Source organism: Alkalihalobacillus alcalophilus ATCC 27647 = CGMCC 1.3604 (assembly GCF_000292245.2).
Classification (GTDB): domain Bacteria; phylum Bacillota; class Bacilli; order Bacillales; family Bacillaceae_D; genus Alkalihalobacillus; species Alkalihalobacillus alcalophilus.
The window spans coordinates 1-53273 of sequence record NZ_ALPT02000028.1; the positions used below are offsets into that span (position 1 = coordinate 1).

43 protein-coding genes, 1 pseudogene and 1 riboswitch are annotated in these 53273 nt (G+C 36.3%); of the genes and pseudogenes, 5 read left to right on the forward strand and 39 right to left on the reverse strand.

Annotated features, from left to right (window positions below):
* The first annotated feature begins 295 nt into the window (after window positions 1–295).
* A complete protein-coding gene (locus tag BALCAV_RS09225) occupies window positions 296–547 on the forward strand; it encodes a hypothetical protein (protein ID WP_003321897.1) in 252 nt (83 codons plus the stop codon).
* Here the strand turns inward: BALCAV_RS09225 and BALCAV_RS09230 are convergent.
* The 4 genes from BALCAV_RS09230 to BALCAV_RS09245 form a co-directional block, all read right to left on the reverse strand.
* Entirely contained in the window at window positions 540–1436 is an 897-nt protein-coding gene (locus BALCAV_RS09230) for a polysaccharide deacetylase family protein (protein ID WP_003321898.1), read from the reverse strand. The two genes, BALCAV_RS09225 and BALCAV_RS09230, sit on opposite strands and share 8 nt — an antisense overlap.
* 79 nt (window positions 1437–1515) lie before the next feature.
* The gene (locus BALCAV_RS09235; RefSeq protein WP_003321899.1) at window positions 1516–1857 is read right to left on the reverse strand and encodes a hypothetical protein; all 342 of its coding nucleotides are present in this window, start codon (window positions 1855–1857) and stop codon (window positions 1516–1518) included.
* A 133-nt stretch (window positions 1858–1990) separates the two neighbouring features.
* Window positions 1991–3358: a sodium-dependent transporter gene (locus BALCAV_RS09240; RefSeq protein ID WP_003321900.1), complete on the reverse strand. Its 1368-nt coding sequence runs from the start codon at window positions 3356–3358 to the stop codon at window positions 1991–1993.
* Window positions 3359–3639: 281 nt separating this feature from the next.
* Window positions 3640–4044 carry a thiol-disulfide oxidoreductase DCC family protein gene (locus BALCAV_RS09245; RefSeq protein WP_003321901.1) on the reverse strand — a complete coding sequence of 135 codons (405 nt, stop codon included), beginning with the start codon at window positions 4042–4044 and terminating at the stop codon, window positions 3640–3642.
* Window positions 4045–4492: 448 nt separating this feature from the next.
* Between BALCAV_RS09245 and mreBH the strand changes: the two genes are divergently transcribed.
* Window positions 4493–5500: a rod-share determining protein MreBH gene (gene mreBH, locus BALCAV_RS09250; protein WP_003321902.1), complete on the forward strand. Its 1008-nt coding sequence runs from the start codon at window positions 4493–4495 to the stop codon at window positions 5498–5500.
* Between the two features lie 46 nt (window positions 5501–5546).
* Here mreBH and BALCAV_RS09255 read toward each other — a convergent pair whose 3' ends face one another.
* The 21 genes from BALCAV_RS09255 to BALCAV_RS09350 all read right to left on the reverse strand — a co-directional run bounded on the left by BALCAV_RS09255 (window position 5547) and on the right by BALCAV_RS09350 (window position 30960).
* Complete coding sequence (locus BALCAV_RS09255) at window positions 5547–6905, reverse strand: L-cystine transporter (RefSeq protein ID WP_412142529.1); 1359 nt, start codon at window positions 6903–6905, stop codon at window positions 5547–5549.
* Window positions 6906–7154: 249 nt separating this feature from the next.
* Window positions 7155–7949: a carbon-nitrogen family hydrolase gene (locus tag BALCAV_RS09260; RefSeq protein ID WP_003321904.1), complete on the reverse strand. Its 795-nt coding sequence runs from the start codon at window positions 7947–7949 to the stop codon at window positions 7155–7157.
* A gap of 120 nt (window positions 7950–8069) precedes the next feature.
* A complete protein-coding gene (locus BALCAV_RS22545; protein WP_003321906.1) occupies window positions 8070–8234 on the reverse strand; it encodes a hypothetical protein in 165 nt (54 codons plus the stop codon).
* A gap of 24 nt (window positions 8235–8258) precedes the next feature.
* Window positions 8259–9170, reverse strand: coding sequence for an SDR family oxidoreductase (locus BALCAV_RS09265; protein WP_200880887.1), 912 nt, complete (start codon window positions 9168–9170; stop codon window positions 8259–8261).
* Between the two features lie 261 nt (window positions 9171–9431).
* Entirely contained in the window at window positions 9432–9620 is a 189-nt protein-coding gene (locus tag BALCAV_RS09270; RefSeq protein ID WP_003321909.1) for a CsbD family protein, read from the reverse strand.
* 197 nt (window positions 9621–9817) lie between these two features.
* Window positions 9818–10363 (reverse strand): energy-coupled thiamine transporter ThiT, encoded by a 546-nt coding sequence (gene thiT, locus BALCAV_RS09275; RefSeq protein WP_003321910.1) that lies wholly within the window; start codon window positions 10361–10363, stop codon window positions 9818–9820.
* Between the two features lie 82 nt (window positions 10364–10445).
* A riboswitch (TPP riboswitch) is annotated at window positions 10446–10546 on the reverse strand.
* Window positions 10547–10602: 56 nt separating this feature from the next.
* Complete coding sequence (locus BALCAV_RS09280) at window positions 10603–12501, reverse strand: ABC-F family ATP-binding cassette domain-containing protein (protein ID WP_003321911.1); 1899 nt, start codon at window positions 12499–12501, stop codon at window positions 10603–10605.
* An 87-nt stretch (window positions 12502–12588) separates the two neighbouring features.
* Window positions 12589–13677, reverse strand: a complete 1089-nt coding sequence (locus BALCAV_RS09285; RefSeq protein WP_003321912.1) for a nitric oxide synthase oxygenase — start codon at window positions 13675–13677, stop codon at window positions 12589–12591.
* Window positions 13678–13764: 87 nt separating this feature from the next.
* Complete coding sequence (locus tag BALCAV_RS09290) at window positions 13765–14253, reverse strand: glutathione peroxidase (protein WP_003321913.1); 489 nt, start codon at window positions 14251–14253, stop codon at window positions 13765–13767.
* Between the two features lie 175 nt (window positions 14254–14428).
* Complete coding sequence (locus BALCAV_RS23245) at window positions 14429–15679, reverse strand: coiled-coil domain-containing protein (RefSeq protein WP_003321914.1); 1251 nt, start codon at window positions 15677–15679, stop codon at window positions 14429–14431.
* A 423-nt stretch (window positions 15680–16102) separates the two neighbouring features.
* Complete coding sequence (treR, locus tag BALCAV_RS09300; RefSeq protein ID WP_003321915.1) at window positions 16103–16816, reverse strand: trehalose operon repressor; 714 nt, start codon at window positions 16814–16816, stop codon at window positions 16103–16105.
* 21 nt (window positions 16817–16837) lie between these two features.
* A complete protein-coding gene (gene treC / locus BALCAV_RS09305) occupies window positions 16838–18511 on the reverse strand; it encodes an alpha,alpha-phosphotrehalase (protein WP_003321916.1) in 1674 nt (557 codons plus the stop codon).
* A 136-nt stretch (window positions 18512–18647) separates the two neighbouring features.
* Entirely contained in the window at window positions 18648–20060 is a 1413-nt protein-coding gene (treP, locus tag BALCAV_RS09310; RefSeq protein ID WP_003322569.1) for a PTS system trehalose-specific EIIBC component, read from the reverse strand.
* A gap of 929 nt (window positions 20061–20989) precedes the next feature.
* Window positions 20990–22294 carry an aspartate aminotransferase family protein gene (locus BALCAV_RS09315; protein WP_136445937.1) on the reverse strand — a complete coding sequence of 435 codons (1305 nt, stop codon included), beginning with the start codon at window positions 22292–22294 and terminating at the stop codon, window positions 20990–20992.
* Window positions 22295–22440: 146 nt separating this feature from the next.
* Window positions 22441–23517, reverse strand: coding sequence for an ABC transporter permease (locus tag BALCAV_RS09320; protein WP_003321442.1), 1077 nt, complete (start codon window positions 23515–23517; stop codon window positions 22441–22443).
* Window positions 23514–24761, reverse strand: a complete 1248-nt coding sequence (locus BALCAV_RS09325) for an ABC transporter permease (RefSeq protein WP_003321443.1) — start codon at window positions 24759–24761, stop codon at window positions 23514–23516. Before BALCAV_RS09325 ends, BALCAV_RS09320 begins: the two co-directional genes overlap by 4 nt.
* A gap of 12 nt (window positions 24762–24773) precedes the next feature.
* A complete protein-coding gene (locus BALCAV_RS09330; RefSeq protein WP_003321444.1) occupies window positions 24774–25706 on the reverse strand; it encodes an ABC transporter ATP-binding protein in 933 nt (310 codons plus the stop codon).
* 181 nt (window positions 25707–25887) lie between these two features.
* Window positions 25888–26532, reverse strand: coding sequence for a response regulator transcription factor (locus tag BALCAV_RS09335; RefSeq protein ID WP_003321445.1), 645 nt, complete (start codon window positions 26530–26532; stop codon window positions 25888–25890).
* 20 nt (window positions 26533–26552) lie between these two features.
* Window positions 26553–27656, reverse strand: coding sequence for a sensor histidine kinase (locus BALCAV_RS21150; RefSeq protein ID WP_003321448.1), 1104 nt, complete (start codon window positions 27654–27656; stop codon window positions 26553–26555).
* Between the two features lie 83 nt (window positions 27657–27739).
* Entirely contained in the window at window positions 27740–29074 is a 1335-nt protein-coding gene (locus BALCAV_RS09345) for a polysaccharide biosynthesis protein (RefSeq protein WP_003321449.1), read from the reverse strand.
* A gap of 326 nt (window positions 29075–29400) precedes the next feature.
* A complete protein-coding gene (locus BALCAV_RS09350; RefSeq protein ID WP_326938302.1) occupies window positions 29401–30960 on the reverse strand; it encodes a glycerol-3-phosphate dehydrogenase/oxidase in 1560 nt (519 codons plus the stop codon).
* A 365-nt stretch (window positions 30961–31325) separates the two neighbouring features.
* Between BALCAV_RS09350 and BALCAV_RS09355 the strand changes: the two genes are divergently transcribed.
* Entirely contained in the window at window positions 31326–32246 is a 921-nt protein-coding gene (locus tag BALCAV_RS09355) for an EamA family transporter (protein ID WP_003321451.1), read from the forward strand.
* A gap of 204 nt (window positions 32247–32450) precedes the next feature.
* Here BALCAV_RS09355 and BALCAV_RS09360 read toward each other — a convergent pair whose 3' ends face one another.
* The 3 genes and pseudogenes from BALCAV_RS09360 to BALCAV_RS09370 all read right to left on the reverse strand — a co-directional run.
* Window positions 32451–33740: a sensor histidine kinase gene (locus BALCAV_RS09360; protein WP_003321452.1), complete on the reverse strand. Its 1290-nt coding sequence runs from the start codon at window positions 33738–33740 to the stop codon at window positions 32451–32453.
* 213 nt (window positions 33741–33953) lie between these two features.
* Window positions 33954–35768, reverse strand: coding sequence for an ABC transporter ATP-binding protein (locus BALCAV_RS09365; RefSeq protein ID WP_003321453.1), 1815 nt, complete (start codon window positions 35766–35768; stop codon window positions 33954–33956).
* Window positions 35761–36255, reverse strand: a pseudogene (locus BALCAV_RS09370) (ATP-binding cassette domain-containing protein); the annotation flags it as partial. The gene BALCAV_RS09365 and the pseudogene BALCAV_RS09370, both read right to left, overlap by 8 nt.
* Before the next feature lie 256 nt (window positions 36256–36511).
* Between BALCAV_RS09370 and xerS (BALCAV_RS09375) the strand changes: the two are divergent.
* The gene (xerS, locus tag BALCAV_RS09375) at window positions 36512–37540 is read left to right on the forward strand and encodes a tyrosine recombinase XerS (RefSeq protein WP_003321456.1); all 1029 of its coding nucleotides are present in this window, start codon (window positions 36512–36514) and stop codon (window positions 37538–37540) included.
* Between the two features lie 5 nt (window positions 37541–37545).
* Here xerS (BALCAV_RS09375) and xerS (BALCAV_RS09380) read toward each other — a convergent pair whose 3' ends face one another.
* The 5 genes from xerS (BALCAV_RS09380) to BALCAV_RS09400 all read right to left on the reverse strand — a co-directional run bounded on the left by xerS (BALCAV_RS09380) (window position 37546) and on the right by BALCAV_RS09400 (window position 42919).
* Window positions 37546–38634: a tyrosine recombinase XerS gene (xerS, locus tag BALCAV_RS09380; protein ID WP_003321457.1), complete on the reverse strand. Its 1089-nt coding sequence runs from the start codon at window positions 38632–38634 to the stop codon at window positions 37546–37548.
* Between the two features lie 701 nt (window positions 38635–39335).
* Window positions 39336–40424, reverse strand: coding sequence for a PIN/TRAM domain-containing protein (locus BALCAV_RS09385; protein ID WP_003321458.1), 1089 nt, complete (start codon window positions 40422–40424; stop codon window positions 39336–39338).
* A 620-nt stretch (window positions 40425–41044) separates the two neighbouring features.
* Window positions 41045–41989, reverse strand: coding sequence for a cysteine synthase A (cysK, locus tag BALCAV_RS09390; RefSeq protein ID WP_003321459.1), 945 nt, complete (start codon window positions 41987–41989; stop codon window positions 41045–41047).
* Window positions 41990–42212: 223 nt separating this feature from the next.
* Window positions 42213–42719 carry a DUF2269 domain-containing protein gene (locus tag BALCAV_RS09395; RefSeq protein WP_235213098.1) on the reverse strand — a complete coding sequence of 169 codons (507 nt, stop codon included), beginning with the start codon at window positions 42717–42719 and terminating at the stop codon, window positions 42213–42215.
* Between the two features lie 5 nt (window positions 42720–42724).
* A complete protein-coding gene (locus BALCAV_RS09400; protein WP_003321461.1) occupies window positions 42725–42919 on the reverse strand; it encodes a hypothetical protein in 195 nt (64 codons plus the stop codon).
* Window positions 42920–43375: 456 nt separating this feature from the next.
* Here BALCAV_RS09400 and BALCAV_RS09405 point away from each other — a divergent pair, with 456 nt between their 5' ends.
* Complete coding sequence (locus BALCAV_RS09405; RefSeq protein WP_003321462.1) at window positions 43376–44650, forward strand: hypothetical protein; 1275 nt, start codon at window positions 43376–43378, stop codon at window positions 44648–44650.
* A 321-nt stretch (window positions 44651–44971) separates the two neighbouring features.
* Here BALCAV_RS09405 and BALCAV_RS09410 read toward each other — a convergent pair whose 3' ends face one another.
* From BALCAV_RS09410 to dcd, 6 genes are all read right to left on the reverse strand, one after another.
* Entirely contained in the window at window positions 44972–46294 is a 1323-nt protein-coding gene (locus tag BALCAV_RS09410; protein ID WP_003321464.1) for a hypothetical protein, read from the reverse strand.
* 58 nt (window positions 46295–46352) lie between these two features.
* Window positions 46353–48815 carry a heavy metal translocating P-type ATPase gene (locus tag BALCAV_RS09415; protein WP_003321465.1) on the reverse strand — a complete coding sequence of 821 codons (2463 nt, stop codon included), beginning with the start codon at window positions 48813–48815 and terminating at the stop codon, window positions 46353–46355.
* 212 nt (window positions 48816–49027) lie between these two features.
* Window positions 49028–49234, reverse strand: coding sequence for a copper chaperone CopZ (gene copZ / locus BALCAV_RS09420; RefSeq protein ID WP_003321466.1), 207 nt, complete (start codon window positions 49232–49234; stop codon window positions 49028–49030).
* Window positions 49235–49449: 215 nt separating this feature from the next.
* Window positions 49450–50790 (reverse strand): murein hydrolase activator EnvC family protein, encoded by a 1341-nt coding sequence (locus tag BALCAV_RS09425; protein WP_003321467.1) that lies wholly within the window; start codon window positions 50788–50790, stop codon window positions 49450–49452.
* A 953-nt stretch (window positions 50791–51743) separates the two neighbouring features.
* A complete protein-coding gene (locus BALCAV_RS09430) occupies window positions 51744–52088 on the reverse strand; it encodes a hypothetical protein (RefSeq protein ID WP_003320839.1) in 345 nt (114 codons plus the stop codon).
* Window positions 52085–52780 carry a dCTP deaminase gene (gene dcd, locus BALCAV_RS09435; protein ID WP_003320838.1) on the reverse strand — a complete coding sequence of 232 codons (696 nt, stop codon included), beginning with the start codon at window positions 52778–52780 and terminating at the stop codon, window positions 52085–52087. The genes BALCAV_RS09430 and dcd overlap by 4 nt, the downstream gene beginning before the upstream one ends.
* Window positions 52781–53273 lie beyond the last annotated feature (493 nt).

Below are 53273 nucleotides of genomic sequence, written 5' to 3' on the forward strand. Positions count from 1 at the left end.
CTCGCTTCTGACCGAACAGGCTCCGCTTTATAATCAATCTAGCTGCGCCTGTTAGAAGCTCGAGAAAAATCAGCTGTCTTTATGAAGACAAAGTGCGTCTTCAAAAGCCATCTTGTATTTTTTCTCGCTTCTGACCGAACAGGCTCCGCTTTATAATCAATCTAGCTACGTCCGTTAGAAGCTCGAGAAAAATCGCCCATCTGAATGAAGACAAAGAGCGTCTTCATCAGCTGTTCTTATTTTTTCTCGCTTCTGACCAAACGGACTCCGCTTTATAAGTAAAGGAGGTTTTCTCATGGAAATTACGATTCATAAAAAACGTTCTGTTAAAGAAGCTGGTGATTTAATTGCGACTGTTGATGATAAGCTTTATGCTCTTATTGAAGATGAGGATGATAAATATCCGTATCTTTTATTAGATTTGCAAACGTTTAAAATTATTCAAAACTATGATTCTCTCCCGACTAATCAGGAGTTAGAATTTGATATAGAAGCGGAACTAAGCGGTGTGTACCATCACGAAGACGCGGAAATTAACATTAATTAAGGTCGTATTGCGATAAAGTAACAAAGGAATAACCTTCTTCTAATAAATCCGTTACCGCCCGTTTAACCCCTTCTGCTGTTCCCGAGCTTGGTTGATTCATATGTAATAACGCAATTGAACCAGGCTGTGCTCCCAACAATGCCTGATGGACCTGCTCAGCAGAAAAGGTCGCACCTGCATCCCCTAACACATCAAAGTTGACGACTTGTAAACCGAGCTTCTCGACAATTTCCACCGCGATTTCATCATAAAAAGCCGTTCCGGAACGAAAAAAGGTCGGTTCTATTCCAGTAAATTCAGCGATTGCGATTTGATTTTCAAGCACTTCTTCAACGATTTCTTCTATACTACTCGTTCCCGCAATGCCCCAAGCTTCATTGCCATTGATTGATAATGGTAAGTGATCACTTCCATGATTTTCGATTTCAAATAAAGGATCAGCCACTAGCTCTTGAAAAATCGCTTCATTAGAACGAATCCAACGTTTATTAATAAACAATGTAGCTGGGATTTCCTCTTCACGTAAAAAAGAAATCAATTCCTCGTCATACTCACTTCCATATGGTCCACCGCAGGCGTCAAATGTCAACGCGATTACTTGTTCCTCTGTGTGTAGTCTTGTTTTAACTCCTGTTACATTCTCTCCCCATTCTGTTGCTTTTCGTCCTTCATATTCCGTTAAGTCCATTTCTTTCTTTTGTTGAATAGATGCTAATAAATCCGTTACCGTTGAATCTGACGTTTCCTTTATTTCATTCCCAGCTCTATCCTCTTTTGGCTCTTCTTGAACGAGGTCCATATCTTCCATTTCTACTATTTCGCTTTCTGACTGACAAGCGATTAAAAGAAAGAGTACACTAAATAAACAGATCATCATTTTTGTTTTCATCATAGCCTCCAACTATACGGATTCCGTTACAGGCAAAAAGAAAACCCTAAGCTCTAATTGAACTTAGGGTACGGCCACCTTACTCTTTTTGAGAAGATTGCTCTGTTTCCACTTCTTCTTGTTGCTGTTCGTACCAATTATCTAGCACCTTTGCATCCATTACCTTGGCCTCTACAAAGATAATTTGTTTGTCTGTAAATGGCTGTTGCCAATTCAACTCTAAATCAGATACAGTTTGAACAATGGTCAACAACTCTTGCCATGCTACATAACGTTTATACCAAAAAAACTGTGGTTGCTCAGTCATGTATGGGTATAAATCATCAAACTCTGTGTGCTTACAATCAATTGTTCGTTCAAATTGAATTTTAGCATGAGCCAACTTTTCCTCAAAGTAAACTTGTAGCTTGTTGTTATCCATCTTAGTCCCTCCTGCTTGATGCTTCACATGCATCTTGTTGTATTGCTTCTATCATAACACGACTTTTATTAATCAACATAGCCAAATATGATTAAATTTTGTCAATTTTTACTTTTTGCACAATTTTAAAATTCTAGAAAAAGAGCTGGAAAACACCAAGTACATCTAAAAATATGATAATAATTGCTAAAGGAATCATATACTTCACTAAAAAATACCAGCAAGCAAAAAAGCGCATGCCTACATTTGATCCTTGTTTTATTTCATTCAAAAGCCTTTCTTTTGGAACCTTTCTCGTGATAAATAAAGCCACTAATAATGCCCCTACCGGTAATAAGATATTACTAGCTAAATAATCTAGAGAATCAAAGAAGGTTAAATTAAATAGCTGAAAATCAGCTAAAACGCCGTATGAAAGAGCTGATGGTATTCCAACTATAAAGATAATGGTACCAATTCCCCAACTAAATTTCACACGCTTTTGTTGATCTCCTTTTGAAAAAGTAGCAACAATAATCTCTAATAATGAAAAAGCCGAAGTTAACGCAGCAAAGAAAAATAAGATAAAAAAGGCTAACATAAACAAGGTTCCTAACGGCATTTGATTAAATATCGTTGGCAATACAACAAATATCAAAGCCGGACCCTCACTTGGTTCAAGTCCGAATGTAAAGACACCAGGAAAAATCATTAATCCAGCTAGTAACGCAACAATAATGTTCATAACCCCAATAATCGTTGCTGTTAATGGAAGGTTTTGTTTTTTCGAAACGTAGGAACTATACGTAACCATGACAGATACCCCTAAAGATAAAGCAAAAAAGGCTTGTCCTAAAGCAAATAAAATCGTATCTGATTGTATATTTGACCATTGCGGTTTTAATAAAAACTGAACGCCCTCCCAAGCCCCCTCTAAAGTTAAGGATCTTGCGGCTATGATGACTAAAAGGATAAGCAATGCCGGCATCATAATTTTACTTGCTCGTTCAATTCCGGACTGAACTCCTTTTGAAATAACATAAATCGTCATCAGCATAAATAAAGCTTGTGCACCTAAAGCTCTCCATGGACTTGCGATCATCTCACCAAATTTATTCGATAACTGCTCGACTGTTAAGTTATTCATCTGACCAGTGAGCGTTTCAAGAATATAAAGTAAACTCCAACCACCAATAACGCTATAAAATGATAATATTAAAAAACAAGCAACAACCCCAATCCATCCTGTAATCGGCCAGAACGATTTGGGGGCTAGCTCTTTATAAGTAGAGACTGCTTCTTTTCCAGTTGTTCTTCCTAAGACAAACTCTCCAATTAATAAAGGTAACCCAATTAAAAAGGTAAATAATAAAAATAATAAAAAGAAGGCCCCGCCTCCGCTCGTTCCCGCTATATAAGGGAACTTCCAAATCGCTCCTAACCCTATTGCTGTCCCAGCTGTGGCAAATACAAAGCCAAGCTTCGAAGACCATTGCTCTTGTTGTTGACTCACACTTCTCATACCCTTCTCTCTTATACTACAGTCTTCCTTATACTCTCATTAATTGTCTATGATTATACAATCAGACTTTATCGCTTTAAATGAACGAATGTCCCTATATTAGCAAAGCAATACCATTAGGACAAGGGTAAAATGAGAATCTGTTTATTTTTTCGCACTATTGTCTATATTCATTTTCTATTTTTGGTAATGTTTATAAAAAAAAGTTGATAATGCCTTTAAATAGGTAAAGATTGGGATGCCCATGTCTCCCTTAAACAAGTTCGGAATATAGATGCCATTTATTCCAAAAATCTTTTTCTTTCTTCTTTTGTAGGCAATCGGCAAGTTGATTTCGTTCCAAAAAAACGATAGCGATTTTTCGCAAACCAAAAATAAAACCGATCTCGCCACCTTCGAGGAACAACTTTAAATAAGCGGAGCCATTGCCAATACCATGATAATTTTGGAATGATTTTTAAAACAGCATCTGAATGGAGATGTGCTTTATTTTGCTCAATTACAATAACTGAATCAACCGTCGGGTCAATCCTATACTCTTGAATGAGTTGCTGACCAATTTTTGATTGAATAGAAGCAAATTTAAAATGCTGTTGCTTATCGTGTTTAAGCAAAAAGTCAATCGTCTTATTACAAACATTACAAACTCCGTCGAATAAAATAATCGCCTCTTGATCGATTTCCATTCCCAACCCCTCATTTCTTAAAACATACTCTACTTAATATTTTAAACTTCTTGAATTTGTTTGCATAGATAAACCCTTTGACATAAACTTTTAAAAAATTTATAAACTTTAGGTTTTAAACTGTTAAGAGCGGGTATACCATTATTGAACGAGTAAAGATTAATGCATCTTTATTCCTCACCCCCTTTATTTTTGAACCTCATCCCTTCTTTTCTGAAGGTTTATGAGGTTCCTTTTTTCACCTACAAAGACAAAAGACCCACTCCTAAATAACTACTTGCTGTTTTTTTGGAAGACCTTTCCTGAGAATACGCTAGATCTTAAAAAAATCACAAAAGAATCTCATATTCTTACATAGAAGATAAGCTGTAGGACACTATGAAGATGACAAAATGCCTGTTAAAATGACATCTCAGATAATATTTTTATTAGAAAAGTTGGTGCTATTATGTGGTCTACTGCAGAAATCGGAATAGACTTAGGAACAGCAAATTTGCTGGTATATACAAAAGATAAAGGAATTGTTATAAATGAGCCTTCTGTTGTCGCATTAAACACAGAAACTAAAGAAGTACTTGCTGTTGGTACAGAAGCGAAAAATATGGTCGGTAAAACTCCTGCCAACATTATTGCTGTTCGTCCTTTAAGAGATGGTGTCATCGCTGATTTTGATGTGACGAGTGATTTGTTAAAAGCGGTCATGAGAAAAGCGAGTAAAAAATTAGGATTATCAATGAGAAAACCAAATGTCGTCGTCTGTGCACCTTCTGGGTCAACCTCTGTTGAACGACGTGCCATTTTAGACGCCGTACGTAGCTGTGGTGCCAAAAATGTGCATATCATCGAGGAGCCTGTTGCTGCTGCTATCGGGTCTGATTTGCCTGTTAGCGAACCGATCGCCAATGTGGTCGTTGATATCGGTGGTGGGACAACAGAAGTTGCGATCATCTCATTCGGTGGTGTTGTTTCTTGTAACTCTGTCCGTGTCGGAGGAGACAAGCTTGATGACGCCATTATTCAATATGTACGTAAACAATACAATATTTTAATCGGGGAACGAACTTCCGAGCAAGTTAAAATGGAAATTGGTTATACCCCAATCGAACATGAAGAATTAACAATGGAAGTAAGAGGACGCGACTTAGTGAATGGCCTACCAAAGACAATCACCTTAACATCCTCTGAAATTCAATCAGCCTTACATGAATCTATGGTGCAATTACTAGAAGCAATTCGTGCCACGTTAGAAAACTGTCCACCTGAATTAAGTGGTGACATTGTCGATCGTGGTGTGATGGTTACAGGTGGAGGAGCTTTACTCAACGGAATGCAAGAGTGGTTATCAGATGAGATTTCTGTTCCCGTTCACCTTGCTCCAAGCCCACTAGAATCTGTTGCAATCGGAACTGGTCGTTCATTAAAGTTTATCGATAAACTCCAAAAAGCAACCGTATAAGAAGAAATCCCGTAAAGCCCTTTTGGACTTACGGGATTTCTTCCTTTTAAATATCTTGTGTCTCTAATCTTTGAGTTTGATCATTATAAACAGTTTCGTCAAGCTCCTTCGTCCATTTTCCAGTTAACGTACCTGCTGTCATACTACCACTTACATTAACAGCTGTTCGACCCATATCAATAAGTGGCTCGACCGAGATCAATAAGCCTGCAAGAGCAATAGGCAAATCGAGAGCTGATAAAACGAGCAAAGCAGCAAATGTTGCTCCTCCACCAACACCAGCAACCCCAAAAGAACTAACAGCCACAATGACAATTAACGTAAAGAGAAAACCTGGATCTAATGGATTAATTCCTACGGTTGGAGCAATCATCACAGCGAGCATCGCAGGATAAATTCCAGCACAACCGTTTTGACCAATCGATAAACCAAATGACCCTGCAAAGTTAGCCGTTCCTTCTGGTACACCTAATTTTCGCTGTGTCTCAATATTTAAAGGCAATGCACCAGCACTCGTTCTTGAAGTAAAAGCAAACGCTAATACAGGAAATGCCTTTTTCACATACGTAATTGGATTTAAACCTGATATTAATAATAACATTAAATGAATAATAAACATGGCAATTAAGGCCACATATGAAGCTACAACAAATTTTCCAAGGTTGGCAATTGACGCTAAATCACTCGTTGCTGCCGTACGGGTCATAATCGCTAACACCCCGTATGGAGTTAATCTAATAATCAATCTAACGACACGCATCACAATGGCATGGATTGAATCGATAATCTTTGCAAACATATCCGCTTGTTCTGGTTCTTTTCTTCTAACACCTAAATAAGCGATTCCTAAGAAAATAGCAAAGATAACGACCGCAATCGTTGAAGTAGACCTCGCACCAGTAAAATCTAAAAATGGGTTAGCTGGAAGCAACTGAATCACTTGCTGAGGGAAAGTCAAACCTTCCACATTATTCGTATAGTTCTCTTCCATTGCAGCTCCACGAGCAATCTCTGCTTCTCCTTGCTCAATTTCAATCGCTTCTAAGTTAAAACCAAGCGTTGTAACGATTCCGACAGTCGCAGCAACCGCTGTCGTTCCAACTAAAATAGCAATAATTAGTCCACTAACTTTCCCAAGATTTTTGGTTATCGTTAGTTTTGTAAAAGCAGCTAAGATTGAAATAAAAATTAACGGCATGACAATCATTTGTAGAAATCGAATATAACCGGTTCCAACAATATTATACCAACTTGTCGTTTCTGCAATAATCTCAGATGATGAACCATATACCCACTGAAGCAACAATCCAAAAACAATCCCAACTCCAAGCGCCGTAAAAACTCGTTTTGAAAAGGAAATTTGCTTCTTTTGCATGACATATAAACCGAAAATAAATAATAGCATAATGATTATGTTTAAAATGGTAAACACTTCATTCCTCCCCCTTTTTATCATCGTTGATTTTACAAGATTATTCCTACCATCTAAGTAGGAATAATCTATTTTATTCAACTTAATTAAAAATAGACTTAACTTATTTCTAATCTCTATTTTTCTTTTCTCTGATAGCTAAACGCTGTTAAACTCCCCTTCTCATTGGCAAGAAAAAGGAGCTGCTCCAACTTTGGAACAGCTCCTTCACTAAAAGATATCCTATTTATAAAGATGAGGAACACGACTTTTAAAGACTGGGACATTGTTACGAATTTCCACTACCTCGTCAAGGTCTAATTTCGCTCTTAAAGTCTCTTGTTTATCTTTTGTCCCTTTTACGATAACCTCTCCCCACGGGTTGATAAACATAGAACGGCCGGCAAATAAAGTTCCCTCATCTTCACCGACTCGATTGCATGAAATCAAATAAACTTGATTTTCTATCGCTCTCGCTTGCTGTAATACTTCCCAATGAATCGCACGAGCCTCTGGCCATTCGGCGACAACAAATAACAATTCAATCCCTTCAACAGCTAAGGAGCGGGCCAACTCTGGAAAGCGCAGATCATAACAAATAATCATCCCCATCTTATGCCCATCCAAAGTAAATGATTCAACCTTTTGCCTGCCACCCGTCAAATACTTCGGTTCATCTAACATCGGAACAAGGTGAATTTTATCATACTCATAAACAAGTTCACCTTCACGATTAAAAATGAGGGCACGGTTATAGATCTCACCAGCTTCCTTCACAGCAATAGAGCCCCCAACAATGTTAACTTGATAAAATTTAGCTAGATCACTTAAAAATTGAATCGTTTCTCCTTTTGGTGCATCTGCCGTTTTATCTAAATCTTTTAATCGATACGCTGTTGTCCACATTTCAGGTAGTACTAAAATGTCTGGCTTCTCATCATTGGTCATCTGTTCCTTCACCCAAGCTTCAACGGCCTGCCTATTGGCCTCAGGATCGCCTGGGCTAATATCCATTTGAAAGCATACAACATGTAACATTTCCATTCCACCCCTCATTTCATCTACTATCCTCAACTTATTCCTTATGAATAGATTAGCGTATTTAAATAAAAAGCAAAAGAAATAAGTATTGTTAAGTAGGAGGCAGAATCGCTCTCGTTAAATAAGCGGAAAATCACTTTGATAAACTGGATTCGTATAAAAAGGCGGTCTTGGGCCTATTTTTTGCATCGTCCAAGAATGATCAATATAATGCATTGTAACCAATTCGTCAGATTCGTCTATTAAAAGCAACGTTATTTCAGGATTAAATTCAAAGTGCATCCTTTCTCCTCCTTTCACAGTCCATTATGAATTAGTTGCTTCTCCTCCATTCACATGAAGAACCTGACCAGTGACAAAACTAGCGTCGTCTGAAGCAAGATATACATAAGTCGGGGCCAATTCAAATGGTTGTGCCATTCGTTCCATTGGGTTTAATGAGCCAAAGGTGGCAACTTGATCAGCTGTGAAACTAGCAGGAATTAAAGGGGTCCAAATCCGTCCTGGGGCTACTGCATTCACTCTAATTCCCTTTTTAATCACATTCTTAGCTAGAGCTCTAGTAAATCCAACAATCGCTCCCTTTGTAGCTGTATAGTCAATCATTTGTTCTTCTCCATTGTACGTCACAACGGATGTCGTTCCAATAATCGAACTGCCAGGTTTCATATACGGCAAGGCTGCTCTTGTCGTATAAAAGTGAGAATAAATATTCACTTTAAATGTATCATCAAACTGTTCATCCGTAATATCCGTTAAATCCTTTTGTTGAAATTGAATGCCGACATTATTCACGAGAATATCTAAACGATTCCACTTTTTAATCGTCTCTTCAACAATCGCCACATTTTGCTTTTTCTCCCTAACATCACCAGGCAATAATAGACATTGCCTACCTAGCTCTTCAATTCTTTTTTTCGTTCGATTAGCATCATCATGTTCATCTAAATAAGATATCGCAATATCTGCTCCCTCTTTCGCATAAGCAATAGCGGCAGCGGCTCCAATCCCACTATCTCCACCAGTAATTAAAGCAACCTTATCCTTTAATTTTCCACTCCCTTTATAATGAGGATTTTCTAAAATCGGTAAAGGCACCATTAATGCATCTACACCAGGCTGCCTTAATTGCCTTTGTTCAGGTGCACTAACTGGTATTTCTTCATACCGAGTGATTTTACCGTAATTACGGTAAAGCGGATAAGGAGTAGAGCGCATCGTTTCTAAAAATTTTCTCTGTAATTCCTTAATCTTTTGCAGTTGTTCCTGTTCATCTTTTGACACATAATCCCTCCTCAATTTAACTTCTATGCTATGTATATGAGTCTTGAAATGATTCATGCAAAACCCAAAAACCCCTACACTAGCATAGCCAGTATAAGGGTCAATCTATATAATCAATTCGTCAAGGTGAATTTCTTGTTAACCTAAACGAATTGTTTGAACAAAACGGGGATTTGAATTGAACAGCTCATCTTTTTAGTTCCAGCTATTCACTTCTTTTTCTGCCTCTTCTTTGGACTTACCGTATCTTTCTTGAATTTTCCCAATTAACTTATCCTTGTCTCCATCCACTTGTTGTAAATCATCATCTGTTAATTTCCCCCACGTTTTCTTCGCTTCACCTTTCATTTGATTCCATTTGCCTTTCCATTTCACTTGTTCCATTTGTTTCTCCTCCTCTAAAGTAAAATTCTTATCGTTGCTTACTCTTGCAATTACCTTTATCCATTACCTTCAAACACAAAATCGCTTTTTTTCATCATTTATCAAAATCAGCGGTAATTTTACGTAACAGCGCGCAATATCAATCCAACAAAAAGGCTCCTAAAAGTTGATTAGCCAACTTTTTAAGAGCCTTTTCCTTATATCTTTTTCACATTAAAGAACTGTGGATAGCTTTTTACAAAGACAATTAAAACAGCTAAAGTGATCAACATTTGCGGAACAAGGTAGGAGGCATTATAAAAAGCCGAATAGGCTAAATCATTCCATCCATCAGGCGTAAATTCCGAAAACCAAATAACACCTGAAGCAAAATGGGATAAAAAGCGTAAAAGCGTTGCAAATATCACACCAATAATAAGCGTAGTCACTTTAGGCACTTGACCTTTTTTCACAAAGAGAGCAGCAAAACCAAGTAATAAAAATGGAACTGGATAATCTAAAAGGAGTTGAATAGGATGAACAACATACGGACTAATTAATAAATCAACAAGGCCTGTAATCAAACCAGTTAATACCCCAACTTTCCAGCCACGACGAAAGGCGATAATAAATAATGGAATCATTTCTAAGGAGATCGAGCCTCCATTTGGCCAAAAAGCATTAATCTTTACTAAACTTAATAACGTTGCGAGCCCTGCAATAACTGCTACCTCAATCATAATTACTAAACGTTCTCTTTCCAAACGAAAAACATCCCCTCTATGCGTAACCACAGGGGAATGTCATCCGTTGCACAATATGAACACACTACATCCATATTATCCAAAACCGTAAACACCACTTCCCTACGCTAGTTTTACCTAGATCAGGTTCCAAGAGTTAAGGTTATTACCTCTCTCAGTCAAATGACACCCCTAGTGGTTATCTAATTATTTTTTCCATTGTAACATAAGTATTATCTATGCGATAGACTATTTTCTTATTAATCGGTTTCAAACTCCTCAACTAATAACGATAACTCTTCCCATCTCTCCATCGCTTTTTCTAATTCATCGTTAAGCTGCTTTTGTTCAGTAAGAAGCTTTTCAATCATCGTAAAGTCACTTCCAGCTGCTGCAATTTCTTCTTCAATACTTTCAAGCTTCTCTTCTAAGCTTGAAATCTTTTCTTCAATCGTTTCCCAATCCTTTTGTTCCTTATAAGAAAGTTTCTTTTTCTTTTGAGGTCTTGATGAAGTTGATTGAGCTTTCTCTACTTCTTGTTTATATAGCTGTTCTTGTTCCTTCTCCTGATTCACTTTTTCCAAATAATCACTATAGCTACCTTGGAAACGAGTTATTGCTCCTTTTCCATTAAAAACGAGCAAATGATGGGCCACCCGATCGAGGAAATAACGATCGTGAGATACCGTCACAACTACACCTGGAAATTGTTCCAAATAATCTTCTAATACCGATAAGGTCTCTGTATCCAGATCGTTTGTTGGCTCATCCAAAAAGAGTACATTCGGTTCTGCCATTAACACCCGAAGTAAATATAGCCTTCTTTTCTCTCCACCTGATAAACGACGAATGTAAGTCCAATGCATCGAACGCGGGAACAAAAAGCGCTCGAGCATTTGCTCCGCTGTAATAACATCACCTGATTTTGTATAGACGATTTCAGCGATTTCCTTAATATATTCGATTACTTTTAAATCTCCATCAATTTCATGGTCTTCCTGTGTATAATAACCAAATTCGACCGTTTCTCCAACATGAACCTCACCTTTTACCGGTTGAATTCTTCCTGCCATAATGTTTAATAAGGATGACTTTCCGCTACCATTTGGCCCAATAATTCCAAGTCGTTCCCCTTTTACAAGCAAATAATCAAATGGATAAAAGAGCTCTTTTCCTGAAAAAGAATGACTTACTCCCTTTAATTCAATTACATCATTACCGAGACGTTTGGAACCAATCGCAAAATCAAACTCTCTTGTTTCCTGTTTAAATTCTTGATCTTTTAAATCATGAACTCGGTCGATTCGAGCTTTTTGTTTCGTTGTCCTTGCTTTTGCTCCTCTTTGCAGCCAAGCTAATTCTCTTCTTAATAAATTTTGGCGTTTGCTTTCCTGCTGTGTTTCTATTGCTTCTCTTTCTGCCTTTTTTTCAAGAAAAACTTCATAATTTCCTTGATAACGGAAAAGTCGACCACGGTCCAACTCAAATATTTGGTTTGTTACTCTATTAAGAAAGTAACGATCATGTGTAATCACTATAAAAGAACCTTTATATTGACCAAGAAATCCTTCTAACCATTCAATCGTTTCATTGTCCAAATGGTTTGTAGGTTCATCTAATAATAAAAGATCAACTGGATTAATAAGAGCCTTCGCAATTGCCACTCTTTTTTTCTGACCACCGGATAACTCGGAAACTTTTTTTCCAAACTCTTTAATGCCCAGTTTGGTTAAAATCGTCTTTGCGACTGTATTCGCTTCCCATGCCTCTAACCTATCCATGTCTTGTTGAAGCTTCATTAATGTTTGCAGTTTTTTCTCATCATTTGATAACTCTAACTCAAATAATGCCTGCTCATAACGGCGCATCGTCACCATCATAGGCGTTTCTCCATAATAAATTTGTTCTAGCACAGTTAGCTCCAAATCTAATTCTGGCTGTTGGGCTAAGTACTCAACCTGAAAATCATTGGCATGAATAAATTCACCTTTATCAGCTTCTTCAATCCGTGCGATCGCTTTTAGAAGAGATGATTTTCCAGTTCCGTTAACCCCAATCAAACCGATTCGTTCTTTTTCATTAATGGAGAAATTAAGGTCTTGAAATAAGACCTTCTCTCCAAATGTTTTCGTTAAATGTTCTATTTGTAATAAACTCATTCTCATTCATTCCTTATCAATGCACTGGACTCATTTTCCTATGCCTATTTCTATCATTTATTGACGTCACCTATACCCAAAATCGTTTTATCTAAGTTCATCTTTACGAAAATAATTAGGCGTAACAATTCTATTTTCATATTGTTGATGAAATATATGCGTCGTCGCCGGTGATATCGGCGGGATTAACCATGTCCAATCACCTGTTACATCACGATTCAGCTGTGCTTCCTTCTCTTCAAACGTTTTAAATTGCTTGGCAGCTGTATGGTGATCTACAATGCTGACACCGGCTTTTTTATATGAATATAACACGGCTTTGTTTAACTCTATTAATGCCTCATCTCTCCACAAAGAGGACTCACGTTCTTGGTTTAATTGAAAGATTTTAGCGACTCGTCTTAACATATCGTAACGAAATGGGTCGGCAAAATTTCGGGCCGCAATTTCAGTCCCCATATACCAGCCATTAAACGGGGCAGCCGAATAACGAATCCCTCCTATTTCAAGTACCATATCCGAAATAATCGGGACAGCATACCACTTTAACTCAAGTTCAGCTACAAGTTCATTTGTCGGATGTTCGATATCTACCTCTTCAATCAAGTGTTCAGGAATAGTGCACCACCGAGGTTCTTCCTCTCCTATTTGGACGACAATTGGCAATAATTGAAAATCACTTCTAATGCCTTGCCACCCCAAGTCTAAACAAACTTTTGTAAATTCAATTGATGCCGGATCGCCGATTATACCATATTCTGTTTCAAAACCCGCATAACGAAACAATTGGTGATTAAGGATTTTAATTTCAGGATGACTCGGGTGATTAGCTCGAAAAATCGTAATCGTTGGACGTATTTTCCCAGCATTCGTTGCATAGTGAATATGGTCAAATAATTCATCAAGAATATCAGAGGTTGTTTCAGCATGCCTTGCATCACGAACATGCATAGAATCCCAAAAGAGGCGACCAATACATTTATTACTATTACGCCAGGCCATTTTCGCACCATGACTTAACTCTTCGTATGTATGATGATAAGTACCTGTTTGTTCAATCTCTTCATGTACTTCATTTAATCTCCTCTTTAGTTCCTGCTCTGACTTTGCAAGTTCATAATAGCATGTTTCAACAAATTGCTTCGCTTCAATAAAAAGTTCTTCCTTTGAAAACATTATCCTCCTCCTAATCCCCACCATAAATAGATTGATACAAGAAAATAAGTGGTTCATTTTATAATAATGAACCACAAAACCTACTGATTACTTCTTTTCATTTAAAAGCTTTACGATGTCATCCTCTAATTTCTCTGGCACTGTTTGTGGGGAAAAACGCTCTACAACTTCCCCCTCTTGATTGACAAGAAATTTAGTGAAATTCCATTTTATTTCCGAACTTAAAATTCCTTTTTTCTCTTTTTTTAAATGTTTGTACAACGGATCGGCATCAGAGCCATTCACTTTAATTTTAGAAAATAAAGGGAATGTTACACCATGATTTACTTTACAAACTTCTTCCATTTCATCATTTGATAATGGTTCTTGGTTCATAAACTGATTACTAGGAAAACCTAATACTACTAATCCTTCCTCTTTGTATTTTTGATGAAGTTCCTCCAGTCCAGTAAACTGAGGAGTTAAACCACATTTTGTTGCCGTATTAACAATTAACAAAACATTGCCTTTATATTTTTCTAATGACATCTCATTCCCTCTTGGTGTCTTCACTGAAAAATCGAATACATTCTTCATCAAAAACCTCCTTCATTATATCAGTCCTTTCTTTATTATACTAAGTAGCCTATTAATATTCGAGCATTACGCTTATTCATCATCGATTGTTTTAATTGGTTGGAAACGGGAATAGAGTAGTATAACAAAAAAGACTTACCTTCTTTAACGAAAGTAAGTCTAAGTTCTTGTAAGATTAATGTACTCGTACAACACGTCCGTTGAAAGTATTGTTCCAGTAACCACTTGACATGTCCGCAATCGCTACACCTGTTGAACTTTGTGCACCGATAAATTTATTATTTCCAAGGTAGATTCCAACGTGACCATCTGTTTTATAAGTGTTAAAGAAAACAAGGTCTCCAGGTTGTCTATCTCCAGCAGCAATTTGTTTACCAGCATATCTTAAACCATCTGTGCTTGAAGGAACACTGTAACCAGCTTGTCCCATTGCCCATGCGACAAAAGCTGAACAATCAAATCGACCTGCTGCAATATCAGAGGCAGAACGTCCACCACCAAATACATAGACAGAGTTTCCAATATATTTTCGACCAGCATCCATCGCAACTTGAATACTACCATTTCCGCTTGAAACAGGAGCTGGTGATGAAGAAGCCGATGCTGATGAAGATGAATCTGATGATGTCGTTGAAGTCGAAGCTGAAGTTAAAGATACAGTTGCCGAACGATCAACTACTTCATTTTGACGTGCTTCGATATTAGCCGCTTCAGAAGCTAGTTCACTATCTTTCGCTTGTAAACTATTTCTTTCCTCTTTTGCTAATTTCACTTTATCTTGTACTTCTGCTTTTAACACTTCATTTTGTTCTTGTTGTTCTAAAATGTGATGCTTCATACCATCTAGTTCAACTTTTTTATCTTGAAGTTCTTCTAATTTAGTTGCAACCTCTGCACGTGCTTCTTCGACTTTGGCTTGGTCTGCTTCTAAACTTTCAATCATCGTGTTATCAGCCTCAGCAATTTTTGTTACAGCTACAACACGGTCAATAAAATTACTAAAACTAGTAGAACCGAAAACAACTTCTAAGAAATTAGAATTCGAACCACCATTTTGATGATAAGTGACAGCACGTTGTTTTAACAGTTCAAAACGAGCTTCAATTTGCTCTTCTAAAACCTTAATCTCTTCTTCAAGAGTCTCAATTTCAGCTTCTGTAACCGCAATGTCTTCTTCAGTTTCATCAATCATCTTCTGGTTGTCAATGATCGCCTGCTCCACTCGAGCAATTTGTTCATTAATTTGCTGAATTTCTTTTTCTAAAGTTGTTAACTCTTCGTCTTGCTTGGCAATCTCACTTTGAATGGTATCACGCTCTGACTTAATACGGTCTAAATCTGCATTTGCTGATGCAGTTGGTGCAAATAGACTTGTTAAACCTAGAGCAAACACTGTACCCAAAATTAAATGCTTCTGCTTACGCATAAATTCCCCTACCTTCAGTAATAGTTAATATTAATCGTTTTTATATAAGGTTAACGACGTACTTTTATGTATAACGACAAAAAACTTATAAATCTATTTATTTTCTTTCACGATTTGAAGTATATCATCAAAAAATGACAAAGACATGTTAGTAGTATTACAATTATATTTCCGTTGTTACAAAAAGAGCTTGTTTTGTAATATAAAATAAAGCTAACTTCCGTTTGATATTCCTATAAAACACTTCGTTCATTAGAAAAAAGTGTGATTTAACCCCTTTTTTCACTTTATCCTCTTAAACTACTAGTTCCTTTTTAAAAGTTTAATATTACAGAAATATTACAAAGAGGTCACTAGTGTAACCTTTTCTGTTACAAAAAAAAAGACTCACTGTCCTTTTTTTATGACAGCAAGTCTTCGAAGTTATTTAATTCGACGAGCAAAATCGACAAATCGAAACTTATCTGTTCGATGACGCGATTCCGTATATTGGAATAAACTAGCGTCTTCTAGATATACAAGACTTCTTACGACAACGATATTCGAAAATCCTTCAAGATCAAGCAAATTTTTATCCTCTTCTGTTACATCCTCTACTGTAATTTCCTTTTTCGCAAAGCTAATCGCCAATCCTAATTCATTTTCTACATATTGATAAATCGAATGCTCACATTGTTCCTTTGTTATCGTAGGAACATGACTCTTCAGCAAAAAGTCTTTATCAAGGATAATATTTTCACCATCAATTTGGCGGACACGAATAATTTCCCATACGCGGTCATTTTGATTAAATACTCCATCCAACAATGGTTCAATAATTGGTTTATCATGTAACGAAATCACTTCTGTTTTCGACTTATTCCCAATTGATTTAGCTAATTCTTTGAAGCTCACAAGCCCAGTGACAGGAAATTGGATTTTCGGATTATTTAAAACGAGTGAGCCTTTACCTTGAATCTTTTGAATATACCCGTGTTCTGACAAGAGCTTTAACGCCTTTCGAATCGTTTCTCTTGAGGCCTGAAAGCTTTCCACTAGTTCGTGTTCTGAAGGCAAATAATCATTTTTTTGATAGAAGCCTTGCTGTATATCGTTTTTTAAATGTTCATAAATAAGTTTAAATTTATTTCGCTTCACCAAGATTCACCTTTTCTACCTCTATGCGTCAATCAAATAAACGAGCGATTCATATGGCTTTAAATGAAGAACTTCACTTAAATCATCATTTTGTCGGTCATTTGATAAGAGTAATGTTGCTTTTTTCTCTAACCACTCCTTTGGCATATTAAACGCAGCCTCTTTTGCATAAAAGTTGTTAATGACTAAAAGTTTTTGGTTGTTATACGTTCGTACATAAACAAATAGCTGCTCATTGTTATCTTCCAATAATTGATAATCTCCATATGTGATAATATCATATTGTTTGCGCATTTTGATCAATTTTTGATAATGATAAAAAATTGATCCTTCGTTTGCTACAGCATTCTCTGCATTAATTTCTTGATAATTATCAGCGATATCAATCCATGGAGTTCCCGTTGTAAATCCGGCCTGACTATCATTACTCCACTGCATCGGTGTTCGAGAATTATCTCTTGAACGCTCTTGAATAATCGTTAAAATCTCATTTTCACTTTTGCCTGCTTCCTTTAACATTTGATAAGCATTTAACGTTTCGACATCACGGTACTTATCAATTGTAGTAAAATGTGGGTTAGTCATCCCAAATTCTTCCCCTTGATAAATATAAGGTGTGCCTTGCATTAAGTGAATCGCCGTCGCCAGCATTTTCGCCGACTGCTCATGATATTCTTTGTCATTTCCATATCGACTTACAACACGTGGTTGATCATGGTTGCACCAAAAGAGAGCATTCCAGCCTCCTCCTTTGTGCATTTCTACTTGCCATGTTGAAAGAATATTTTTTAACTCCTTAAAGTCAAATGGTTTAAGAGCCCATTTCTCTCCATTTAAATAATCAACTTTTAGATGATGAAAATTAAAGGTCATATTTAATTCTTGACGCTCTGGATTCGAATATTTAATACAATTCTCAATAGATGTTGAAGACATTTCTCCAACGGTCATATTTTGATACTTTGATAACACTTCTTGATTCATTTCATGTAGGAACTCATGAACGCGTGGCCCATCTGTATAAAACCTACGTCCGTCTTTCTTTGGGTCTGTTTCATTTGGAAAGTTTTGATCCTTGGAAATCAAATTAATCACGTCTAAACGAAAGCCATCAATGCCTTTTTCAAACCAGAAATGCATCATCTCATAAACATGCTCTCGCAACTCTTCATTTTCCCAGTTTAAATCAGCTTGTGTTTGATCAAACAGGTGTAAAAAATATTGGCCTGTCTTCTCATCATATTTCCAAGCTGAGCCACCAAATTTTGATTGCCAATTTGTTGGTGCTTCTCCTTCAACTGGATCTTTCCAAATATAAAAATCTCGGTAGCGATTATCTTTTGATACACTCGCTTCTTTAAACCATTGATGCTCAGTTGACGTATGATTAACGACTAAATCCATAATTAATTTCATTTCTCTTTTATGCACTTCTTCAAGAAGCTTTTCAAAGTCTTCCATCGTTCCATAATCGGGTTCAATCGCATAATAATCGGAAATATCATAACCATTGTCATTTTGTGGTGATGCATAAACAGGTGTTAACCAAATGACATCAACACCTAACATCTTTAAGTAATCAAGCTTTTCAATAATTCCATTGATATCTCCCAATCCATTTCCAGTCGTATCATTAAAACTTTTTGGATAAATTTGATAAACAACAGAACGTCTCCAAAATTCATTCATCTTCATATCATACACTCCTTATTTATAAAGCTAAGTCCGTTTGAACAGAAGCAATTTTTCTCGAGCTTCTAACAGGCGTAGCTAGGGTATTCTTTTATTGGAAAAGGCCATTAGCTTTTGACTAATGACCTCCAATATTCTTTTAATCAGTAATCTTTCTTGTCTTGCCATAAAAATACGTTAAAATAAGCGGTAAGAAGAAGGCAATCGCCATCCCAATCGCAAATACACCCCATTGTTCCGTAACGATTGAGAAGATTCCTGGTAACCCTCCTACCCCAATCGAAAAGGCCATTACTGAATTCCAGGCAATCCATAGTCCACCAATTGCGGCACTAGTAATCGCAAAAACAAAAGGAAAACGATAGCGTAAATTCACTCCAAATAGAGCAGGTTCCGTAATTCCCAAATAAGCAGAAATCGATGATGTAACCGATAAACCTTTAATTTTTTCGTCTTTCACTAAGAAATTCATCGCAAGTGCTGCAGAACCTTGTGCAATATTCGATAGCACCAAAATCGGCCATAGGAATGTTCCACCAATCGTTCCAATTAGCTGCACATCAATGGCAAGGAATGTATGATGCATACCAGTAATAACTAATGGTGCATAGGATAAACCATACAATAATCCACCAACAGCCGCGACATTTTCAAATACCCAAACAAAAATATCTGTAATAAAGTTACCAATTGTAAATGTGACAGGTCCGATTAAGATAAACGCAAGGAAACCTGTTACAAGTAATGCGACTGGTGCAACCACCAATAATTGAAAACCTTCTGGAACGTTTCTCTTTAAGAAAATCTCCATTTTAGCAAGAATAAACGCCGCCACAAGAATTGGTAACACTTGTCCTTGATAACCCATTTGAGCTATCTCAAGACCGAATAAATTCCAATAAGGCACTTCTCCAGCTTCAAGTGCAGCTCCATATGCCCATGCATTTAAAAGATCTGGGTGAACAAGAATTAAACCGAGAACAATCCCAAGTAATGGATTCCCTCCAAAACGTTTAACAGCCGACCAACCAATCAAAGCAGGTAAAAAAGCAAAGGCTGTTCCAGCTATTAAATTAATAATATTAGCAAAGTCAGCCCATTGCGGATACATCTCAACTAAAGATTGTTCGCCAAAAATCCCTGTTGCAGTAAGAATGTTATTAATCCCTAATAAAAGACCAGCTGTTACAATCGCAGGTAAAATCGGAATAAAAATATCTGCTAATGTTTTGATTGCACGTTTAAGCGGATTCATCTTTTTGGAAGCCTTCGCTTTAACTTCCTCTTTTGAAACTTCTTCAATTTGAGTCTCATTTGTAAGCTCTTTGTAAACCATTTCAACAAGCTTCGGTCCAATAATGACTTGAAATTGACCGTCCGTCGCAAACGTTCCTTTGACGACATCCACCTTTTCTAAAGCTTTTTTATCGACTTTATCGTCATCTTTTAATACAAAACGAAGTCTAGTGACACAGTGGGTAGCAGAATCAATATTCTCCTCGCCACCAATCGCCGCTAGTATCTCCTTTGCCGCTTTTTTTGGATCGCTCATATTATCCTCCCTGTTACCGTTTTCATAAAATATAAAAAAATTGAACTCATGTTGTATATACAAGTTGATTCGACATTAATTTTAACTTGTATATACATGTTTCGTCAATCTTTTTATTTCTATTAGATTTCTCTATTCTTTTCCTCTTATTTGGCTTCTTAAAACGCTTCATTCAATAAAAACCGTCACAGTTTGTATCAAGTAGAGAACCTCTCAACTTATCTTGCTCGATTAGGCCCCTTAATATATTTATAATTTTGCTATCTTTAATGAAAATAAAAAAGTAGATGAGGAAGCATTCACCAATGCTCTCATCTACTTTTTTTATTTTCCCACATCTTTTTATGGACTTTATTCGTTTATTCGAACTCTAATTCGGTTAAGGCCACAGTTTCATTACTTATTAATGTTTTTTCGTATCGTAATTCCGTTCAGGCCTGAGTTTCATTACCTATTAACAGTTTTTCGCTCCTTTTTTCCGCCCAAACTTGAGTTTCATTACCTATTAACTTTTTTCGCCCCCTAATTTCGCCCAGGTCTGAGTTTCATTACCTATTAAGAGTTTTTCGCTCCTTAATTCACCCCAGTCCCAGTTTTCATTACCTATTAACTTTTTTTCGCTCCTTATTTCCGCCCAAACCTGAGTTTCATTACCTATTAACTTTTTTTCGCTCCTTATTTCCGCCCAGGTCTGAGTTTCATTACTTATTAACTTTTTTTCGCCCCCTAATTTCTCCCAGTCCCAGTTTTCATTACTTATTAACTTTTTTTCGCTCCCTAATTTCTCCCAGTCCCAGTTTTCATTACTTATTAACTTTTTTTCGCCCCCTAATTTCGCCCAGTCCCAGTTTTCATTACCTATTAACAGTTTTTCGCTCCCTATTTCCTCCTAGGCCCTAGTTTCATTACCTATTCCCTTTTACATTCATTCACTCTTCCATCGGTAATACCGTTCTTATCGCTTGAACAACTGTGCTTACGAGCGTATCACATTGCTCGTCGGTAATAATAAGGGGCGGTGCTAAGGAGAGGACATTGTTATAGTTTGCAACCGTTGCTCCGTTTTTGCCAATGATGACTCCAGCCTCTTTACAAGAAGCAATGATTTTATTGAGGAAGCTCACATCTAATGGTTGTTTACTTACCTTATTTTTGACTAGCTCCAAACCAATTAAGAGACCTTTTCCACGAATATCACCTATATTGGCATGATCTTCCAATTGCTCAACAAGCTTTTTTTTCAACTTCTCTCCTTGTATTTTAGAGCGTTCAAATAGCCTTTCCTCTTCCATAATTTGAATATTACGAGAAGCGACGGCACAAGAAGCCGGATGTCCGCCAAATGTGTTCACATGGCGTAAATAATCATATTTTTCTGACCCTTGGAAGGCTTCATAAATTTCCTTTTTTACCGCTGTGGCTGCTAACGGTAAATAGCCACTCGTAATCCCTTTAGCCATCGTAATAATATCGGGCTTGACTTCATAATTCATAAAACCAAATGGTTCGCCTGTCCTTCCAAAGCCACAAATCACTTCATCCACAATTAAAAGAACACCATTCTCGGCACAAATATCGGCAACAGCTCCCATATAATCATCAGGTGGTATTAAAATTCCTCCACCCGTAATAATCGGCTCCATAATACAAGCTGCTACCGTCTCTTTCATTTCCCAAACAATGGCTTCCTCTATTGCCTTCGTTTCAGAGCGTTCCCTTGCACTCTCTTCCCTTTTTAATGGATTCCGATATAAATCTGGAGGCCGCACATGAATAAACCCTGATGATAATGGTTCATACTTATATTTCCGTTCTGCTTGACCTGTTGCCGCGAGTGTCGTCATCGTATTCCCATGATAAGAACGATATCTAGAAATAATTTTATGTCGACTCGATTCTCCCTTTTGATGATGATATTGCCTTGCAATTTTAAAAGCGGTCTCATTTGCTTCAGAGCCACTATTTGAAAAATAAATGACATAACCGCCGCCGAGCAACTCATTTATTTGAGCTGCTAATTCAATGGCAGGCTGATGGCTTTGCGTCAATGGATAATAAGCTAGTTGTTTCATTTGCTCGGCGGCAACCTCTGCTAGTTCCTTTCGTCCATAGCCAACATTGACACACCATAGTCCAGACATCGCATCCAAATATTGCTTCCCATCTTTATCCGTAATCGTGACACCATCTGCTTCCTTGACAATCACCGTCTCATTCGGGTTATAAGGCTTCATAGAATGCCAAAGAAAGTCTTTATCTTGTTTATATAAATCCCCCACTTTAACACCTCCACAACAAATGTATTATGTTCATACAAAAAAAGAGAAAGGTTTCCTCCTCTCTCCATCTTATGAAACCAAAAGCTCGGACATGTGTTTCATTACCCTTTTTTATATTTCATTCGTTTTTCCATTAAGTTTAAGCCTACGCCCATACAGAAAGCACTTATGCCAAATAGGATCGAGGCAGGAAGGAGAAATTGTTCAAAACTCCATTGATAAACTGTTGCTCCTTTTAACATTTCTAAACCGTAGCTGGTGGGAGAAAACTTCGATAATAATAAAATCAAGTCTGATGAAACAAATTCGAGTGGGAAAAAGGCCCCACCTAACATAGCCATACTGACCGAGATAAACGGAACAATGCCATTTAATTGCCTGACATTTGTAACGAAACCGCTTATTAAAATCCCTAAGGATACAAGAGCAAGCAAATATGGAATAACAGCAATTAAAACGACCAAAAATCCTCCATAAAAATGGACACCAACGATAAACTTAAAGATAAAATAAATAATTAATAGTTGGATATAACCAATTTGAAAACTAAACAATATTTGCCCTAGATACATTTCCATTTTTGTTGTTGGTGAAAGAATGACCCGATCCCATAAACCAAATTCCTTTTGATATAATATCGATTGGCTCGAAAAGGAAATCGTATAAAAGACAAAAAATAAACTGAATCCGAATAAAGCATGCAGGGTCATATCAAATGGCAAACCCTCTTCATTAGAGAATGATTCATACTTTGTATAAGTCTTCGCTGAAAATGTTTTTAATTCAAGCTCATTTTCACTAAGTCGTTTTTGTTTAAAATAAGTGCTCATCTCCGCTTCTACTAAACTCTTATATTCAGATTGTCGTGATAAAAATAATTGATAACTTTGCTCCTCTAAATGGACTGCCAAATCATAGGCTTGATTCGCTAAACCAGAACGAATATTCGTTTCACTTCTAATTTCAAAACGAAGAGCTTTTCCTTCATTTAATTTATTGACCTCAGCCATCAGTTGTTCTTCAGATAAACTATTAGAAAAAATAGGTACCGTTTTTTCAGCTGTACTTCCTCCTTGCCCCATGACAATCGCAAAGATGACCGTTAAAAAAATTGTCCCGATTAGACTAAGTGGATTTCTTAGAACTTGCTTCCACTCTCCCCAAATTATCGCTCTCATTGAACATCACCTCTTCTTGTAAAAATCAAAAGAGAGACTACAAAACAAAAGAAAGAAAAAAGGATAACTGTAGGAAAAATAGATGAAATATCTTTTAAAGTACCACCGACCATCGCGACAAAATATCCTTCCATCGCAACTCCATTTGGTGTAAACCCTGCAATATTAGCAAGGACTGGAGAATAGGAATGAACATAACCAAAACTCCCACCTATAAACGATAGTAAGGCCACACCAACATAGGAAAATGCACTAACCGCTCTATATGAATTTGTTAAAAAATTGATCGCTGTTAATACCGTTGTAATTCCTCCAACCATCAAGCTTAGACAACTTGACACAATTAGAAATAACCCGATATTATCCCAGCTAACTTGATAAACAAAATAGCTAAAAATAAAGATAATACTAATTTGCAAAAAGGCGATAATAAAGCTCGACAGCCATTTGGTTAACATATAATAAATAAAAGGGAGATTAGCCACTTTTAATCTCATAAAAATATGCGAGAATTTTTCAGTCATTGCATAACTAGCAACAAAGGAAGTTCCAAATAAAACAAACATCGTCACCATACCAACCGCGTAATAATCAAATCCCGAAATCAGACGATTGGTTACAACGATTTCTTCTTTAAAATTTTTAGGGTCATTTAATAGAGATGAATCAACATGTTCATTTAAAAACGTTAATTCCAGTTCGAAATGAATTTGCTGAAAGAAATGGTTCATCATTTGTTCAATAATGGACAGATAAATTCGATTTTCATTCACTGTAATCGAAAGCGGTAAAAGCTCTCCTGATTGAAAAAATAGATAATCCCAAAAAGCGATCCGATAACCTCGTTCCACGATAAAAATCCCAGCATATTGCTCAGAATCAATCGCCTTTTCTACAGAAGTTTCCTCGTTAAATTGAACCATAAACTCCTCTTCAGTAAACATTTCCTCTCTCAAAATTTCAGGAATAGAAAAAGCTCTTGCTTCGTCTAAAATACTTTTAATCTGCTCCGCCTCTAAACCTCTACTTTCCAAAATGGCTTTATATTGATTCAATGATTCTTGTAAATCTTCTTCCTCAACGACTGCTAAATGTAGCATTGCTCTATCTTCACTTCCACCAATATTTCCAATCGCCGTTCCTAATATTCCTATTAAAACAACAGGCATCAGTAATAGAACAAGAAGCTCCATCCGATCATGTAAAATCAGTTTCAAATCTTTTTTAATTAATGCAAAAAACACACCCCTCCCCCCTTAATCTCTTAAATTTCTGCCAGTCAAATGTAAAAAAACGTCTTCTAATGTTGGTGATTTTACTTCTAACGCCTTAATTTTGACACCTATTTCATTTGATTGGTTCACTAATAAGTCAAATAAATCATAAGAATGGGGGGCAATAATTTTATAAACTAGTTCCGATTTTTGTGATACTTTAAATGCTTCATTCTGTTTGAGCCGTTCATATAGAGCTTCATTGCTTTGCATGATCGCAAGCTCTACCGTTTGATCCGAAGATAATATAGCCTTAAGCTCCGAAATGGTCCCTGAAGCAATGATATTCCCTTGATCCATTATATAAACTCTGTCACATACCGCCTCAACCTCCTCCATATAATGGCTTGTGTATAATACCGTAACATTACTCTCTGATTGTAACTGCCTTACTAAGTTCAAAATATGATTTCTTGATTGCGGATCAATCCCGACAGTCGGTTCATCCATGATTAAAAACTCTGGTTGATGGAGCATAGAGGCTGCGATATTTAAACGCCTCTTCATCCCACCTGAGTACGTCTTTACTCGATCCTTTTTTCGTTCATATAGTCCAACCAATTTTAGCGTTTCTTCTATTCTTTGTTTTAATCGTTTAGAATCCATTTTATAAATTTTTCCAAAGAATAAGAGGTTATCTTCAGCAGAAAGCTCATGATATAAAGCAATTTCTTGTGGGACAACACCAACGATTTTTCGCATTTCTTTTGGATTTTCCCAAACTACTTTTCCATTTAAACGAACTTCACCACTAGTAGGTTTTAATGAGGATGCGATGAGTGAAATAGCAGTAGATTTTCCTGCTCCATTTGGCCCTAGTAACCCAACTGACTCCCCTTTTTCTAAAAAAAGATTAATCCCTTTTACGGCTTCGTTCTTCTTATATTTCTTTTTTAAATTGACGACCTCAATCATCTAACAGCCTCCTTACCGTTATCTATCTATAGCTTAAACCTTTAATAAAAATCGCCCTACTATAAAAAGTCATTTCCTATGTACCTGAGTAGTGACTTTAGTCATTTTTAGAAATCACAAAATCATTAATTCCCACAAAAAACCCCTAAAAGCACATCAAGCGACTTTTAGGAGCACCTATTCAATCTTCAATATCATGTTTTAGAGCAAAGATAGCAAGTTGTGTCCGGTCACGCAGCTGTAATTTTGTTAACAATTGGCTCATTAAGTTTTTAACCGTCCCTAATGAAAGGAATAATGTATCGGCAATTTCCTGATTGCTTTTGCCTTCTCCTACGAGGAAAACAAGTGAACGCTCTCTTTCTGTTAATGGAATCGGCAAGGGCTTTTTCTCTTGTTTGTTCCTAAATAATTGCGGAACGACCTTGGCTGCAACTTGCTCATCTAAAGCCATTCCACCTTCAAGAGCTTTGTCAATTGAATACAATAGACGCTCACGGTCAGCATCCTTTAATAAATAACCAACCGCACCAAGCTTTAAAGCCTCTATTGCATAAGCATCATCAGCAAACGTTGTGAGGATTAGAATTTTAACTTTTGGATATAACTGCCGTAACTTTTGAGTCGCTTCAAGTCCATTCATTTCTGGCATTCGGATATCCATAATAATTAAATCAATAATATGTTTAGGGTAGAGCTCGAGTGCTTCCTTGCCATTACACGCTTCTACTATCACTTCATTTTTTCCTGAATATTCGATCATCATTTTTAAACCTTGACGAACTAAAGCTTGATCTTCCGCTAATAAAATTCGATTCTTAACCATTCTTTATCCCCTTATTCAACTCATGATTGTGATGCCTTTAACGGTAAATAAGCTTCTATTTTAAATTCATTATTTGTTTTTAACACTTCAAAACGGCCCTCTAATTGTTCGACTCGTTCTCTTAGATTCGTTAAACCAAAACCATCCTTCAGAGAACGTTCTTCAGAGTAATATTTATTTTTCACCGATACAGTAAAGGCATAATTGGCGATTCCTTCAAAAATCACTTCGACCTCTCTTGAATGTGCATGTCGCATTGCATTCGTTAATCCCTCTTGAACAATTCGATAAATCGTAATCATTTGCTCATTCGTTAAAGGGGCAGATAAAGCTCCTTTACGGGTGATTAAATTTACTTGAATATGACTTTCCGATTCTAAACGGCGAATAAGCTGTATGACCGAAGAAAAACCTTTTAGTTCTTCATTTCGTAATGCCTGAACAGATTGCCTCATTTCCGTTAAGCTTTGTTTGGCAAGTTCCTTTGCTTGTCGTAGGGCAACTTCGTCCACTTCCCCGCTTTCTTGGGTAATTTCAACCATCTCAAGCTGCATCGCTAAAGCGGTTAATTGATGCCCAACATTATCATGAATATCCCGAGCAATTCTCGTCCTCTCTTCCGCTCTTGCATTTTCCTCTTGAACTTGTAACTGCCTTTTTAATTTCCGATACTCAATTAATAATGTTTTCCAATCTTCCTCATATGCTAATGCTGCCTGTTCCCTTTTATTTTTCTGCCAAAAACTAAATAACAGCAGAGCCAAAATCGCCGTATAAAAAAGCGAAAATGAAATGTCACGATACAAAATCAATGGAATAAATGTGACTCCGACAATCAGACCAAACAACCACTTCTTTTTTGCAAAATCATTAATCAAAAATAAGAGCCAAAAATACATTAGCCATGGCATCTGCATTTCTACTGAGAAAAGTAGAAGCTGGGCCAACATCGCCATACTAACGAGGATTCCGACTAAATAAAGTCGATTCTTCCACAATGGTTCTGTGCTCACTATGGCGACAAAGCCCCCAACCCAAAGCCAAAAACCTGGATGCAACCTCAATTCTACATTTTCTAATAGGATAAAAAAGATAATAAAGCATCCTGCCATAATCACTTTCATTTTGTCTGTCCTTTACGTTCATTTGTCTCTTATTCTAACATTTTTATCCTATTTTTGATGGTTTTTTCCGAAAAATCAATTAACTAAAATCGTAAATCACTTAAACGATCTTTTTTGAGCGTCCATGTGACCCCGAGCTTTTTACAAATTGTTGCATAATGGAGTAAGGTCAGCAATACAGCACTCATATTCATCCCGATAATAATTCCCCCCATTTGGAACTGTGGCATTGATCCAAGAGTAAACATCATGACAAACGAAATAATGGTCGTAATCACAGAATGAATAAACGCATCCTTCACTAGTCCAAGGCCAATTAAATAAGCCTGCATCGGAATCACAAAATAGTGAAAAAGGAAATATGGGACAAGCAACTGCAAATAACCAGCAGCTGGAGAATTCTCAAAGAACAAAGTCGTCAATTGATCGGCGTATAAATAAAATATCGCGACAATTGGAAAACCATATAACCCTGTAAAAATTAGCACTTTTCGCAATAGATTATGAAGCTCTTCATAATTCCGTTTACTATAGGCTTCTGAAACGGTTGGAATTAGAACAATTAATAACGAATGAGCAATAAAAGCCGGAAAAAAACCAATCGTAAATGCGACTCCGGCAAGCTTGCCATACTGTATCACCGCCATCGACTCCACTAAACCGGCCCGCATTAAAGCCGCTTTAATCAAAAATGGTTTCATCGCAAAAGTTGCCGCATGGAAAATTCGTAAACCGGTCGTTGGTAAAGAGACCTCTAATAATGACTTTCGTACTTTCTTTCCTGGGATTTCAGCTCTTGGCTGCTTTCTAAACCCCCGCATTTGCCCGACAAAAGCTAAAATTAAGTAGGTTAAAACTACCATTTCACAAACAATAACAGCCGACAAGCCGACTAAAATAGCTGTTTGTAAATCAAACTGAAACAATTGAAAAATAATGACCAGAAATAGGAGTTGAACAGCCCTTCTTAAAAAGTTAGCAATCGCAATTTTTGACATCTTTTGAGCACCCATAAAATAACCACGGGCAACAGAACTAAATGTAATGACCGGTATTAAAATAATAAACAACCATTTCACTAACGGATGATAGTGATCAAAAACAGGAATGAGTGGAAACACAACGAAAGCAATTAAAATAAAACCAACCGTACAAAGACTTGCAAAACGAAGAGCATGTTTAAGCATACTATAATGAAATAACTCTTCTTTTTCAGCAACAAATTTAGAGATCGAAATCGGAAGCTCAAGACTCGCAATGACAACGATAAATGCAATTGTCGGAAAAATAGACATATATAAACCGAGTCCTTCTTCACCTAATTCCCTCGCTAACACAATATTAATGATAAATTCTAAACACTCTCCTAGGAAAGCGGCAATCATTAATAACAGAGCACCTTTCACAAATCGGTTCATAATTTCTCTCCTCATCTATATCTCTTACTTCACTATATGAGACAAGATCAGAAAATATGGTACTAGCTTTGAAGCTGTCTCGTAACAAATTCCTCTTCCTGATGGTTTCCTTCCTATGTTTCTGCTTATTTCAAAAAAATAAAAAGCCGAAAACCCTTTTTCGGATTCCCTGCTTTTCGCCATTCTTCTATCTTTTGATAGATGATTTTTTTATTTGTCTTCTTCATGTTCAATTCCACTTGTCGCCAGCTCCATCTGTCTATCTAAATCTCGTGTATAATTTCGTTTCTGTTCATTCGTCCATTTTAATTTTCGCCCGAGCCAATTTAACGTTCGATTTTTTGCTTTTTTACGAGCCCTATATCAAAAAGTAACAGCGAGGAGCGCCTCACATAATAATCAGCCGGACAAACGGCCATTTCATGCTCCAAACTATAGAGGAGAGTCGAGGAAACAACTAAAGGCAATCCAGTTCGTTCTAACTCCCAAAAATGCTCTTTCGCCAGCTCGAATATTAACTGACAATTTGAACCATACTTTTTTATGATTTGCCTCGCTTCCTCTTCAGAAAAACCGACTTCCTTACCAAAGGGAATCTTGTTCTCAATAAATTGCTCAAACTGGGCTGAGCCACCTACTTCCCCTCCTGAAAGAATCACTTTATTCGTTTCACTATTTGGAAGCTGCCGACTTTCACTTTCTTGAATTCGAGCTGCAATCACGCTCATCGTCTTTTCGGCCATTTTACGATAACCGGTTAACTTGCCTCCTGCAATCGTAATTAAACCAGATTTCGCCAAAAATAATTCATCTTTTCTTGAAATATCAGAAGGGCCTTTGCCTTGTTCGTGTATAAGTGGTCTAAGTCCTGCCCAACTAGATTCGATATCCTCCTCTTTTAGCTTTTGTTTGGGGAATAAACCATTTATTGCACGAATTAAATACGTTAAATCCGACATCGTCATCTTTACTTCTTTTGGGTCGCCAAAATAGTCCGTATCCGTTGTTCCGATATATGTTTTTTGACCACGTGGTATTGCAAAAATCATCCTTCCATCGTTAAAAGGTGTATCAAAATAAATTGCATCATTAATTGGAAACTTTTTTTGATCAATGACAATATGAACCCCTTTTGTTAAGTGTAAATACTTCCCTTCTTTTGAACGATCTTGTTCTCTCAAATGATCAGCCCAAGGGCCTGTTGCATTGACAATATGTTTGGCATAAATCGTCTTACTTTGCCCTGAAAGTAAATCTTCCACTTTGACACCGACCACTTTTTTATCCTTATAAATAAAATGCTTTGCTTCAACGTAATTAACGGCCTTAGCCCCAAGTTCATATGCTTTTTTAATAATTTCAAGCGTGAGTCTTGCATCATCTGTTCGGTATTCAACATAAACCCCTGAACCACGCAGACCGTCTTGTTTTAATAAAGGTTCACGGGTGACCGTTTCTTTTTTGGAAAGCATTTTTCTCCGTTCGACTCGTTTAACCTGGGCCAAATAATCATATACTTTTAGGCCAAGAGATGTCGTCAACCGTCCAAATGTTCCACCTTTATAAAAAGGCAGCATCATTTTCACTGGGGTTGTCACATGTGGGGCATTTTCATAAACAATCGCTCTCTCCTTCCCTACTTCTGCTACAAGTTTAATTTCGAATTGCTTTAAGTAACGTAACCCGCCATGAATCAATTTTGTTGAACGGCTCGATGTCCCACTTGCAAAATCATCCATCTCAATTAATCCCATTTGTAACCCTCTTGATTGTCCATCTAAAAGGATTCCAGCTCCTGTGATGCCCCCACCAATAACGAGAACGTCAAGCTCCATTTTTTCCATACTTTCTAAAATTTTTGGTCGGTTTTGATAAGAAAAGTTCACTGTTCATCCCTCTTTTCTATCCTGATTCTCTTCTTAAACGGATTCACATTTCTTCGCCTTAGCAAACCTAAATACATCAGATAGCTCCTCTTTTGAAACCTTCCGTCATTTTTTTCTTGACATTATTTTTTTCTCTTGTTAGAATTTCTAACGAACGAACATAACTTAATACAAAACCCATGTGGATTTGTGGACTTTTCAAGGAAGGACTTTCCTTTCTTTTTTCGCCACACATTAATGACCTTCATTGATGTGTGGTTTTTTGCTGTTATAAATAGTTATGAGAATGAAGTGAATATCCTTACTTTTTTCTAAAAAAATTAATTTGATTTAACTAAGATCATTTGAATTGAGGTGTATTTTTTATGAAACAATCGATTTATCCGTTAGCTGTCTTATTAGGTGGGGCCTGCTTTGGTGTTCTTTCAACATTCGTTAAGCTCGCTTATGCCCAGGGCTTTCAACTTGCAGAAGTAACAGGAAGTCAATTTATTATTGGAACTCTATTAATCTGGCTACTTGTATTGTTTACAAAAAAACAGAAAATCACAGGAAAACGCTTTGCGATTCTCGCAGCAGGTGGTATTCCGATGGGATTAACAGGGATTTTTTATTACCAGTCCTTACAAACTTTAGATGCTTCACTAGCGATCATCTTTTTATTCCAATTCGTTTGGGTTGGAACGTTACTTGAATATATTTTAGACAAGAAAAAACCAAGTAAACAGAAGCTCGGTTCCATTTTTCTATTAATCATTGGTTCCATCTTAGCCGCAGGAGTCATCTCTGGTGGTTTTGCAAATATCTCAATGATAGGTATAGTTTGGGGAATTTTAGCAGCGATTAGTTTCTCATCCTTTGCGTATGTTAGTGGAAACGTTGGTAGAGAATTACCACCAATCCAAAGAAGTGCCATTTTTGCGGTAGGTGGCTTAATTATTACGTTTATTATTTTCCCACCACTGTTTTTGCTTGAACCAACAACAGTCATGGCAATAGCTCCATATGGTTTATTATTAGGATTATTCGGAGTCACATTGCCGCCATTATTATTTGCGATAGGTATGCCACATGTCGGAGCTGGTTTGGGAACCATTTTATCATCGTCTGAATTACCGGTTGCTTTACTGATGTCGATTCTGATATTAAATGAACAAGTGCTCTTTTCACAATGGGTGGGAGTCGTTATCATTATTTTTGGAATCATCTTCGGAAATATGAAATTCAAATATAAGAGCCTAGCCATTCATCAACAAGCAGAATCCTCCAATCAGCATTCTGCTTAAACAGACCCAACTCCCGCACAGGATATTTTGTATCTCATTGCGGGAGTTCTTTTTTACACACGCCACCAATCCAAGCTTTACGCACCAAAACAAAAACAGCAAGCTAATTAGCTCACTATTTCCTGGAAAACAAATCATTCGATTAATGAAGCTCGGACATCAACTATTCGGCCTTTCCCTGCTGTTTGTCAGCATTTTCACTCATCAAGGCGTCACTCGCCATGCACCTACTGTTCTTCCATTCATATAAAGCGGCAGTGAAATTTGTACATCTGTTCCAACACCTTCTCGACTGTAGAAAGTGACTTTTCCACCCATTTGTTTAATTAATTGAAATGATACCATCGTCCCTAAGCCAGTGCCTTCTTTTTTTGTCGTATAATAAACAGTCCCGACTTGTTTAAGCTGCTCCTGACTCATTCCTTTACCATTATCACTAATTTTAATATAAGCTAGCCCTTTACTTTGATGAACTTTGATATTGATTTTTCCTTCTCCATTAATAGCTTCAATTGAATTTTTAATAAAATTAATCAAGACTTGTTTAAACTGATAACGATCTGTCTTAATATCAATATTTTCTGTATATATAGCCAGCAGCTCAACATTTTCCTTCAAAGCTAAAGGTGTTAACAAACTGACTACTTCCTGTATACATTTGGTAACGCTCACAACTTCAATCTTGTTCAATTTTGGTTTGGCAAAATCTAAATAATCGGTCACTATATACTCCGCTCGCTCAAGCTCGCTTAAAGCTAAATTATAATATTCAACTTCATTTTCCCTTTTAGAATCCTCTCGCATTAACTGCAAAAATCCTTTCACAACAGTAAGGGGATTTCGAACTTCATGGGCAATTGAAGCTGCTAATTCAGCTACAGTATTTTGCCTTTCTTTCTGAATAATCTCTCCTAAAATTCGGTTCTTTTCATTAATTAATTCATATAATAGCATCGAAAATAACGTTGTTAAAATAAAAGCAATAAAATAAAAAACCATATGATTCATAAGAAGAATCATCGCCGTCGACTCCAATGAAATAAAGAGTTCATCAGCTATTGACAAAAACTTCAAAAACAAACTAAAAAAAGCTAATGCTAAGAGGATAGCGATTTTCGTAATACGAGAACGACTAAATTGATATTTCATAGACATAATATGGCTCACTACAGCGATAACAATCGAAGTCAAAATCGTCGCCAGGTCAAAAGCATAAAAAAAATTGAAACCGACCAAAACAGCAGTTACTACCCACCCTACTCTTGCTCCGCCATATAAAAAACTGAGAATTAAAGGGATATAGCGAAAATCCCAAGGTACTTGAAATTCAAAATAGGACACACTCATACAAATGAGAGCGACTGTCGAATGTAGGATGGCTAAGAACCATGTTGAAGAGTTGCTCATTCTTTTGCCATTATAAAATAAACTCATTAGAAAACCTGGGGTTAAAACAATTAACACTTGTAATAATAGCTTTTCTGCAACTAACACACGCCTCACTCTTCTCCTTCCACACATATAATATAAAAGGATAATTCGACATCAATTTTTAATAACCTCCATTTTTTTATAAAATACATTTATATTTTTTAAATATTTTGTATAATTACAAAACTTTTAGCTGTTAATTGTCACATAAAAAAAGCCTTTAAAATGTGCAGTTGGGCACATTTAAAGGCTTTTGACTATCTTCAATTTCTATCTTTACGCTCCATGCATATTGGCATAATAGCCTTTTTTCGCTAGGAGCTCTTCATGTGAGCCTTGCTCGATGACATTTCCGTCTTGTATAACAAGAATTTTATCTGCACGTTCAATCGTATTTAAACGGTGGGCTATAATGAAGCTTGTTCTTTCCTTCATTAACACTTGTAGAGCTTCTTGAATTTCCATCTCAGTAATCGTATCAATACTACTCGTCGCCTCATCTAATATTAAAATGGCCGGGTCTGCAAGTATCGCACGTGCGATCGAAAGCAATTGCTTCTGCCCTTGGCTAATTCCACTTCCATCCTGATCGAGAACCGTATCAAAACCATCCGGCATTTTTTTGATAAAGGCTTCGGCATTAGCAAGCTGGGCGGCTTTCTCCACTTCTTCATCGGTTGCATTCAATCTTCCATAACGAATGTTTTCACGAATAGTCGCTTCGAATAAAAAGGTATCTTGCAAAACAAAAGCCATTTGCGAACGGAGGCTTTCCGTTTGAATCAGACGTATATCTTGACCATCTATTTTTATTTGACCTGAAACAGGATGATAGAACTTCGCTAACAAATTAACAATCGTAGTTTTACCTGCCCCAGTTGGACCGACTAAGGCGAGCACATGACCGGCAGGAACATGAAAGCTCATGCCAGCGATCGTTGCTTGATCTGAATCATAAGAGAAAACAACTTGCTCAAACTCAACATCGCCTTTTAAAGAGCTCACTTGCTTCGCTTCTTTTTTGTCCTTTTCCTCTTCTTCATCCAAAATATCAAATACTCGCTCCGCACCCGCAACAGCCGATAACAGCATGTTAAACTGGTTCGCTAAATCGTTAAGCGGTCGCGTAAATTGCCTCGAGTACTCGGTAAAAATCACGATCGTTCCGACTGATACATGTCCGTTTAATGCCAAAATAGCTCCGATCCCGGCAATAAAGGCAAAACTTAAGTTGTTTAAGACGTTCATTACTTTTGGTATAAATCCAGAATACGTTTGAGCCCAAAAGCTGGCACGTCTTAATTTTTTATTTTTTTCTCTAAATTCACGAATTACACGGTCTTCTTGGGAAAAGGTCTTGACAATTTTTTGCCCAGAAATCGTTTCTTCGATATAACCATTTATTTCTCCGACTTGTCGCTGCTGCTCTTTAAAGAAGACTGATGTTCTCTTTGTAATCCACTTCATTCCAAAAAACATTAAAGGAATTACTAACATTGTAATGACCGTCAGTAGCACACTTTCAAATAACATGACCGCAATAATTCCGACAAAGGTTAGCACACTTGAAAAAATTTGGATAACGGAACTATTTAAAGTAGAGCTAATATTTTCAATGTCATTTGTCACTCTGCTCATTAGCTCGCCATGCTGTCTTTTATCAAAAAACGGAAGTGGTAGTTTGTGTAAATGCTTTACAAGCTGAGTTCGTAGCGTAAAAATCGTCTTTTGAGCAATCCCTACCATCCAAAAATTTTGAAGCCAAAGCGTCAGCGAATGAAGGAAATAAACAAGAGCTAACACGAGTAATACTTGAACGAAAAAATCAGTTTCTCTTGATACTAAATAAAAATCAACAGCTCGTCCCACGATAAAAGGACCGACTAAGGCTAAAGCCGAAGACAAGACAACGAGTAATAAAATAAAGAAAATTTTCAGCTTATAAACGGCTAAATAACTCCACACCCTTTTGATCGTTTGATACCAATTTTCTACTTTTGGTTTACCTTTTTGTCCAGCTTGCTTTTGTGGGGGTGTTTGCTCAAGGGGAATTCGCTCATATTTAAATGGTTCTTTTAGTTGTTTAAGCATTCTCAAACACACCTCCACGTTCTTGTGACTGAACAATTTTTTGATAAAGTGGAGATTCCTTTAACAATTGATTATGGTCACCTGTTGCCACAATTTTTCCTTCATCAAATAATAAGATCCGATCAGCCGCCTGGGCACTCATAACCTTCTGTGTAATAATTAATGTCGTACACTCATATTGTTTCAAGGCTTCTAAAAACCTTTTTTCTGTTTGCACATCTAGAGCACTTGTACTGTCATCTAAAAGTAAGATTCTCGGTTTTCGAATTAATGCTCTGGCAATCGAGATTCTTTGCTTCTGTCCACCTGATAAATTCACACCTTTTTGTCCAATTCTCCCATTATATTGTTCTGGCAGTGATAAAATCGTCTCGTGGATTTGAGCATCAATCGCTGCTTGTCTTATTTGGCTATCATTTGCTCCCTCTTTCCCCCAAGCAATGTTTTCTTTGATCGTACCACTAAATAAAAGGACCTCCTGCTGTACGTTGAAGCAAAGTCATATACATATGGGAACCGAAGTTATATACATAAGAGAAATTTCACTTAAATAGCATCATTATTCTCTATCTGTTGGGAATCAAAGTTATATACATACCGAAAGCGATGACGCAAACTCATATGCATTCTCGTGTGTCCTTTTTAAGAATAGTAATTGGTAAATCTTTTTTATTTATTCAATCAGCTATTTTATTTAATATTAGTGTAAAGGTCTTACTAAATAAAAAGGTTGGTTGATTACCATGGCCCTTAGCTCAGAAAATAAAGATAAAACATTAAATAGTTTTCCTTGGTTTGTAAAAGAATATTTTGATAACAGTAATCTAGTAACACAAACCAAAGAAGGTTATATTATTGATCTTCTAACATTTTTTAATTGGCTATCGAATTCAAAGCTAAATAACTGTTTAATTTCGGAAGTTTCTCTTAAAGATCTCCAAAATCTTAAGGCTCGTGATATAGTGCAATTTAAAAAATACTTAGAGACAAATATCTTCAATCCTAGAAATAATAAATCTGGTCTGAGCGATTCTGCAGTTTCACGCAAGCTATCTGCATTGAGTTCACTTTTTAATTATCTAGCTTATAAAGCAGAGTTTGATGATGGTGAACCTTATCTGAATTACAATGCTGTCTCTCACATTAGAATAACCAAAGTTAAAAATGAAAATATCAATAGTATTAAAAAGCTCGATGACTCACTATTTCTTACTGAAGAAGAATATAACAAATTCAGGACTTTTATAGTGAAAGATTATGAATTAATGATTAAGAACAATAGACAGTTGCTTTTATATCAGCGTAATAAAGAACGCGATATTGCCATTATATCTTTACTATTGGAAAGTGGATTACGTGTAAAGGAGCTCACTAATCTGCAATTAGAGAATTTAGATTTAGAAAAAAATAAAATAATTACTAATGACTGCACTCGAAGCACTGTCGTCTTACCTGAACAAGCAAAGGTAGATTTAGAAAACTATCTTAAGGTTCGAAAGGTGCGTTATAATCCCAATGAAAATGTAGTTGATGTATTCATAACCAGGTATTCTCAAAGTGCGAAGTCACTTAGTGTTAGAGCAGTTCAAAATATAATCGACAAGTATGCTGAAGCTTTTGGAATGGTTGGACTTACTGCACAAAGACTAAGGTATTCTTTCGCGATTAATTTGTATAAAAGAACAAATGATTTAAGATATGTTAATGATCAACTAGCTCAAAAATCTACAAATTTGAAATGGTTCTATAATAGTTTCGAGGACAATTTATAACATAATTAAATTTCAGTCTTAGGTATATCCATATTATCAACAGCATTTTTCAAATCATCATTCTTAATGTGTGTATATATCATAGTTGTTTGAATAGAAGAATGACCAAGTTGCCTTCTTAGTTTAGGTACATCATTTATTTCCCTATGGTATCTTGTTGCAAAAGAATGTCGCAGTTTATGAACTGAAAGAGAAGGTTTACCATATGCAAGTGCATACTTTTCAACCATTTTTTCAATGGCTCTGGCACTTAACCTTCGAGATGTTCCCTTTGGTCCCATTGGAGCAGATACAAAAAGCGCTTTTACACCTTTCTCGACTTTATACCGTTCGGTTCTTACTGTTAGGTATTCCTGTAAATCGTCCATCGCTAATTTACTAAAATAAACGAATTGCTCTTTGTTCCCTTTACGAATTGCGCGTGCTGTAAATTTGTTAAAATCGATGTCAGCCAAATCTAGGTTTACAACTTCGGATAGTCTAAGGCCTGAACCTAGAATTAATGATATGATGGCTGTATCTCGTTCCTTATTTAAAATATGAAAGTTAAATATTTTTTTGTTGTTTTTATTTATTTGACCGTAATCGTGGGAGATGAACTGCCTAAAGGCTTCATATTCATCTCCCATGAGTATTTTCCCTTCCATTTTATTTGCAGTAGTTTCTATGCTGTCTTTCATTACATTAAAATCTATTTTGGCCATAACATTCCTGCTAATATATGGCTTTAAATCAGGCGTTTCAGCTATATTTTGTAGATAATTGAATAATGATTTTAAGGCTGAAAGTTTACGGTTGACTGTAATTTCTTTGTTTTCCAATACATATTCTAAGAAGCCTAGAAAACTTTCCATTTGTTGTACAGTTAATTTCTCCATTACTTCTAATGGGACCTCTTTGATATTACCTTGATAAATAGATTCAGATATAATCCAATTAAAGAAGATCTTAAAATCATGACAGTAATTCATCAGAGAACTCGAAGAAAGTTTTCTTCTCCTGTGATCAATAAACTCTCCTACGTACCATGGCAAATCCTTAAGTAACTGCTGCATTTTTATATAATGATTTTGTTGCTGTGAATTTATTGCCATATAATCACCTCATTTTAAGTAATTCTATAAATAAGTTTTAAATCCTTTAAATTTCATTACGTAAAAACAACATTTTACGTAATAAATTGAAGGTGATACTACATATAGAATTTAGATTTGTTGTTTTATGTTCAAAGCCAAAAAGTACGTACAGTAAAGACATGAATTTATGTACCAAAATCTTTAATTGTAATTACCAATCAAAACGGTTCCTTCTCCTTCCATAAACTGTTCTACTAGTACAAAATTTTATGTCTTAGAATTACAATGTACATACGTTATTTGTTTTAATTTAGAGACAAAAAACGTATGTACATTTTTCGTTAGCATTTGATACTTGATATCTTGTACAGATTTTTATATCCTTTTACATTTATATTCATTCAGACTTTAAGCTTTTTCAATGTTTATTTTTATGTTTGTATATAAGCTTTTGTATCTCAGAGTAATGCGATCATTCTCCATTTATGGTAGAAACACGCACCACTGTCCTGCTCATTTAATTTAAGTGTAACATTTCACAATCTAAAAGCCTATGAGATATCCTCAAAGGATGGTCATTATTCTACCATTGCACTAGTAAACCACTAGAAGTATTTTATAAGCGCTAGAACTTTTTTTAAAACATTACGTCTTTATTTCATATCTACAAAATGACTGAGTTGAAAATAGGTGTTTGCACCTGTTTGGACCTGTTTAATTTAACTGCAAATAGGCTTTGCAAAAATCAATCGCCCTGTACTTGTTTGTAATGCCTTCGAAACAACAACAATTACATTCTGCCCTATATGTTCTTGGCCATCATCAACTACGATCATTGTCCCATCATTAAGATAGGCAATACCTTGATGATATTCTTTTCCATGCTTTATAATTTGTACCTTAAGTTTTTCACCGGGTAGGACAATAGGTTTCATTGCATTTGCCAAATCATTAATGTTCAGAACCTTAATACCTTGGAGTTCGCATACTTTATTTAAATTAAAATCATTTGTAATGACGACACCTGGTAAAACTTTTGCTAACTTTACTAGCTTACTATCCACCTCTTGTATATCTGGAAATTTGCCTTCATAGATTTCAATTTCAACATTAGCATGTAAATTGTTTCGTATTTTATTAAGAATATCTAAACCGCGCTGACCACGAATTCGTTTTAATTTATCAGACGAGTCTGCAATATGTTGTAGTTCTCCTAACACAAAATCTGGAATAACTAATGTCCCTTCTATAAAACCCGCCTCACAAATATCTGCAATTCTACCGTCAATAATCACGCTCGTATCGAGAATTTTCATTTCTATTCTGTTTTTCTTATGTGCTCCTTCTTCCGCTTTCTTCTTGTCTTTACTGAAGTGTCTTGTTAAAGAAAATAAATTATTTAACTCATGACGTTTCTTAAATCCAATCTGATAACCTAAGTAGCCAATAAAAATCGTTACAAAAATTGGTGAAATTGTACTTACAACAGGAATTTGAATGGCACTAATAGGAATTCCAATTAAATACGCAACGATAAGTCCGAGAATCAATCCCATCGTACCAAATATCACATCCGTTACTGGTGCTTTAATTATGGATTCCTCCATTAGCTTCATTAAATTGACAATATAATGAGTCAGCCCAAATGTCGTATAATAGAAAATAATTACTCCAAAAGCTGTACCTACATAAGGATTTATCAACCATAAAGGTATTTCTCTTAAAACATTACTAATTTCTGGAATGAATAAATAACCTAACGTTCCTCCAATAAATATAAATAATAAATGCACAAGACGGTTTAACACTATTTACCTCCTGCTTTTTCTTTTTGAGGAGTTTTCAACTTTCAACTGTTAGCTGATTTCTGGACTCCACTATCTATTGAACTACTTATAATGACAATTAGGGCACACAATAATTTGTCGAGTTGATTTGCTAAATAGAGAAATAAAGGAGTTCTAACATTTCCGGCAAACTTTTATATATTAATTTACCATATTTATTTGACTTCAGGAAATTTAGGAAAATCCTATCATTCCTATCATTCCTATCACTAGTTCAGAGATTAAACAAATAAAAAGGTCGGTATTTTGCATTTCAGATTATTATTACTGCTTTGTACGAATTGGTCTTTATCTTAATTGTAGACAATAAATTTGAAGAAAACGTGAATTTAAATTTATTAGGGAATACTTATTTTCTTTTTAATATAGTTTTCTGTTAAATTGCTGATTTCATTAACTCATCTTTTAAAATCCTTTTTATTATTTTCTTGTGGTTAAATCGTGTTCTTCATTTTTAGCAATAATACTCATTGTTTCTTATAAAAACCATTATGATAAATAACACGATATGAATTATAAAAAAGACAACCCTAGTCCTTTTTGGAACCAGAGTCGACTTGAACGTATATATTCGTAATGAATTACTCTTTTTCCTGAAATAATGCAGTAGATAAATATCTTTCTCCCGTATCAGGTAAAATAACAACCATAGTTTTGCCCTTGTTTTCAGGGCGTTTACCTAGTACAGAAGCTGCATGAAGAGCTGCACCGGAGGAAATTCCAACTAAGATACCTTCTTCCCTCGCAAGCTTACGCGCAGCTTCAAAAGCCTCCTCATTACTAATCTGAATAACTTCATCATAGCTATCAACATTTAACACCTTTGGAACAAAACCAGCACCTATTCCTTGTATTTTATGAGGCCCCGGATTTCCTCCAGATAAGACAGGAGATGCAAGTGGTTCAACGGCTACAGAAAGGAAAGATGATTTTCGTTTTTTTAGTACTTCTGAGACACCAGTGATCGTCCCACCGGTACCAATCCCGCTAATTAGGATATCAACCTCTCCTTCAGTATCAGCCCAAATTTCTTCGGCCGTGGTTTTTCTATGGATTTCTGGATTAGCCGGATTATCAAACTGTTGTGGCATATACGCATTTGGTGTACTTTCAACTAGTTCGTTAGCTTTTTCAATTGCACCTTTCATTCCTTTTGCTCCCTCTGTTAAAACTAACTCTGCCCCTAGGGCTTTAAGAATATTACGACGTTCAATACTCATCGTTTCAGGCATAACGAGGGTACACTGATAACCTTTGGCTGCACATACATATGCTAGTGCAATTCCCGTATTCCCACTGGTTGGCTCAATTATGACTGTCTCTTTATTAATGAAACCTTGTTCTTCGGCAACACTTATCATCGCAAATCCGATCCGGTCCTTGACACTAGACAATGGATTAAAGTACTCCAGCTTTGCTAAAACTTCAGTACATGTGCTGTCACTAATTTCGTTGAGTCTAACTAAGGGTGTTCTACCGATTAACTCTGTGATGTTTTTAGCTATCTTCGGACGATTTAAATCCACTATGAAACTCCTCCTTAGAATTAATATTTTAATTGTTCATATTTATCATAGGATTAAAATGTGTTGAAACTATGAAAGATATAAAAAATAATAAACTCTTTATGAAAAAACAAAACTTAATCAAACACCTTCAATTGTATCTGTGTTATCCCTACTAATCCGGAAACTTTCTTCGGTTAGTTTATGTCTAAATAAGGTACTCTAAATAAGCTGACATTTACTGTTAATAGTTTTTACGTAATTTACTTTGCCTACTTTTCCCATATCGCGTCATTCCTTGTGGCTTATATACTGACAAGATAATAGTTAAAAACAACACCACTAATCCACCCCCAGCATGAAGAAGTTGGCCCCACAGACCATCAAAGTTAAAAGCACCAGTCTGATGGGTGACATTCGCTAGATAACTAACTGTCGGCATATTTAAAAGCAAAACAACAGTTGCAACTATGGTAAGAAGAAGTTTAAAGAGAATCCAATAATGCCTAAATAAGCCCCAGGGGGTCCCGAGTGACATGACAAGCCCAGTTAGAAAAGAAACGAGTGCTAATGGGACAATGACATACCATCCAATAATCTCCATAGCACTCCACGCAACTCGCCCCATTTGAACATCTTGCGTTGTCAATGCAGCTATTACGAGAGCTATGTATCCAAATACCGCTCCCAGCCAGCCAACTGTAGATGTAATATGTATCGTGAGTGTTAATTTGCGAAACCATGGTACCATAATCATTAATAACTACCTCCGGACGCTAAATGGCGACCTGGTCCATGATCGCCTGTGAAGATCATTATGATAACTAGTACAGCTATGAGGATCACAATGATTCCTATTACCTTAACCCAGGTTGGTGTTCTATGGTTAGAATCAGATCCGGAATTTTCCATATCCTTATCAGTTTTAGTGCCTGATGAAAACTTTTTCATTTAGGTAACCTCCAAATTATAATCTACAGTTAAGTATAACAATTTTTTATGAACATTCGATGAATAGATTTTCTCTTTTTAGCTATCAAAGAACAGATGGTTTATCGAATTTTTCTCTTTCATATGTTATATCCTTTTTCCAATTCCACTAACAAAACACTTAATAATTTTTCATCAAGGAGACACAAACGTGTCGTTCTACAAACTTTCTACAAAATTTATTTATAATATGTGGTTAGAATATAAAATCTAGAGGCGAAATCAAGGAAACTTAGATTTTTGTGATGACTACCTTAGGGAGAGGAATAGCTAAAAAGATATAAAGCAAACAAGAACGAATACTAGCTAATATCCGCATCTTGATTTTTAAGATCCTTACAAAAATTGCGTTTTCAAAATATGTGTATAGCTAATTTGTCAGACTTTTATAGCCTCAAAAAGTATAGGAGATGTATTATGATATATGGAATAGAAAGCAGAAGGTTAATTTTTATTCGACATCTAGGCGTAGCGGTATTTTCCGCTATATTGGTTTATTTGTTTTATCTATCTTATTCAGCATGGGGGGTTGTTCCTGCTTTATTCCCAGATTGGGGAGCTGATCATCCATTTTGGAGGGCATGGGCACATGCGGCATTTGTTCTTCTTTTCCTTACCCTGATCATTTCACCAGCTGCCACACTATGGCCCCCTATTAAACGATTGTATTCTTGGAGGCGTGAATTGGGTATATGGTTTGCTGTGTTATCTTTCGGACATGGTTACGCTATATGGGACCGTTGGGCGCGCTGGGATGTGGCAAGATTATTTGGATTTGAATATATGGAAGACGTAGGTGGATATATTCTCTTTAGACCAGAAGTTGGCATAATGAACATGATGGGACTTATAATAGCTCCTATGATCATCTTACTTGTCGTTACTTCTTTTGACGGAGCAGTAAAGTTACTCGGAGCATCTGCGTGGAAGTGGCTTCACACCACATTAGTACATGTTATTTTCTATATTGTTATGATTCGCGGTGTATTGTATCTTTTTTATTTCTTTCAATATTCGCCTCCTAACTGGCGGGCGTATCCTCCAATTTGGTTCTTATATGTTTTTCTTGGGATGGCTATTTTTGTCGTTTTACTTCAGGCGTGCGCCTTTACTAAGACTGTACTCCATCGGAGAGGACGCAAACAAAAGAATGGTATTATCCAGATAGCTGCAGTAATTGGTATAGCCATAATGTTTGCAATGCCTTTGGTGCTAATGACGGGAACGATTGCGTATTTTGACAATCGAACGATAAAAGAACCACCCGAGTTAACACAGGACGTAGAAAATTATGCACAAAATTTTGAAATGGTTATCCATGAAGAAAACCAGAATATTTACATTTGGGCAAAAAATCTTGACAGTGCACCATACTTTCGCCAAATGACCGAAATATCAGGGGAGAAGATTCTGAACCAGATATACCGTTACGACGATCAGACTTTATATATGGAAGAACTAGATGCTGACATGGAGCTTGTTTGGTCTAAAATAGAGAATGTGAGACCAGAAGATATTGGAATTTTAGAAGTTGCCATAGAAACAGGGGGATGGGCAGAACAGTACGGAGCAGGAGAACACAAAATTCCATTTTCTAGTGGAGAATTACAAGTCTCCATTCATAATGTAGGAGAAATCATTCCCGATGCGGTGTTTGAAATTCCCGATGATATTGAATTTAGTTCACCTTAATGAGGTATCCGTAAGTTAATTCTGAAATTATACATTGTAGTGTGGCTATATATGAAGAGCTTGTTTTTACAATCACATTGAATTTGTAGAGACAAGCTCATTTTTTTCATAAAACATGGAATATAGGAATCGATTATAAATCCTTATTCATTACCAACAAATTACTTTCCCACAAAAAAACATTATAATTATATTTCAACGTGTAACACGCTAACTAATTTAATAAAATTATTTTTAAACTTTTGCTAGTCTCTAATTTACATAAGATTGAAATCCGAACTTTAAGAGGAGAGGTTGACATAGGAACCTCTCCTCCATTTATTAATGTCCTCCGTGGTCATCTCCACCTAATGAGACAATTTCCAGTTTTTCATCTAATATACCTTGAGTTATAAATGGAATATCAGTAAATGTACCAATTATAAAGCCATGGTTATATGGTCCTTCTGTTGGTTCTTCCTGAAATGCGGGTTTAACTTTGGCAAGATACTGATAAAGTTCATCTGTGATTTCACCTTCATCTAACAACATCATTGGAGCATGCTTTCCTAAATGAGCAAAAGGAGCAGCCGCAATGGCAAGTTCAGGTGTATTAGTTGATGAAAACACAAAACCGTGCCCAGGACTAGTAATTCCCCAACCAAATCCTGTTTCAGCATCTTTATATGAGGCGAATTCAATGGATTGAGCTACTGGATTATCCCCTTCAATTCGGTGAACCGTTCCATACGTTTCTAACTCTTGAGCAATCTCATCAGATATAATATCTTCTGGTCCTACAAGATAGATCGTTACCCCATTCTCTCTTGCATTAAGAGCATCAATTGTTTCTTGTGGAATCCCATCATTATCAACATAAAGTACAGATTCATTCATGTGAGCAATCCAATTTCCAACAGAAATTGTATATTCTTTTGCGTCTTCCTCTGAAGAACCAATTATTACATTTGGATGAACTTCATTAATGGTTTCTGTAAATTTTTCTTCAATGTTCCTAGCAAAATCTGCTACATTTGCACCCTGTACTTGTTCAACATTGTAGGCGTTTAATTTATTTAATTCTGCTTCTGGAAGATCGCCAACCACGAGGACTTGAGTGTCTTCACTATTGCCTTTTGGTTGTAGTCGATTAAGTTCATTTAAGACATCTTCAGAAATTTCTCCGTCCAAATACAACATAGGACCATCATTAGGATGGTGAACCAGTGTTAGAGCGGCTAAGGAATATTGCCATTGATTTAATGGAGCCAATATAACTGTCCCAGGTTGATTTTCCTCATGGGTTGCTGGCCAAACAGTTTGAGATACGTGAATGGATAATTGGATAGGATCATCCTCATTTATTCGAGTAATGTTCTTAGTATTTACGACCTTTAATTCATCAGTTGCTAAATTATTGAGGTTCTCCGGAGCTTTTGCCGCTTCCTGTTCTAAATTCGATCTATCTACGTTAACTGAGTCACCCTGGTGCCCTTCATGATCCATCTCTTCGTCCATATGATCCATTTCTTCGCTTTTTTCGATATCCTGATGCCCTGCATGATCTTCTTCGGCTTGGGTACAAGCGGCAAGGAGCATACTTAAAAGTAAGAAGGAGACAACTAACATCAACTTAGTAGCTTTTGATTTTTTCAATTTATCCATTCCTTTCTAATAAATAACTCCATTTATCTCTCCTGCCTTTATCTTATCCAAATTAACTCTACTCAATCGTTGATTTGAATTTTTTAAGTCTTAAAGTGTTTAACACAACCGAAACAGAACTAAATGCCATTGCTGCTCCGGCTATCATAGGATTCAGCAGAATTCCAAATTGGGGATATAGTAAACCCGCTGCTACTGGAATCAAGACAATGTTATAACCAAATGCCCACCCAAGGTTCTGCCAGATCATCTTCATCGTTGATTTAGATAGTCTGAGGGCCGTTACAACGCTTTTAATATCACCACGCATCAAAGTGATATCTGCGGTTTCCATCGCAACATCCGTCCCCGTTCCAATGGCAATTCCTACATCGGCTTGAGCGAGTGCAGGAGCATCATTGATACCATCACCGACCATAGCCACCATTTTTCCTTCTCCTTGTAGTTTTTTTACTTCTTCTGCCTTATGTTCAGGTAACACCTCAGCAATATAGTTATCGATTCCGGCTTCCATTGCAATCGCTTTGGCCGTTCGTTTATGATCGCCTGTTAACATAATCACTTCAATACCCATCGATTTTAAGGCTTTGATTGCTGGGATGGTTCCTTTTTTCAATGTATCAGCTACTGCTATGATCCCTGCAAATTCCCCGTCAATCCCAACATACATGGGTGTTTTCCCTTGATCAGCTAATGTAATTGCTTTTTCTTCGTATAACCCCAAATCAATATTGTATTTACTCATCAGTTTGATGTTGCCAATTAAGACTTCTTTGTTATTTAATGTGGCAAGTAATCCGTGACCAACAATCGCTTCGAAAGATTCAGGGTCATTTATAGGAAGGTCTTTTTCTTTGGCAGCTTCCACAATGGCTTCACCTAATGGATGCTCTGATGCAGTTTCAACTGATGCAGCTACTTGCAATAGTTCCTGTTCACTTACTATATCAGTTGTAATGATATCTGTTAGTTTTGGCTTGCCTTCCGTTATGGTACCGGTCTTATCTAAAACAACAGTCTTAATTTTATGGGCACGTTCTAAACTTGTAGCATTTTTAATTAGGATGCCATTTTCAGCTCCTTTTTCTGTACCAACCATGATTGCTGTTGGTGTTGCCAAACCTAACGCGCAAGGACAAGCAATAATAAGAATCGCAATAAAGGTAGTTAATGCGAAAATCAGACTTGGGTCCGGACCGACAAAATACCAAACAATAAATGAGACTACCGCTATTAGTAAGACTGCCGGTACAAAGTAAGCAGAAATTAAATCAACGACACGTTGAATGGGAGCTTTCGAACCTTGAGCTTCATTAACCATTCGAATAATTTGTGCGAGTGCCGTTTCTTTCCCTACTTTTGTTGCACGAAAACGGAAACTTCCAGATTTGTTAATAGTCGCACCGATAACCTCATCTCCAGATACTTTTTCTACTGGGATAGACTCACCGGTTAACATGGATTCATCTATCGTAGATCTACCTTTCGTGACGACTCCATCGACCGGAATACGTTCACCTGGCCTTACAATGATCTCATCATCAATCTTTACTTCATCAACAGAAATTTCGAGTTCATTTCCATCTCTAATCACTCTGGCTGTTTTTGCTTGCAAACTCATTAATTTCTTAATTGCCGTAGAGGTTTGCCCTTTTGCTTTCGCTTCAAAGTAACGTCCTAAGAGGATAAGCGTCGTAATAACGGTTGTGACATCGTAATAAAGTTGGTACGGGAAGCCCATTGCCGTAAGCTGATCCGGAAATAACGTCATCGCACCACTATAAAGCCATGCAGCTGACGTACCCATTGCTACTAATACATTCATATCTGCTGAACCATTTCTTAATACCTTATAGCTATTTTTGTAAAATCTCCAACCAGGTACGAGTTGGATGTAACTTGTTAACACAAGTAAGAATAAAGGATTAGACAAAAATGTCGGTACCCATGCTCCCCAGCCATGCATCATGTGAGGGATGCTACCAACTAACACAACGGTTGTTAAGACGGCTGCTACTGTAAAATCTTTTAAAAGCTTTCTCGTTTCTACCTCTTGCTCATCAGATTCTTCTCTCTGTTCATTTTCATTGATAATTGATGCTTCATATCCTATCTTTTCAATTCGTTTTATAACAGCTTCGGGATCTAATATTCCTTTTTCTCCTTCAACCTGAGCTTGATTAGCAGCCAGGTTCACATTAACAGATTGCACACCTTCTACTTTTGCAATAGCCTTTTCCACACGGGTAACACATGATGCACAGGTCATTCCCTTTACAGAAAATAGAACCTTTCTTTGATCATCGTTATCAATGGGCTTAGCATCATATCCAGCCTTCTCAATAGCCTTTATAATTGCCTCAGACATTTCTATTGTTTCATCCGCTTCAACTTGAGCTTGATTGGCTGCCAGGTTTACATTAACAGATCGAACACCCTCTACTTTTGAGATCATCTTTTCAACGCGATTGACACAAGAGGCACATGTCATTCCTTTTACCGAAAATATCATCTTACTCACCTGATTCCCCTCCTTTACAATTCGAATAATACTGTTATTGTGATCATATTTCCCTTATAGATTACCAAAAGAATGTAAAGAAAATATGTGAGATACATCACAGATTCTTCTTTGTTCTATAAGTATCTTCATTTAGATAAAGCTAATGAAAATAGTGAAGAAGGTCGTACTAAAATCGTGCGACCTCACTTATATGATCCCATGCAACTACTTCATTCTACATCATATCCTTGTTCTTCAATCTCATGAATAATTTGATCTAATGAAATAACACCAGAATCATAATTAAGGTTTACTTTCCCTTCAGACAGCATAACTTTTACTGAGTTGACACCATTTAACTTTCCTATATTGTTTTCTATTGTACTTATGCAATGCCCACATGACATTCCGTTCACTTTTAATGTTTTTTGTTCCATTATTTTAACCTCCTAAAATGAATGATATGATATTTTCTTTTCAAACTAAATTTACCATACCCCCCTACGGTAATCAAGTTAATTACTTCGTTGAAATTGAACACTTATTGAACAGAAGGAGGGATCAAAAAAGTATGCATACTAACTTTAAGAATTTCAGAATATAAAAGGATAAAAAAAGAAGGAATGAAAATAATCATCCCTCCTTTAATATCTTATCTTGGTATATAACGAAACGGATCAACAGCATTTGACTTTGCCGCATTCCATCCACCTTCATGCACTTCAAAATGAAGATGTGCACCAAATGATTGGCCTGTATTCCCCATAAGTCCTATACGTTGACCTTTTGACACACGTTGTCCAGATGAAACTTCACGATTCTCCATATGAGCGTATAAGGTTGTAATTAATCGTCCATCTACCTGGTGAGCAATTAATACCACGTTACCATAGCTTGATGAATAATAAGACTGGACAACTGTTCCTTCTTGAACAGCAACAATAGGAACATCACCAGTCCGTCCATTTTTACCAATATCAATTCCATAATGCATTTGTCCACCAAAAACAGCTCGAGGACCATATGTTGATGTGATCGAGCCTGTTGCCGGTCGCATAAAACCAGAGCTAGTTACTGACGGTGAACTATGGACTTGAGACGTACTTCCATTCGAATTATTGGAATTTGAGTTGTTCGCACTTCCTGAATTACTCCTAGATGTTGTTGCAGCAGCTTCGGCATTCTGACGCTTTTGTTCTTCTTCAGCTTCGCGGCGTAGACGTTCTTCGTGTGCAGCTAATTCATTCTTAAGTGCCTGTTCTTGAGCACGTAAAATTTCGTCTGCTCCTTCGAGTTCACCTAGATCTGTATGTAGCTCGTCCTCTTGTTTTTCGACTAATTTCATTATTTTTTCTTTCTCATCACGCTGCTTCTCAAGCTTTTCCATCAAATTTTCTAATTCTATCAAATGCCCTTCTAATGTTTGCAGCTCTTTTTCTACCTTCTCTTTAGCTTTCTCTAACTCAAGATGATCTTCAATATGGGCATCTAAAATATTACGGTCTTGCTGGGCTATGACTGCTAAGGCACTCAAACGGTCTAAGAAATCACCAAAAGATTTGGCCCCTAAGACTACTTCTAAATAATTAATTGAGCCACCTGACTGATACATAGAGCGAGCTCGATCTTTTAACAATTTGTCACGTTCTGTTATACGTTCTTCAATGATAATTATTTCTGCTTGTAACTTTTCTATATTTTCTCTAACTTGGTTAATCTCTGCACGCTTCTCGCGAATTTTTTGATTCGTTTCTGCGTACTCATGGTCTAATCGTTCAATTTCATTTATGATTTCTTTTTTCTCTCGCTCTAATTGTTCGAGTTCTTTTTGCTTCTCCCCAGCTTCTTTTTTATTTTCTTCACGTTCTTTTTCAATGTTAGATAATTTGCTTTCTATATCACTGTTTGCTAATACTGTCTGGTTTAAAGGATCTACGGTAAGAGATCCTACTAGCAATAGAGTTATCACTATAGCCCTGGCGTTCTTTTTCATACAATATTCTCTCCTTGATAGTCTTTAAGATTTCGTTTAGTTAATATTAAAAAGTTCAAATATTAATCCAAGTTTATTTTCAAGTCAAAACCACTGTTAAGAATTTCATATGAAATTCTTAACAGTAGCTTCATAGATTAAGATTGGAGCATAGCTTAAAGATCAACTAAGTAGTTTCTCTGATTTATAAAACTTATCCATGGTGGATTTTGCTGAATTCTGATAGAATTTCTTTTTTCTTGTCGTATCTTGAATCATTTTACCATTTAGGAAGAGAAATTTTTGAGCATTTATATTACAGTTTCATTTCATATGCTTACTTAATGTTTAAATTAAGTTCATTTCTCTAATTAACTTTGGAAGATGAATTAAGCCTAGTTATTCTTGAATGAGGGAGAAATAAAAGAAAGTTGGGTTAATTTTAATGGGGCCGATAGTTACTTTGCTAGATTAACTATGAGTAGTTGAGTTTAATTCAATATTTTACGAACCATAACTTTTTGTTAATCTAATTGATATTTTTCTTGCGGGGATGGGATGTTACAATCTTTTTTTCAAAGGTGAATTTCAGCAATTGTATTAGAAGAATAACAAATCTATTTCTTTATCTAAGTATTTCTTGAAATGTGTATTTCAATAATGTGTCATACTCCCCAAGCACTTCCATGCAGGGGAGTATTCGTTATGCAGAATTCTTTGATGTATAAAATACTTTACCCAAATTTTAAAAATGTATTCTTTAGTGGCTTTTTAATTGGAGGGATATAAGTTGCTAATATCACACCAAGCGTGAAAAACCTATGAATCTGATAAACGAAAGACATTTCGAATTTAATAATTGTATAAAAGCAAAAACCGAAAGTTCATTTGAAATTCAAATGAACTTTCGGTTTTCTTGTACAAAGTACATATTTCATAGTGTCGGAGATAGGGGTTAAATACTGTTAGGATCTTCATTCACTCCAAAACGTAAAAAAAGCATGAATGACAATATTTATTAATGCTACGATTGCTACAACTACCCAATACTCCTCATTAACACCGTACGCAATAAGGATAGTCAACAATATGCTTAGGCTAGCGTATACAAACTTATTTCTTTTCCTTTTAATCGACTTGGGAGAGTCTTTTTCAAGCTCATCTCTAAAGGCATCTAAAATAGAATCAACTTTCTTGTCAATATGGCCCTCTTTAATAAGAAATTGAACCATAGCATCCTGGTCAACATTTTCAGCGGACAATTCTTGTTTAGTTTCTGAAATGACATGCCTTCTGACTATTTCCCTTAAATTACTCATTTATCCTTTTTGCCTTTCTTAAACTCTTTTCTCGCAATATCAGCTAACTCTTTTGCAGCTAACTTAATATGAGACATTAAGTGTTTACCTAAGTCACTGGCCATTTCTTCAGAAACTTTCTTAACTCCTTTTTCTTTAAGAAAATCTTGGATTTCATCATCTAAATGTAATTTAGAAATACTAACCTCTGTAGCGTCCATGTATCTCGCATCCTGCTTTTCATAAGGTTTTAGCGGTTCTGTTTTCAACTCGAATAACGCCAATTGACAAATTTTAATACCAGGAATAAGTCTAAAACGAACGGGTGTATTGTTTACTGCAATTAGACTAATTTGTCCGCGATACCCGGGATTCATATAGTGAGCAGGACTAATCATTAGACCCAGAGACTTTACTCCATACCGCTCATATATGCGAGCAGTCATATTATGGGGAACCTTTAAGAATTCATGTGTCTGAATCAAAACAGATTCTTTTGGTTCAAGCCAGAACTCATCTACAGAAATATCAAACTTTTCATAGTGATCCTCAGTTACTTCCTTACCTAGTATAATGGGCTCATTGGAAGAATAACGTTTAACAACTGTATCTAACGTTAAGTTGATAGTCGCTCCTTCACAATACTCCGGATTATATGGTGTTATCAATTCTTCCTCTATTGCTAGGGTGTGCAAATCACGATCACTTAACATTCCTTCCTCCCCCTTTCCATTTTCATTTTGTTACCTTAATATTGCCATAAAAAATGAATTTTACAAGGGGGAACATGTGAACTAATGTATAACCTTGAAAAATATATACTTCTTTATTCTCTGCATTTCCACAAAAGACCACTTCATTTGAAGTGAAAATAAAGTTATTTAATTTTAAAACCTCAAATACGTATACCCCCGTCCTGCTTTAAGGATGGAGGTAAATTAAAGTTGTTTAATTTTTGATAAAAAATATTTTCCATCGAACTAAAAAATAACAATAAAGTCTTTTGAAGTTTTATTCCATAATAGCCAGATTGTGAAATTCCTTTTTTTGAACAGTATATTTGTACTATGCAGCAAATAGATCTGTTGTTTTTCGTAATTTCTTCTTCAACATAAGCACCCTTTAGTTAAGTACGGTATTTCACAAATCCCACTATATTTCACTTGAAATCTCCTCGCGTAATATCCATTTTTTCATTCTGCCATC

What these genes read in the sequence shown, in the direction of transcription:
- BALCAV_RS09225 (WP_003321897.1), top strand. Translation starts at nt 296, where the DNA reads ATGGAAATTACGATTCATAAAAAACGTTCTGTTAAAGAAGCTGGTGAT.
- BALCAV_RS09230 (WP_003321898.1), bottom strand. Translation starts at nt 1,436, where the DNA reads ATGAAAACAAAAATGATGATCTGTTTATTTAGTGTACTCTTTCTTTTA.
- BALCAV_RS09235 (WP_003321899.1), bottom strand. Translation starts at nt 1,857, where the DNA reads ATGGATAACAACAAGCTACAAGTTTACTTTGAGGAAAAGTTGGCTCAT.
- BALCAV_RS09240 (WP_003321900.1), bottom strand. Translation starts at nt 3,358, where the DNA reads ATGAGAAGTGTGAGTCAACAACAAGAGCAATGGTCTTCGAAGCTTGGC.
- BALCAV_RS09245 (WP_003321901.1), bottom strand. Translation starts at nt 4,044, where the DNA reads ATGGAAATCGATCAAGAGGCGATTATTTTATTCGACGGAGTTTGTAAT.
- mreBH (WP_003321902.1), top strand. Translation starts at nt 4,493, where the DNA reads ATGTGGTCTACTGCAGAAATCGGAATAGACTTAGGAACAGCAAATTTG.
- BALCAV_RS09255 (WP_412142529.1), bottom strand. Translation starts at nt 6,905, where the DNA reads ATGCTATTATTTATTTTCGGTTTATATGTCATGCAAAAGAAGCAAATT.
- BALCAV_RS09260 (WP_003321904.1), bottom strand. Translation starts at nt 7,949, where the DNA reads ATGTTACATGTTGTATGCTTTCAAATGGATATTAGCCCAGGCGATCCT.
- BALCAV_RS22545 (WP_003321906.1), bottom strand. Translation starts at nt 8,234, where the DNA reads ATGCACTTTGAATTTAATCCTGAAATAACGTTGCTTTTAATAGACGAA.
- BALCAV_RS09265 (WP_200880887.1), bottom strand. Translation starts at nt 9,170, where the DNA reads ATGCGCTCTACTCCTTATCCGCTTTACCGTAATTACGGTAAAATCACT.
- BALCAV_RS09270 (WP_003321909.1), bottom strand. Translation starts at nt 9,620, where the DNA reads ATGGAACAAGTGAAATGGAAAGGCAAATGGAATCAAATGAAAGGTGAA.
- BALCAV_RS09280 (WP_003321911.1), bottom strand. Translation starts at nt 12,501, where the DNA reads ATGAGTTTATTACAAATAGAACATTTAACGAAAACATTTGGAGAGAAG.
- BALCAV_RS09285 (WP_003321912.1), bottom strand. Translation starts at nt 13,677, where the DNA reads ATGTTTTCAAAGGAAGAACTTTTTATTGAAGCGAAGCAATTTGTTGAA.
- BALCAV_RS09290 (WP_003321913.1), bottom strand. Translation starts at nt 14,253, where the DNA reads ATGAAGAATGTATTCGATTTTTCAGTGAAGACACCAAGAGGGAATGAG.
- BALCAV_RS23245 (WP_003321914.1), bottom strand. Translation starts at nt 15,679, where the DNA reads ATGCGTAAGCAGAAGCATTTAATTTTGGGTACAGTGTTTGCTCTAGGT.
- treC (WP_003321916.1), bottom strand. Translation starts at nt 18,511, where the DNA reads ATGAAGATGAATGAATTTTGGAGACGTTCTGTTGTTTATCAAATTTAT.
- treP (WP_003322569.1), bottom strand. Translation starts at nt 20,060, where the DNA reads ATGAGCGATCCAAAAAAAGCGGCAAAGGAGATACTAGCGGCGATTGGT.
- BALCAV_RS09315 (WP_136445937.1), bottom strand. Translation starts at nt 22,294, where the DNA reads ATGAAGCCTTATAACCCGAATGAGACGGTGATTGTCAAGGAAGCAGAT.
- BALCAV_RS09320 (WP_003321442.1), bottom strand. Translation starts at nt 23,517, where the DNA reads ATGAGAGCGATAATTTGGGGAGAGTGGAAGCAAGTTCTAAGAAATCCA.
- BALCAV_RS09330 (WP_003321444.1), bottom strand. Translation starts at nt 25,706, where the DNA reads ATGATTGAGGTCGTCAATTTAAAAAAGAAATATAAGAAGAACGAAGCC.
- BALCAV_RS09335 (WP_003321445.1), bottom strand. Translation starts at nt 26,532, where the DNA reads ATGGTTAAGAATCGAATTTTATTAGCGGAAGATCAAGCTTTAGTTCGT.
- BALCAV_RS21150 (WP_003321448.1), bottom strand. Translation starts at nt 27,656, where the DNA reads ATGAAAGTGATTATGGCAGGATGCTTTATTATCTTTTTTATCCTATTA.
- BALCAV_RS09345 (WP_003321449.1), bottom strand. Translation starts at nt 29,074, where the DNA reads ATGAACCGATTTGTGAAAGGTGCTCTGTTATTAATGATTGCCGCTTTC.
- BALCAV_RS09355 (WP_003321451.1), top strand. Translation starts at nt 31,326, where the DNA reads ATGAAACAATCGATTTATCCGTTAGCTGTCTTATTAGGTGGGGCCTGC.
- BALCAV_RS09365 (WP_003321453.1), bottom strand. Translation starts at nt 35,768, where the DNA reads ATGCTTAAACAACTAAAAGAACCATTTAAATATGAGCGAATTCCCCTT.
- xerS (WP_003321456.1), top strand. Translation starts at nt 36,512, where the DNA reads ATGGCCCTTAGCTCAGAAAATAAAGATAAAACATTAAATAGTTTTCCT.
- xerS (WP_003321457.1), bottom strand. Translation starts at nt 38,634, where the DNA reads ATGGCAATAAATTCACAGCAACAAAATCATTATATAAAAATGCAGCAG.
- BALCAV_RS09395 (WP_235213098.1), bottom strand. Translation starts at nt 42,719, where the DNA reads ATGGTACCATGGTTTCGCAAATTAACACTCACGATACATATTACATCT.
- BALCAV_RS09400 (WP_003321461.1), bottom strand. Translation starts at nt 42,919, where the DNA reads ATGAAAAAGTTTTCATCAGGCACTAAAACTGATAAGGATATGGAAAAT.
- BALCAV_RS09405 (WP_003321462.1), top strand. Translation starts at nt 43,376, where the DNA reads ATGATATATGGAATAGAAAGCAGAAGGTTAATTTTTATTCGACATCTA.
- BALCAV_RS09410 (WP_003321464.1), bottom strand. Translation starts at nt 46,294, where the DNA reads ATGGATAAATTGAAAAAATCAAAAGCTACTAAGTTGATGTTAGTTGTC.
- copZ (WP_003321466.1), bottom strand. Translation starts at nt 49,234, where the DNA reads ATGGAACAAAAAACATTAAAAGTGAACGGAATGTCATGTGGGCATTGC.
- BALCAV_RS09425 (WP_003321467.1), bottom strand. Translation starts at nt 50,790, where the DNA reads ATGAAAAAGAACGCCAGGGCTATAGTGATAACTCTATTGCTAGTAGGA.
- BALCAV_RS09430 (WP_003320839.1), bottom strand. Translation starts at nt 52,088, where the DNA reads ATGAGTAATTTAAGGGAAATAGTCAGAAGGCATGTCATTTCAGAAACT.
- dcd (WP_003320838.1), bottom strand. Translation starts at nt 52,780, where the DNA reads ATGTTAAGTGATCGTGATTTGCACACCCTAGCAATAGAGGAAGAATTG.